General features: G+C 54.4%; 47 protein-coding genes and 1 riboswitch (1 of these 48 only partly in view). Of the genes, 14 read left to right on the top strand and 33 right to left on the bottom strand.

The window, feature by feature from the left end; genetic code table 11:
• Nucleotides 1-169 carry the 5' end (the start) of an OmpL47-type beta-barrel domain-containing protein gene (locus ACL02P_RS20225; protein WP_412837972.1) on the bottom strand. The gene continues 3299 nt to the left of window position 1, outside the view, so 169 of the gene's 3468 nt are visible here — the first part of the coding sequence; it begins with the start codon at nucleotides 167-169; its stop codon lies off the left edge, out of view.
• 201 nt (nucleotides 170-370) lie between these two features.
• Complete coding sequence (locus ACL02P_RS20220; RefSeq protein ID WP_009223923.1) at nucleotides 371-1807, bottom strand: NAD(P)/FAD-dependent oxidoreductase; 1437 nt, start codon at nucleotides 1805-1807, stop codon at nucleotides 371-373.
• 66 nt (nucleotides 1808-1873) lie between these two features.
• Nucleotides 1874-1973: riboswitch (purine riboswitch) on the bottom strand.
• A gap of 255 nt (nucleotides 1974-2228) precedes the next feature.
• Between ACL02P_RS20220 and ACL02P_RS20215 the strand changes: the two genes are divergently transcribed.
• Nucleotides 2229-3533, top strand: a complete 1305-nt coding sequence (locus tag ACL02P_RS20215) for a hemolysin family protein (RefSeq protein WP_036644407.1) — start codon at nucleotides 2229-2231, stop codon at nucleotides 3531-3533.
• A 95-nt stretch (nucleotides 3534-3628) separates the two neighbouring features.
• On the opposite strand, the gene ACL02P_RS20210 is transcribed toward ACL02P_RS20215, so the two are convergent.
• The 6 genes from ACL02P_RS20210 to ACL02P_RS20185 form a co-directional block, all read right to left on the bottom strand.
• Nucleotides 3629-5026, bottom strand: coding sequence for a DUF4129 domain-containing protein (locus tag ACL02P_RS20210; protein ID WP_009223921.1), 1398 nt, complete (start codon nucleotides 5024-5026; stop codon nucleotides 3629-3631).
• A gap of 127 nt (nucleotides 5027-5153) precedes the next feature.
• Nucleotides 5154-5411, bottom strand: a complete 258-nt coding sequence (locus tag ACL02P_RS20205) for a hypothetical protein (protein ID WP_412837971.1) — start codon at nucleotides 5409-5411, stop codon at nucleotides 5154-5156.
• Nucleotides 5412-5449: 38 nt separating this feature from the next.
• Complete coding sequence (locus tag ACL02P_RS20200) at nucleotides 5450-6043, bottom strand: Gfo/Idh/MocA family protein (RefSeq protein ID WP_412837970.1); 594 nt, start codon at nucleotides 6041-6043, stop codon at nucleotides 5450-5452.
• Nucleotides 6040-6732, bottom strand: coding sequence for a YveK family protein (locus ACL02P_RS20195; protein ID WP_323078812.1), 693 nt, complete (start codon nucleotides 6730-6732; stop codon nucleotides 6040-6042). The genes ACL02P_RS20200 and ACL02P_RS20195 overlap by 4 nt, the downstream gene beginning before the upstream one ends.
• Nucleotides 6733-6743: 11 nt before the next feature.
• Nucleotides 6744-7805, bottom strand: a complete 1062-nt coding sequence (locus tag ACL02P_RS20190) for a polysaccharide deacetylase (protein ID WP_412837969.1) — start codon at nucleotides 7803-7805, stop codon at nucleotides 6744-6746.
• 131 nt (nucleotides 7806-7936) lie between these two features.
• Nucleotides 7937-9211, bottom strand: a complete 1275-nt coding sequence (locus ACL02P_RS20185; protein WP_412837968.1) for a glycosyl hydrolase family 28-related protein — start codon at nucleotides 9209-9211, stop codon at nucleotides 7937-7939.
• 170 nt (nucleotides 9212-9381) lie between these two features.
• On the opposite strand from ACL02P_RS20185, the gene ACL02P_RS20180 reads away from it, so the two are divergent.
• A complete protein-coding gene (locus ACL02P_RS20180) occupies nucleotides 9382-10308 on the top strand; it encodes a GNAT family N-acetyltransferase (RefSeq protein WP_260070524.1) in 927 nt (308 codons plus the stop codon).
• 230 nt (nucleotides 10309-10538) lie between these two features.
• Here the strand turns inward: ACL02P_RS20180 and ACL02P_RS20175 are convergent, their stop codons facing one another.
• On the bottom strand, nucleotides 10539-11867 hold the full coding sequence (locus tag ACL02P_RS20175) for an IS1380 family transposase (protein WP_009227150.1): 1329 nt from the start codon (nucleotides 11865-11867) through the stop codon (nucleotides 10539-10541).
• Between the two features lie 245 nt (nucleotides 11868-12112).
• Here ACL02P_RS20175 and ACL02P_RS20170 point away from each other — a divergent pair, with 245 nt between their 5' ends.
• The gene (locus ACL02P_RS20170) at nucleotides 12113-12994 is read left to right on the top strand and encodes a hypothetical protein (protein ID WP_412837967.1); all 882 of its coding nucleotides are present in this window, start codon (nucleotides 12113-12115) and stop codon (nucleotides 12992-12994) included.
• Nucleotides 12995-12997: 3 nt separating this feature from the next.
• Nucleotides 12998-13675: a sortase gene (locus tag ACL02P_RS20165; protein WP_009223917.1), complete on the top strand. Its 678-nt coding sequence runs from the start codon at nucleotides 12998-13000 to the stop codon at nucleotides 13673-13675.
• 31 nt (nucleotides 13676-13706) lie between these two features.
• On the opposite strand, the gene ACL02P_RS20160 is transcribed toward ACL02P_RS20165, so the two are convergent.
• From ACL02P_RS20160 to ACL02P_RS20150, 3 genes are all read right to left on the bottom strand, one after another.
• On the bottom strand, nucleotides 13707-14789 hold the full coding sequence (locus ACL02P_RS20160; protein ID WP_412837966.1) for a DUF58 domain-containing protein: 1083 nt from the start codon (nucleotides 14787-14789) through the stop codon (nucleotides 13707-13709).
• A 3-nt stretch (nucleotides 14790-14792) separates the two neighbouring features.
• Entirely contained in the window at nucleotides 14793-15770 is a 978-nt protein-coding gene (locus ACL02P_RS20155) for an AAA family ATPase (RefSeq protein ID WP_323078800.1), read from the bottom strand.
• A 77-nt stretch (nucleotides 15771-15847) separates the two neighbouring features.
• On the bottom strand, nucleotides 15848-16186 hold the full coding sequence (locus ACL02P_RS20150) for a thioredoxin family protein (RefSeq protein ID WP_311202263.1): 339 nt from the start codon (nucleotides 16184-16186) through the stop codon (nucleotides 15848-15850).
• Nucleotides 16187-16372: 186 nt separating this feature from the next.
• Between ACL02P_RS20150 and ACL02P_RS20145 the strand changes: the two genes are divergently transcribed.
• The gene (locus ACL02P_RS20145; RefSeq protein WP_412837965.1) at nucleotides 16373-17224 is read left to right on the top strand and encodes a helix-turn-helix transcriptional regulator; all 852 of its coding nucleotides are present in this window, start codon (nucleotides 16373-16375) and stop codon (nucleotides 17222-17224) included.
• On the opposite strand, the gene nfsA is transcribed toward ACL02P_RS20145, so the two are convergent.
• On the bottom strand, nucleotides 17191-17931 hold the full coding sequence (nfsA, locus tag ACL02P_RS20140) for an oxygen-insensitive NADPH nitroreductase (protein WP_036644403.1): 741 nt from the start codon (nucleotides 17929-17931) through the stop codon (nucleotides 17191-17193). The two genes, ACL02P_RS20145 and nfsA, sit on opposite strands and share 34 nt — an antisense overlap.
• Before the next feature lie 160 nt (nucleotides 17932-18091).
• Between nfsA and ACL02P_RS20135 the strand changes: the two genes are divergently transcribed.
• Nucleotides 18092-18439, top strand: coding sequence for a winged helix-turn-helix transcriptional regulator (locus ACL02P_RS20135; protein WP_311202264.1), 348 nt, complete (start codon nucleotides 18092-18094; stop codon nucleotides 18437-18439).
• Nucleotides 18440-18492: 53 nt separating this feature from the next.
• Here the strand turns inward: ACL02P_RS20135 and ACL02P_RS20130 are convergent, their stop codons facing one another.
• Together ACL02P_RS20130 and ACL02P_RS20125 are read right to left on the bottom strand one after the other, a co-directional pair.
• The gene (locus ACL02P_RS20130; protein ID WP_412838270.1) at nucleotides 18493-20310 is read right to left on the bottom strand and encodes a beta-N-acetylhexosaminidase; all 1818 of its coding nucleotides are present in this window, start codon (nucleotides 20308-20310) and stop codon (nucleotides 18493-18495) included.
• A gap of 153 nt (nucleotides 20311-20463) precedes the next feature.
• A complete protein-coding gene (locus tag ACL02P_RS20125; protein WP_009223909.1) occupies nucleotides 20464-21324 on the bottom strand; it encodes a helix-turn-helix domain-containing protein in 861 nt (286 codons plus the stop codon).
• Nucleotides 21325-21466: 142 nt separating this feature from the next.
• On the opposite strand from ACL02P_RS20125, the gene ACL02P_RS20120 reads away from it, so the two are divergent.
• The 3 genes from ACL02P_RS20120 (at nucleotide 21467) to ACL02P_RS20110 (ending at nucleotide 24554) form a co-directional block, all read left to right on the top strand.
• The gene (locus ACL02P_RS20120; protein WP_412837964.1) at nucleotides 21467-22525 is read left to right on the top strand and encodes a Gfo/Idh/MocA family protein; all 1059 of its coding nucleotides are present in this window, start codon (nucleotides 21467-21469) and stop codon (nucleotides 22523-22525) included.
• 30 nt (nucleotides 22526-22555) lie between these two features.
• Complete coding sequence (locus ACL02P_RS20115) at nucleotides 22556-23434, top strand: sugar phosphate isomerase/epimerase family protein (protein WP_412837963.1); 879 nt, start codon at nucleotides 22556-22558, stop codon at nucleotides 23432-23434.
• 262 nt (nucleotides 23435-23696) lie between these two features.
• Nucleotides 23697-24554, top strand: a complete 858-nt coding sequence (locus ACL02P_RS20110; RefSeq protein ID WP_009223906.1) for a sugar phosphate isomerase/epimerase family protein — start codon at nucleotides 23697-23699, stop codon at nucleotides 24552-24554.
• Between the two features lie 601 nt (nucleotides 24555-25155).
• Here ACL02P_RS20110 and ACL02P_RS20105 read toward each other — a convergent pair.
• The 10 genes from ACL02P_RS20105 to ACL02P_RS20060 all read right to left on the bottom strand — a co-directional run bounded on the left by ACL02P_RS20105 (nucleotide 25156) and on the right by ACL02P_RS20060 (nucleotide 42806).
• Nucleotides 25156-27891 (bottom strand): alpha-mannosidase, encoded by a 2736-nt coding sequence (locus ACL02P_RS20105; RefSeq protein ID WP_009223905.1) that lies wholly within the window; start codon nucleotides 27889-27891, stop codon nucleotides 25156-25158.
• 57 nt (nucleotides 27892-27948) lie between these two features.
• Nucleotides 27949-28947: a glycoside hydrolase family 130 protein gene (locus ACL02P_RS20100; RefSeq protein WP_009223904.1), complete on the bottom strand. Its 999-nt coding sequence runs from the start codon at nucleotides 28945-28947 to the stop codon at nucleotides 27949-27951.
• 91 nt (nucleotides 28948-29038) lie between these two features.
• Entirely contained in the window at nucleotides 29039-30358 is a 1320-nt protein-coding gene (locus tag ACL02P_RS20095) for a glycoside hydrolase family 125 protein (protein ID WP_036644398.1), read from the bottom strand.
• 447 nt (nucleotides 30359-30805) lie between these two features.
• Nucleotides 30806-33925: an alpha-mannosidase gene (locus tag ACL02P_RS20090; RefSeq protein WP_260071535.1), complete on the bottom strand. Its 3120-nt coding sequence runs from the start codon at nucleotides 33923-33925 to the stop codon at nucleotides 30806-30808.
• Nucleotides 33926-33930: 5 nt separating this feature from the next.
• The gene (locus ACL02P_RS20085) at nucleotides 33931-36231 is read right to left on the bottom strand and encodes a glycoside hydrolase family 3 N-terminal domain-containing protein (protein ID WP_412837962.1); all 2301 of its coding nucleotides are present in this window, start codon (nucleotides 36229-36231) and stop codon (nucleotides 33931-33933) included.
• 106 nt (nucleotides 36232-36337) lie between these two features.
• A complete protein-coding gene (locus ACL02P_RS20080) occupies nucleotides 36338-37255 on the bottom strand; it encodes a carbohydrate ABC transporter permease (RefSeq protein WP_016313765.1) in 918 nt (305 codons plus the stop codon).
• A 24-nt stretch (nucleotides 37256-37279) separates the two neighbouring features.
• Nucleotides 37280-38209 (bottom strand): ABC transporter permease, encoded by a 930-nt coding sequence (locus tag ACL02P_RS20075; protein WP_009223899.1) that lies wholly within the window; start codon nucleotides 38207-38209, stop codon nucleotides 37280-37282.
• Nucleotides 38210-38292: 83 nt separating this feature from the next.
• A complete protein-coding gene (locus ACL02P_RS20070; protein ID WP_412837961.1) occupies nucleotides 38293-39786 on the bottom strand; it encodes an ABC transporter substrate-binding protein in 1494 nt (497 codons plus the stop codon).
• 199 nt (nucleotides 39787-39985) lie between these two features.
• The gene (locus ACL02P_RS20065; RefSeq protein ID WP_323078776.1) at nucleotides 39986-41515 is read right to left on the bottom strand and encodes a response regulator transcription factor; all 1530 of its coding nucleotides are present in this window, start codon (nucleotides 41513-41515) and stop codon (nucleotides 39986-39988) included.
• Complete coding sequence (locus ACL02P_RS20060) at nucleotides 41508-42806, bottom strand: sensor histidine kinase (protein WP_412837960.1); 1299 nt, start codon at nucleotides 42804-42806, stop codon at nucleotides 41508-41510. The genes ACL02P_RS20065 and ACL02P_RS20060 overlap by 8 nt, the downstream gene beginning before the upstream one ends.
• 286 nt (nucleotides 42807-43092) lie before the next feature.
• Here ACL02P_RS20060 and ACL02P_RS20055 point away from each other — a divergent pair, with 286 nt between their 5' ends.
• Nucleotides 43093-44457 (top strand): ISNCY family transposase, encoded by a 1365-nt coding sequence (locus ACL02P_RS20055; RefSeq protein ID WP_019007868.1) that lies wholly within the window; start codon nucleotides 43093-43095, stop codon nucleotides 44455-44457.
• Nucleotides 44458-44536: 79 nt separating this feature from the next.
• Here the strand turns inward: ACL02P_RS20055 and ACL02P_RS20050 are convergent, their stop codons facing one another.
• From ACL02P_RS20050 to xylA, 3 genes are all read right to left on the bottom strand, one after another.
• Complete coding sequence (locus ACL02P_RS20050; protein ID WP_412837959.1) at nucleotides 44537-44962, bottom strand: hypothetical protein; 426 nt, start codon at nucleotides 44960-44962, stop codon at nucleotides 44537-44539.
• A 146-nt stretch (nucleotides 44963-45108) separates the two neighbouring features.
• Entirely contained in the window at nucleotides 45109-46605 is a 1497-nt protein-coding gene (gene xylB / locus ACL02P_RS20045; RefSeq protein WP_260071531.1) for a xylulokinase, read from the bottom strand.
• Between the two features lie 106 nt (nucleotides 46606-46711).
• Complete coding sequence (gene xylA, locus ACL02P_RS20040) at nucleotides 46712-48028, bottom strand: xylose isomerase (protein ID WP_036644393.1); 1317 nt, start codon at nucleotides 48026-48028, stop codon at nucleotides 46712-46714.
• A gap of 232 nt (nucleotides 48029-48260) precedes the next feature.
• Between xylA and ACL02P_RS20035 the strand changes: the two genes are divergently transcribed.
• Nucleotides 48261-49460 (top strand): ROK family protein, encoded by a 1200-nt coding sequence (locus tag ACL02P_RS20035; RefSeq protein WP_412837958.1) that lies wholly within the window; start codon nucleotides 48261-48263, stop codon nucleotides 49458-49460.
• 71 nt (nucleotides 49461-49531) lie between these two features.
• Here ACL02P_RS20035 and ACL02P_RS20030 read toward each other — a convergent pair whose 3' ends face one another.
• Both ACL02P_RS20030 and ACL02P_RS20025 read right to left on the bottom strand, forming a co-directional pair.
• The gene (locus ACL02P_RS20030; protein ID WP_260071538.1) at nucleotides 49532-49669 is read right to left on the bottom strand and encodes an EAL domain-containing protein; all 138 of its coding nucleotides are present in this window, start codon (nucleotides 49667-49669) and stop codon (nucleotides 49532-49534) included.
• A gap of 53 nt (nucleotides 49670-49722) precedes the next feature.
• Nucleotides 49723-50526, bottom strand: coding sequence for a formate/nitrite transporter family protein (locus ACL02P_RS20025; RefSeq protein ID WP_009223891.1), 804 nt, complete (start codon nucleotides 50524-50526; stop codon nucleotides 49723-49725).
• Nucleotides 50527-50766: 240 nt separating this feature from the next.
• On the opposite strand from ACL02P_RS20025, the gene ACL02P_RS20020 reads away from it, so the two are divergent.
• Complete coding sequence (locus tag ACL02P_RS20020) at nucleotides 50767-50922, top strand: hypothetical protein (protein WP_198136168.1); 156 nt, start codon at nucleotides 50767-50769, stop codon at nucleotides 50920-50922.
• 69 nt (nucleotides 50923-50991) lie between these two features.
• Here ACL02P_RS20020 and ACL02P_RS20015 read toward each other — a convergent pair whose 3' ends face one another.
• Entirely contained in the window at nucleotides 50992-52143 is a 1152-nt protein-coding gene (locus tag ACL02P_RS20015; protein WP_412837957.1) for an HD-GYP domain-containing protein, read from the bottom strand.
• 274 nt (nucleotides 52144-52417) lie between these two features.
• On the opposite strand from ACL02P_RS20015, the gene ACL02P_RS20010 reads away from it, so the two are divergent.
• Both ACL02P_RS20010 and ACL02P_RS20005 read left to right on the top strand, forming a co-directional pair.
• Nucleotides 52418-53284 carry a LuxR C-terminal-related transcriptional regulator gene (locus ACL02P_RS20010; protein WP_412837956.1) on the top strand — a complete coding sequence of 289 codons (867 nt, stop codon included), beginning with the start codon at nucleotides 52418-52420 and terminating at the stop codon, nucleotides 53282-53284.
• Between the two features lie 206 nt (nucleotides 53285-53490).
• The gene (locus ACL02P_RS20005; protein WP_412837955.1) at nucleotides 53491-55218 is read left to right on the top strand and encodes an EAL domain-containing protein; all 1728 of its coding nucleotides are present in this window, start codon (nucleotides 53491-53493) and stop codon (nucleotides 55216-55218) included.
• A 29-nt stretch (nucleotides 55219-55247) separates the two neighbouring features.
• Here the strand turns inward: ACL02P_RS20005 and ACL02P_RS20000 are convergent, their stop codons facing one another.
• Nucleotides 55248-56537 (bottom strand): MFS transporter, encoded by a 1290-nt coding sequence (locus tag ACL02P_RS20000; protein ID WP_412837954.1) that lies wholly within the window; start codon nucleotides 56535-56537, stop codon nucleotides 55248-55250.
• Nucleotides 56538-56573: 36 nt separating this feature from the next.
• Entirely contained in the window at nucleotides 56574-57485 is a 912-nt protein-coding gene (locus ACL02P_RS19995) for a polysaccharide deacetylase family protein (protein WP_412837953.1), read from the bottom strand.
• Between the last annotated feature and the right edge of the window lie 186 nt (nucleotides 57486-57671).

The following is a 57671-nucleotide window of genomic DNA, read 5'->3' as shown; positions in this document are numbered from 1 at the left end:
CTGCGTTAAGCTGCGCGCCTGCCCCGGCCCGCGATACATCGACCGTTAAATCGGCAGGCTGGGCTGCCGCCTGTGGTGCCCATCCCGGCAGACCGGTTACGACCAATGCGCCGGCTAATAAGAAACCTAACCATTTCTTGCGCCAAGCGTTCGCCTTGCCCTTACCCATAAATCATCGATTCCTCCCCATGCGCTTGATTTTTATTGGACTACCTCCTCATCATACTTATTTTAAAATTGAACATTATTTCCTTTCGATTAAAATTATGTAAAATCATTCCGCCGAAGCATGAACATCAACGATTCACGAAGAACAAAAAACGGGCACTGCCCCCGTTTCAAGGACTGTACCCGTAATCTTATGTGCCCCTTACACTCCCGCTTTCTCGATCATTCCGCGGGCGATCCATACTCCGGCCGCTCCCGCCTGGGCTAAGCCGCGGGTAATCCCCGCGCCGTCACCGCCGCAGAACAAGCCGCTGATCTCCGTTTCCAGCGATTCGCTCAGCTTCGGACGGGCCGAATAGAACTTCGCCTCCACCCCGTAGAACAACGTATGCTCCGAAGCAATCCCCGGCGTCACTTTATCGAGCGCCTCGACCATCTCGATCAGGCTCTTCATCGTATTGTACGGCAATACCAGGCCGAGATCGCCCGGCACCGCTTCCTTGAGCGTTGGCTCCAGGAAGCCTTCGGCAATCCGCGCAGCTGTGGAGCGGCGTCCGCGCAGGATATCGCCGTATTTTTGCACGATGACCCCGCCGCTCGACAAATCGTTGGCCCGCTGGCAAATTTCCCGCGCATACTCGTTTGGTTTATCAAACGGTTCGGTAAACCGATGCGATACGAGCAGCGCGAAGTTGGTATTCTGCGAACCAAGCGCCGGATCTTTGAAGGAATGACCGTTGGCCGCCATCACGCCGCTGTGGTTCTCGACGACGACATGTCCGGAAGGATTGCTGCAGAACGTGCGCACTCGCGTGCCAACCGATGTATTAAAAATAAACTTGCCCTCATACAAATGCTCGTTGATCTCCCGCATCACCACATCGGAAGTTTCCACACGAACGCCAACGTCCACCTGATTGTTCGTCATCTTCAGCCGGCGTTTCTTAAGGATCTCGGTCAACCAAGCGGAACCGTCCCGGCCTGGAGCTACCATCACCAGATCGGCTTCGTACGTTTCGCCGTTCTTCAGTGTGATCCCGCGGACTTGGTGGCTTCCATCGATTTTTTCCGTGATCAGGTCTTCGACTTCTGCCTTGAACAGCATATCAATGCGCGTGTTGAGATATTCGTAGATCGATTTCAGGATTTCCAGATTCTGCTCGGTCCCCAGGTGCCGCACCTGCGCCCGCAACAGCTTGAGCCCGGCGGCGTATCCGCGTTGTTCGATCTGTCGGACCGCTTCCGTCATCGGATCGGTGATGGTGGTTGTCGCCCCGTGCTCCAAGTTGATCGCATCGACATATTTAATCAAATCCAGCACCTTGGACGGCGCGATATAATCGCTCAGCCAACCGCCGAATTCCGTCGTGATATTAAATTTCCCGTCGCTGTAGGCTCCGGCACCGCCAAATCCAGCCGTGATCGAGCAGGCCGGCAAGCATCCGGCAAACTCCTTGCGCCCGGCCGCAGGCGGGCAAAGCGTAATCTTCTCCTCCAAGATTGGGCAACGGCGGCGGTAGATATCATGCCCCTTGTCCACCAGAAGCACCTTCCAATGCGGCGCTTTCCGGGTCAGTTCGTAACAGGCGAAAATCCCGGCAGGGCCGGCTCCCACTACAATGACATCGTATTTGCTCATCTGTATCCTCCTGAGGTGATTATCATTCACATCATAAACCAAAAAATTCCTGACCTCTTCATAGGTATGCGAATGCACCCTATTCGTAGTCAGGAATTTATGGTTCCTTGTAGAGACCCTCAATCCATATTATTGAGGATATACGAACTTGTTCTTTAATCTATGGACTTGTTTGTGTTTTGGAACAACCTGAGTATAAGCGGGATAAACGGATAAGTCAAGCCTAATTTAAATTTAATATTCGTGTTTTTCACCAAAACAAAAGAAAATAACGTGGGTTTTTTCACGACGGCTGCTAAAAACACGAACATTAACACCAAATCCGCCCCGCGAGCGGGTTCGCATGAACGGGATAGTTTATTGTATAATAGTGATAAGATTCACGCCATTATATTAAATTATCGAGGAGTAGATGCATCGAATGGACAGTGACAGGTATTTGGTTTTAAATGTGGTTTTGGTCGTCATTCTTATCGCGTTAACGGCGTTTTTCGTCGCGGTAGAATTTGCGATCGTTCGGGTCCGGGGCAGCCGGGTCGACCAGTTTGTGGCGGAAGGACGGAAGGGTGCCGTCGCCGTCAAGCAGGTCACCTCCAACCTGGACGGATTTTTATCGGCTTGCCAGCTCGGAATTACGATCACCGCGCTGGGACTCGGATGGCTGGGTGAACCAACGGTGGAGCGCATGCTGCATCCATTGTTCCATAGCCTGAAAGTACCTGAGACTGTTGGCAGCGCGCTTTCGTTTATTATCGCGTTTGTCGTCATCACGTATTTTCACGTTGTTGTGGGTGAGTTGGCCCCTAAGACCGTGGCAATCCGCAAAGCCGAAGAAATTGCCATGATTACAGCCAAACCTTTGATTCTTTTTACGAAAGTCATGCGCCCTTTCATCTGGGCCCTAAACGGTTCGGCCAACCAGCTCGTGCGCTTGTTTGGCATTAAGCCGGCCTCCGAACATGAGGAAGCGCACTCGGAGGAAGAACTGCAGATCATCATTAACGAGAGCTTCGAAAGCGGCAAAATTAACCAAAGCGAATTTGGCTACGTGAATCGGATATTCGCATTTGATAATTTGCTCGCCAAGGAAATCATGGTACCTCGCACCGATATGGTGTGTTTATATACGGACAAGACGCGGCAGGAGAACTTGGAGATCATCCGGGAACAGCAATACACCCGTTTTCCGGTTGTTGATGGCAGCAAGGATAACGTCATCGGAATCGTAAATACGAAACAGTTCTTCTTGGCTTATGATCACAATCCAAATCTGGATTTTTCCGCTTTGCTGCAGCCGGTGATGGCCGTCTCCGAAGTAACTCCAGTGAATGAGTTGCTGAAGAAGATGCAGAAGGAAGGCACCCATATGGCGATCCTGATCGACGAATACGGAGGAACCGCTGGTCTGGTTACACTGGAGGATATTCTCGAGGAGCTTGTCGGGGAAATCCGCGACGAATTCGATAAAGAAGAGGAAGATCCGATCGTCCAGCTCGACGAATCGCATGTGGTTGCCCTCGGCACGGTGACGGTGAATCAGATCAACGAAGTGCTGCTAACCGACCTGAGCACGGAGGAAGTGGATACCATTGGCGGCTGGCTCTACGGCAGAAACCCGTCTATGGATGTCGGAGACACGCTGGAGCATGAGGATTTAACCTTCACATTGCTGGAGAAGGAACCGCATCGCTTTAAGAAACTCGAAATCGTCAAACACAGTTCCTAATGAAAAAAAGAACGCGAGCAAGCAGAGTAAATCTCTGCAGGCTCGCGTTTTTTGCGTCTAACCGCTAGGTCGATCCGGAGCACACCTGCTTCGCCTTACCGCGCAAGGCGCCGCCGCAGCTCCGCCACCTCCTCGTCTCCCGGCAGCTCTTCCCCATACCTCGTTTCATAGTACAGTTGGAGCAACGGATCAACTGCAGCTTCCAGCTTGATCTCTTCCACCAATTCCTTTGGGGTCAAATAGGGCTTGAGCGAGACCCCCCGCTGACGTTCCTTCCGCAAAAATAGTCGGTACAAAAAGCGGACGCGCTCTCGGTTATCCCTCATGTCCTCCCAACGTTCGGCTGGCTTCCCGGTACGCAGCAGGCGGGCGCCAATCCTGCGCCAGCCTTGCAGTGCCGATTCCCAAGTCAATAAACTCGTCTCCTCGTCGCGGTAAGCAGCTGGCTCCGGCGCGGCGCTTTCCCGGCGCAGCAAGTTGAGCAGGCGACTGATCGCTTTGCGCCAGTAACCCCCGGCGTTCTTATACAGCCAATACAGGACGAAGCCCAGCAGTGCCGCCAGGAGCAAGCCGCCAAACACATAAAACGCATAGTTCAAAATTTCCGACAGCAACCCCGGTTCCTGGGGTTCCGCTGGCAGCATCGGCTCCTGCGGCGGAGTTACCGCTTCCGGCTCTTCCGTCGGCGGAAGCACAGGCTCCTGCGGACGGGTTAACCAACGCACGATCGCTTGAAGCAATCTCCACAGCAGGCTGCCGATCCAGCGACCAACGCCGGCCGCCAACAACAAAGCGGCAACAACGATCACGCCGACAAATAAGCGGTTATGGCGGCGGAGACCAGCAGGCAGCCGCTCTCCCGAGTCACCGGATTGCGAACTGTAGCACAGAAACTGATGGTTCGTCACGAACAGAGCCGTGGCCAAGTTGATTACGCCGGCCCAGGTGATGAGCGGGACCGTCGCTTGAAGCGCTTCGATTCGCGGGAAGAAGATTCCCGCTAAGAAATAGAGGCCAAGCCCAACCCAGTACAGCCGAAAATGGCGCTGGCGATTCCGAACCGTCAGCCCTTGCAGCGAGCAAAACACCCCGGCGGCAAACAGCGCCACCGTTTGCAACAGCGCAACGACGGTGGAGGCTAGCGCGGGCGTCTGGCCGGCCGATGCGGCGTTACCGAAGCCAAGCGCGCTCGCGCCCCCCGCCCAAGCGAAGGCGGCCGCGGTATACACCGCGCCAAAGGCGAGGGCCGCAGCCCCGCGCTGCCACAGCTTACGCAGCCGGGTGCCAAGCAGGACGCCGGCCAGCGAGAGCAACGGCAGCAGGCCAAGTCCCGCGACCGGAAGCTCCGGCGGCCGAAGGAACGACGCGAACAAGATCCATGCCGGCAGCAGCAGCACGTATTCCATCAGGCAGGTGAGGCCAAATCGCAGAGCCTGCACCAGGTAAGCGGATTCATTTTGATGCGGGTCTGCGTATTCGCCCTTGTCGTTCATCCCGTCATCCCTCCCGATATGTTCCTCCGATGGCCGGCTCCGGACCCTATTCCGACACCTATCCGAACGAAAAGCTCTCCTTCTTCTAGATTCATCATATCACAGAGGAGGGGGCTGCGGGCGTCGTTTATCCGAGGCTCCCCCCAAAAAAGAAGACCGATGGTTCACTGTAGTTGGTTCGCTGGATGAGCAGTGGATTTTTTCTCGCTTCCATTTCGAATTCCATCATCTCTACTAATCCATTATATAGCGAATATCGCGGCTCCCACCAGAGGATCTCCCGAACTTTGCCGTTATCAAGCACACTCTGGTCAATATCCCCCGGCTGGGCGGGACGGAATTGCGGCTGCACATGGCGGCCGGATATCTCCGATAAGACCCCCAACGCCTCCAGAATAGAGATACCGCGCCCGCTGCTGACATTTATAATCTGACTGCCTTCGCATCGCAGCGCCTGCACGTTCGCCTCTGCGATATCGCCTGATTGAGCAGCACCCCGCCGTCCATCGCCTTCGTGCCGCGCCAAGCCGCTTGATCATAATAGGCTTGGCTCCGGTTCCAGCGGAGGGTCATGTTGACGTGGCTCAGCTTACCGAACCGGTGCTCCGCCAACGCCGCCCGGAGTGCCTGCATCGCCGGCCGATAGCGGTTCGGATGAACGACCGTCGCCTTGACGCCGCTCACGCGAACAGCTTCCCGCAGCTGCTCCGCCTCCGTCAGGCTTAACGTCACCGGCTTCTCCAGCACGAGATGCTTGCCCTCCCGGAGCGCCTCAAGCGCCAGCGGCGCGTGCAGCCCGCTGGGCGTGCAGATGCAAACCGCGTCAATCTCCGGCTGCCTCGCCAGCATCGTGCCCAGGTCCGGATAGGCCGTAGACGACGTGACCGCCCGCAGTTCCTTGAGCCGGTCCGGATTCGGATCGCATATGGCGACCAGGCGGGCTCCTTCCGTTTTTTCAATCGCGCCGACATGCTTGTAAGCAATATGTCCGCAGCCCGCGATGGCGAAATTCATCATTTGGCGGCCCTCCCTATATATTTCTTCTCAATCCGAACCAGGGCGTCGCTAAGCTCCGAGTAATCCTCCGGCAAGGGTCGCCGCGCTTGGCGGTTTCTCTTGTTGCGGATATGGCAGGCATCCAGGATCAGCGCCAGGCTGAGTCCCCCGAACAAGCCTACGAAGCCGGCGAGCGCGATGTTCAGCGCTTTACGCGGGCTGACCGGCTTCTTGGTCTCCTCCAGGCTGGCGTAATCCAGAATCGAAACGTTAGCTGCGGCCACAATCTCCTTGGATTTGGCGATAAACGTCTCGGCGAAGGCGTTGGCGATCGCGACAGTCTGCTTCGGGTCGTCTCCCGTATAGGACAGCATGATGACCAATGTCCCCGGATCGGTGCGGACCTTGATCTTTTTCAGCAATTGAATGACCGTGTCAGGGGTGGAGACTTGCTTCTTGACCTCGGAGGCGATATAGCGGCTTTGAATCGTATCCTCATACGTTTTGGTCAGCATTTGGCTGGCTAGAAACTCGTTGTATGTACTCGATTCCGGATTCGAGGCGATATTGGCGACCAGACTCACATTCGCCCGGTAGGAGGGAGTCACCACTTCGTTCAGAAGCACAGCCAGTCCGACGCATGCCGCGATGACGAGGGAAAAAGCGAGAAGATGTCGTCGAACGGCATTCCACACATCTACCATATCCATAGTCGTTCACCTCATTCGATTAATGCCTGCAAGCTTCGGTTCTCAGTAAATCCCGCGGCTTCCTCCGGGATTGCCGCTGCCAGTTTCCCCGCTCCCGCTAACACTCGTTCTCCAAGCTCCTCCATATTCAGGCTGATCATTCCGTATTGCTCGGCCAAATGGCGATAATGGCGGATTACCGCTTCCAGCGAGCGGAATAATTCCTCGTCCGCCGCGTTGTAAGGATGAAGCCAGAGATGATACACTTGCCCCTGCCGGGCAGCCTGGGTCATTCCGTCCTTGATCCGCTTCAATCGAAGCGGATCAAGCCGCCGAAGCAACCCCGGCGGGGTCCGGAAGAAGAAGCTTGCCGGCAGATTGATCGGCAGCCGAGGTGAGATCAAGTCCACGGAGTAAGTGTGGTGCCCGGTCAGGTTCAAGTAGCTGTCTGCCAGCCGCAGCGCCCGGCGGAACCAGGGATCGGACGTCGAATAGCCGCCGCGGTACAGCGAATGTCGGGGATTCCCCCGGTACGTCTTGAACCCGAGCTCCGGCAGTCGGTGCAGATACCGGCGGCGCAGCTGGTTGCGCGGAAGCACCAGGCTTTGAAGGGATATCCCCTTTTGTTCGGCTATGGCTACGTTTGCCTGCAGGTCGCTGTAAAACTCGTCTGCGGTTTGGCCTTTCTCGCTGCAGTAATAATGGGAAAACGTATGGGAGCCAATCGCTTGACCCGGAGTCTGGCGGATTCGCTCGATCAGCGTTGCGGCAAAGGAAGAAGGGTCCTCGGCTTCCCCGTCCCCAACCGCACCGGCTTCAATCTCGGCGTAAGGGGACAGTCTGTTGTCGGCATAACTAGGTTTGAGCTTCGGCAGCCCGGCCAACAGTTCACGTCGATTTTCGAAAAACAACAGCCCCACCGTGGCCCACGTCGCATGAACGCCGGACGTCCGGAACAACTCTAACATGCGAGGAATCCATTCCCTCTCTCGCAACCATTTCGCTCCATACTCCGCTTTGGTATAAAGGTCGCGAACACCCCAATATAACTCGAAGTCGAGCGAAACAACCAAAATGCCCGCTTCCTCCGCCAATGTTCTCACCTCTTTCGGGTCAAGCGATGGCTTCTACCGTCTACCAAGTTGATTGCTATACCGTTTTATATTCAGGTTTTTGCTGTTTTAGTAGCTTATTTTTAAAAAATCCCTCCGCGCAGAAGGATCCTCTATCGAGCCACCACATTCGAATTGGTTGACGAAGAGGTTTTCACTTTAAAGGTGGACGCCGTAATTTGGTTCCCCGTGCAGACGATGTTCTTTTGCGTGTACCCGCGCAGATACGTCGTCAGGTCAATCCCGCCCCCCTTCAGCATCCGGATGACGTTGCTTTCAATCCGCCCATTCTCCGCATTTTGCCAGGTCCAGATCCCGCGTTCGCCGTGATTTAACGTATTGCCCCGAATGACGAAATCGCGGATATTTCCAAGCCGGATCGCGGTCGTGCCTTTGATCTCGCTTTGGCTGCCCATGGTGACGGAATTCCCTTGAATGGTCACGTTGTCGACGACCGGTCCGGCCCCAACCTCGATGGCGGCATAGAAGCTGCCGCCCCCTGCGATTTGGTTCCCTTCCACAACGCAATCCCCGCCATAGATGCTGATCGCCGAATACATATCCGGGGCTAAGCGGCCCTGATCCGCCCCCTTATAATAGTTGTTGTTTCGATACGGGTTGTTGATCGTATTGCCGCGGATCGTGACGCCTTTCGCAAACACCTTCACCGCCCGTTTAGCACATTCATCAAAGCGGTTACCGACAATCGAGCTGCCAACCCCCGAGGCGCGGTTCTCCTCCATGGCCGGGTCCTCATAATAAATCCCGTCTCCGTCGTCCGCTGGCCCAATCTGATGAATATAACAGCCGGTGATCGAGACTTGCCAAGCGGCCCGTTCCTTGCTGCCCCAGGTCGTGGTGACATAAATCCCCCGAGCGACAAGACCGGCTGCGCCCATGTTCCGAGCGATAACGTCCGCAACCTCGGTTCCCTGGATCATAATCGATTCAGTGTTCCCCAACACCACGATGCCTGACACAACGCCCGTATTATACTCGCTGCGCCGGTCACTGCTATGAGTCGCCCCTTGGACGAGCAGCCCTTGGACGTTCACCCGCGAACTTCCCCCGGCGATCGTAAGCACCCGGTTCACCCGCCGATTGCCGTCCAGGACAATTCCAGTCAACAGGATGTTACTCCCCGACACCCGCATCAGTTCCCAACCAAAGCTGCTGGACGCTGCACGGATGATCGAGGTATGTCCGTCGCCCTTCACGGTGGTGTTCCCGCCAACTTTTAACGTTTTGGCCGGATTGACCAGGTAAACCCCCTTGGGAAAATAAACCGTATCCCCGGTAGCCGCCGCCTGGTTGAACGCTTTCTGAATCGCCGCGGTGTCGTCCGTCACTCCGTTGCCTTTTGCACCAAAATTCGTTACTACAATCATGATCTCACCTCCTTTGAGTTGGTTGATATATATAATGCCAAGTCTTTATGGAGGGAGCGGCAGTTGCCTTGATCTGCGCTGCGCGCCTTTTTCACATATTCTCATGGACGAGATCATAGGTTGGCAGTAAGGCATGGTCTGCCTTTAATAATGAAACCAGAGGTAATCGTATGGATGATCGTAATGAAGTGGAAAAATGGGCGGAATTTCACACGCGAAAATGGGGCTGCCGCGCACACCTGGCCCGTTGGGAAGCTCCTAATTCGCCAGCGCGGGGGGAGGGATTGTTATTTTTCAACCGGAGAGGCCACTTGTATTTACCGCCCTTGAATCCTTACCACCCCTTCGTCTTTCACCCGACGCCGACAGATAAGCCGTATAAGCTGACCCGGCAATGGCACGAGGTGGCCAAAGCGATGATTCCGGATTTGCGGAAGGTCCAGCGCAGCGCGAGCTTCGTCTTTCCACCTGGTATTGCCGATATTCGTCCGTTTGTATGGAGCGGTTTTATCGCCGAGGTGAAATATACATACATCGTGGAGCTCCCCTACGAGATAGACCAGGCCAGCACGGAAATCCGGGCAAAAATCAAAAAAGCGACCGCCGCCGGCTACTGGACGGCGCTGACGCAGGACATGGCCGAGGTATATCAGTGCTTGCAGGGCACGGAAACGCGGCAGGGCTTCAGCCACCACCTCACGCAGCAGGATCTTGAGCTGGCCCAAAGTCTGCTCGGGGATCAAGCCTTCCGCGCCTATGTCTGTTATGCGCCGAATGGAGAGCCGGTCAGCACCAGTGTAGTTGTATCGTTGGATGGCCGCCGTGCCTTCGGCTGGATCGCAGCCAGCAAAACGGAACATCTGAACCTCGGCGTGGTTCAGCAGTCGCAAAGCTTCGCCCTTCAGGATTTATCTGACCTGGGCTTCGCCGAATTTGATTTCGCTGGGGCCAATCTCCCGACGGTCGCCTATTCCAAAACCAATTGGGGAGGCCGGGTCACCCCGTACTACCTTATACGGTCGCCGGGATTAAAGGAGATTTTCCGGGCGGGACGCGACTGGATGCGGTTTGTACGCAGATCCCGACAGCCCCTGTAGGTGAGATGAATCGAGCAGCCTGATTTCCCCCTTCCCATTTATGGAAAATGAGATATAATACCTGAATCCGTGACGCTTTGTATTGCTCGATTGAAAATCTGGTTGTTATTGTAAAATGTGCGATTTTTGACGCTGACAAACTGTTTAATGAGATCGCACTCTGATGGAGCGCATGATCAAACAGACCTTGGCTGACAAGGCCTTATTGACCCCTATAACATTCCATCCTGTCAGGTAAAGGCACAGTAAATACGACGGATAACGGGAAACCACGGACTGTTGCAGCCGAAATTGAATCGAATACCTCGCGCATGTCGAACCAATCTTGCCGCCATGTAAATAATATTCTGGATAACCGTACGAATACGGCGACGCTGCACGTTGTTTCGAATCGGCGAGTCATGCTCACGCAGACTCTCCTGGCCGATGATTCGAAGAAGGTTATAGGCAAACAAGCCGGCATGCAGTACGAGATCATTCGTTGCGAATTTTCCTGCAGGCAGACGCTCCAAATCCAAATCGGTTTTGATTTCGCTGTGGAATTGCTCACTTGTCCCATGATCGCGGTAAAGCTCAATCACTCGTGACGGGGCACAGCGAAGCGACGTCCAATAGACGCTCACTTCAATTTCCGGGAACAGCAACACTTGTCCATCCCGATCAATCGTTCGATGAATGACGTGGAACACTTGGCGAAGGGGGCGGTCGAATCCCTTTTCGCGAAATTCTATCGCGCCGATATATTCGACTTTTCCTTCGCGCTGCTGGCAGGCGATTCCCGTCGTTTCCGCAATGCGCAGCCACATTTCCTTCGGTTCTCTGCGGAGATTGGCCTTGATGATATAGTCGGCTTTCTCGCGATGACAAACATGCAAATTTTCGGCGCTGTCGTTTCCAGCGTCCATGCGAATGAGCAGCGGCAGGTCCGTTGCACGTTTGGCGTATGCGATGCTCTGTTCTAAAAATGCGGCTGTTCCCTTCTGGCAATGCACACTGCCCTCACGCAGTTCCACATTAACGCCATAGCCTTCTTGGCCCAGGTAGGCAAAGATGGGAGCATAGCCGTCAGTCCCTTTGTAAGTACGAGATACGCCTTCTTTCTTTGTGCCGGAATTGTCGAAAGGAGATACGTCGATATCCAGCGGCGCATAAGCCTTTTCACCTGCTGTCAGCCCTGTTAATGGAGCCTTTACCTTGCGAATGAGATCAGCGGATTCCTCAAGTAAAATCCGGTTCCATTCCGGCGTCTGTGCTGCGGCGTCAAGACGCTGGCGAAGAGTCGGGCTGGAGGGGACTTTTTGGAGCTGAAGGCAGATTGTGAATACATCGTCTTTTCGAAACGGCTCAATATGGTCAAAGTCGCTCTTGCCTTGGCAGAGCAGGCCCAGATAGCTCTTCATGACATCGGCGTGGGAATGAATCGGTGTTTTCATACTTTTGATCTTTGTATGATTCAGGCGCTTTCTAAGTCCAGTATGCGCAAGCAAAGCGCCAACGGTTGCAAGACCGGCGTGAGTAGAGAGAATTAACTCTTTCGAGCGGACAAATTGGATCTTCATAGAGCACCTCTCAGGTGAAATTGGAAAAGTTATGATTTTCTTTTAATTTCTTTACCGGAGGTGCTTTTTCCTTCAATTATCTTTAATTTTCAAAGAACCTTTATCACGGATTCAGGTATAATAAGCATAAGTATTAGTTCGTTATAACGAACATTTCAACGAATAGCGATAGCTTTCGGCACGAATTGAACGCCTCCCTCAGTCTGAGAGGGCTACATCGCAAGGAAGGGAAAGGATGGGGACGATTGAAAAGGGTGAGGTATCGGAGCTTCCGCAAATACGCCGCGGCCATTTACGCTGCGTCCATCCTCGTCGGGGTGGTATGGCATGCAGGACAGGCCAGCGCCGCAGATACCTTGAAGCTGCGGATCGGAACGGAGCTCAGCAGCGAGCTGCCGATGACCAATTTAAAGCCCGGAGACCGGGTTGAACGGACGTTTACGGTCGCGAATGACGGCAGCATCGCTTTTGATTACAAGGTGCGGACGCGTTTTGTCTCGGGGGACACCGAGTTCTTCGATGTCCTTCAGCTGACGGTAAAGGACGGGGACACCGTGATTTATGACGGCGCGCTGCATCTGCAGCAACAAGAAATCGCGTTAGGACGGCTTGCAGCCGGTGGAGAGAACGAGCTGGATTTAAGCGTGAAATTCCCGGAAGAGGCCGGCAACGAATATCAAGGCAAAGCAGCAACGATCGCGTTCGCCTTCTCCGCCTATGCCGAGGAGCCTTCCAACGGCGGGGGCGGCGGTTCCAATCCGCCGGGCGAGGGGCCGAATCAGCCCAATGATCCAACGCCGGGGAATAACGGTAATCCTCCAAACAACCCTGGAACGAATCCGGGCCAACCCACCGAGGAGCCTTCGGGCACCCCTTCAGGGGAGGAGCCTGATCCTTCCACGCCGGAGCAACCGGAAAATCCCGCTCTGCCGCAGCCTCAGCCACAGCCGGAGGAGTCACCTCAACCGCAGCCGCCGGCCGATCCAGGGCCAGGACCAGGCGATGGCGGGTCAGGCATGATCGAGGAGCTGCCGCAAACGGCGAATCCGTGGTATAACCTGATTCTGATCAGCTTGTTTGCTACGGTCGGCACCGGCATGTTCCTCCGCAAGTCAAGACGGGAGTAACCGATGCGACGCAAACGTTCATTATTACGAATGTCCGCATGGCTGGTATTTTCCTGCTCCTTGGTTGTATTGGCGTACTCCATCTATCAGGTGATCCAGGCCCCGCTGGAAGCGCAGCAAGCCTTGCGGCAATGGGATGAACTGCAGCGGGAAACGGACAGCGAACGCGCGGTGCGGTCAGCGGACGAAAACCCGCTGTCCCCGGCCTTGGCCAGCAAGCTCCAGCAGACCGGCGGCGACGGAAAGGCCGCCGCGCCTGCGCGGATCGCCGAGGATGGCGAGCTTCTCGGCAAGATCGCCTTTCCTTCTCTCGATCAGCGCTATGCGATCCTGGAGGGAACGGGGAACGGCCCCCTCAAACTGGGGGTCGGGCATGTAACTGGCACCCCGCTCCCAGGAGAAGACGGCAACAGCGTCCTCGCCGGCCATCGGGATACCGTCTTCCGCAACATCGGCAAGCTGAAGGCAGGGGATCGGATCGAGGTAGAGACCGCCGCCGGTAACTTTATCTATGAAGTGACGGGCCGGAGAATCGTCGATGAGGACGATGCCAATGCGGTGCAAGCCTCCACCGAACCGCTGCTGACGTTGATTACCTGCTACCCGTTTACCTACGTCGGGCCAGCCCCGGAACGATTGCTGCTGACGGCAAAATTAATAGAAGAAGCGCCGGATTCCTGACCGGCGCTTCTTCTATTAGGTCTGGCGGCTCTTACACCACCGCTGGGATGTCCATCCACTCCACGCCGTTGCCGTTTTGCCGCAGCAGTTCGGCGGTTTCCACCAGCTTCTCGCCCCGGTGGCAGGAGATGATCAGATAGTCGGTATCGGTCGTCCCCGCCTCCAGCTCGATTTCCAGCAGTCGGATCATCGAGACGGTTTTGTCCAGCACCATCCGGGCCAGCGTCTCAAGCAGCAAGGTGAACTGGTCGGCGGAGGCATACGGTGTGATCCGGATCGTCTCCCTTGGCCCGTCCGCCAGGCACGCATTGCAGGCGAAGCCCGCCGCCAGGCCGCTGCGGAGCGCATGCTCGGCCACGGTCGCTGCGTAACGGATCCCCAGCTCGATGCGCTCCGGTTCGATGACCGTCTTCCACATCGAATCGCTGGTCTCCAGGTTCAGGCAAATCATCATCCGATGGTCGGCCGTGTAATCGCGTTGATGCACCTGCAGCTCGCCGGTGCGGGCCGTCGCCTTCCAGTTGATGCTGCTAAGCGGGTCGCCGGCCCGGTACTCGCGGGTGCCCGCTGTCAGGAACGGATCCTCCACGATCCAACGCCGGACGGGCAGCTCCCCCAGCCAGCTGTGATTAGGCAACGGCAGCTCCTGCAGCTCCAGAATTCGCGGGTACACCAGCAGTTCGAGGTCCAGCGGGAACCGCTTGACCTCGGCGTTCATCCCAAACGGATCGCCCGTCGTCATCGTGGCCGATTCCAGCCGATACCATCCCCGGCGCGAGCAGATTACTTGGTGGCTCCGGGTGATTTGCCGGTACGGCCGCAGGTGGAATAAGCTGCTGTGGTTCTGATAGATCTCGCCGGCATGGATATTCAAGTTGCTCTGCCGCCCAAACGTCAGGCCGGCAGCGATGCTGGATTCGAGCCGAAGCCACGGCAACGGCAGCAGCTTGGCGTTCGCGATCACCTCGACCATTTCGACGGTATCCCCTTCAAACACCGCCCGTTCCGTAAAATAACGCCGATAACGGATCCCCTTCAACGCTCGCCAGCGATAAACAAGCGCCAACGACACGATGATTCCTACGGCGCTGATAAGGAGCCATGGCAGCAGCATCGGTCAGTCCCCCTGCTTGCCCTGTGCCGCCAGCACCGTTTCAGCCGGGACCTCCACCTGCTCCAGCGCCTGACGCACCACCTCGGCACCGGGATTGTCCGCACCGCGCAAGCTGTGGCGCAGGATCAGTCGATGCGCCAGCACCGGCACGGCCACCGCCTTGATGTCGTCCGGCGTCACGTAATCTCGGCCTCGAACCAATGCAAAGCCTTGCGAGGCGCGCAGCAGGCTCATGCTCGCCCGCGGGCTCGCGCCCAGCTTGACCTCCGGATGCTTGCGGGTTGCCTCGGTGATCGCCACGATATAAGCGAGCAGGTCCTCCGCCGCGCGGACGGACTGCGCGAACCGCTGCGCTTCCGCCACTTCCGCAGCCGAGGCGGCCGGAAGGAGCTCCGCCAGCGGCTGGTGCTCCTTGAAGCGCCGAAGGATGGACACGCCCTCGTCGGATGTCGGATATCCCATGGCAATCCGCATCAGGAAGCGGTCCAATTGGGCTTCCGGCAGCGGGAACGTTCCCTGCTGATCGACCGGGTTCTGCGTAGCCATGACGAAAAACGGCGCCGCCAGCTCATGCGTCACTCCGTCGATCGTCACCTGCCGTTCCTCCATGCACTCCAGCAAGCTGGACTGCGTCCGCGGCGTCGCCCGGTTAATTTCGTCCGCCAGCAGCACATGAGTGAACACCGGCCCGGAACGGAACTCGAAATCGCCGGTCTTCTGATTATAGAAATTTATGCCGCTCAAATCGGATGGCAGCAGGTCCGGTGTAAATTGGATGCGCTTAAACTCGCCGCCAAGCGATTTCGCCAGCGCTTTAGCCAGCAGCGTTTTTCCGGTCCCCGGCACATCCTCCAGCAGCACATGCCCGTTCCCGAGCAACGCGGCGAGCAACAAATCCACCACGTTCTCCTTCCCAACCACCACCTCGCCGATATTGCGGCGAATCCGCCCGATAATCTCTACCGCTTCCCGCAGTTCCATAGGAAAAACCACCTTCATCGCAAAATTAGTCGTGCGTTGTTACCGCTTTCCAAATGCTATAACCCAAAGCAAAGCCCTTATACCCGCAGCCACTCGCTTAAATCCACCACCGAACGCATGGCGTATTCCTGCCGGACCGGCACACCGTCTTCGAGCACGATCAGACAAGGGACGCTGGCGATCCGCCACAGTTCCCGCAGGATCGGGGTATAGTTGATGTTCAGCTTGGACACCGGAATGCAGGGGCCGGACGCCAGGACGATCTCCAGCATTTTTTCCGCCAGTTGGCAGGTCCCGCAAAGAGCCGTAACGAAAAATAAAGCCTCCCTGCCGGCTTCCTTCCCCTTCTGCGCTGTCTCCCTTCTCTTCTCCGCTTGCATCAGCCATTCCTGCTCAGTGATTTCGCGTAAGCTCACGGGTCCCCATCTCCTGTCTCTTTGTCTCTGTATCCCTTTAACGCAACTCTTACCTCTTATCATAGCATAGGAAAACGCACACATTGGTGCAGGGTGAAGTCCGTTCACTGGACTTTGTACTCCGTGTAGCTCATAATAGTGACAACTATTGTCGTAATTAAAAAACAAGAATGGAGCATCAACCTCATGTCCAAATCGAAACGGCTCATGGAGCTGATGATGACTGTAAACCGTAAACGTAGGTTCACCGTCAAGGAACTGGCCCAAGAATTCGGCGTCTCCTCCCGCACGATCCTTCGGGACCTGCAGGAGCTTAGCGAGCTTGGCGTGCCCCTGTATTCCGAGGTTGGGCCGCATGGCGGGTACCAGGTGCTAAACGAGCGGGTCCTGCCGCCGATCGCGTTCACCGAAGAGGAGGCGGTGTCGATCTTCTTCGCCAGCCACGCGCTGCGCCACTACAAATTTCTTCCGTTTGAAACGGAAGCTTCTTCGGCGCTTGGCAAGTTCTATCACTATATGTCCAGCGACGTTCGGGACCGCATCGACCAGATGAAAAACCGGGTCGACTTCGTGACCCCAACGCGACAATCGGCTTTTCCGTATTTAGGCTTGCTGCTGGAAGGAGCTATACAGCAGCAAGTCCTTCGCATCAACTACGAATCGCGCCGCAGCGTCTCTACCTGCCGCCAGATCCAGCCGGTCGGCATTTTTGCCAGCGGCGGCTTATGGTATTGCCCGGCCTACTGCTTTGAGCGCCGCGATTTCCGCTTGTTCCGCTGCGACCGTATCACCTCGGCTGAGGCGGCCGTGGGTCCCGACGCACCAGAACCGCTCGACCTGCGCGATGTCCATCTCGGCAACTGGGAAGAGCACCTCGGCCGCAAGCCGGCTCTGCTGGACTGCCTGGTCGAGCTCACCCCGCTGGGCGTCGAGGCCTGCGAAGGCCAGCTCGTCCGCCGACGCCTGAAGCTGCACGTCCGTGAGGACGGCTCCGGCCTCGACCGTTATTTTTTCGCAAATCCTTGCTTGTTCAAATAGTCCATCATTTGAGGGAGTGTACTTCTCTGGAGATGTTCTTGGATATGGTCACTCCATCCTTTGACTTTTTTCTCGGTGAAGGGAGGCGTAACCGGACGGTTCTCATAATACTTCAACATGGCTTCATCATAGACGGCTAATTTCTCTCGATCCAGTGGTTGATACTCATTTTCTAGCAAGACCATGGATTGAGGCAGCCGCGGCTTCATCCCAGGTTTCTCTCCTGCCGGGGTACCCAAGCATAACCCCACCAAAGGGATCACATACTTTGGTAATTGCAACTGGTCAGATAATTCGTCGATATTCGCTCGGACCCCCCCGATAAATACACCGCCAAGTCCCATGGATTCGGCTGCGGTTAAAGCATTTTGTGCCATCAGACCAGCGTCGAACGTACCGACCAACAGAAAATCAATATATTCAATATCCACCTCTGGGGCAATTTGATGATTCCGGTTGAAATCTGCACAGAAAATCCAAAACTCTGCGGCTTCTTCAATATAGGGTTGATTCATGCTGAGTTGCATCACTTTTTTTCGCAGATCCTGATCGGTGATTCGAATAATCGAAACGGTTTGAAGAAGACTGGAAGATGAAGTTTGACTGGCTGCTTTAAAGATGGCTTCCAGCTGTTCTTCGGTTATAGGTGTATTGGTAAAAGATCGCACAGATGCATGATTCTGAAGCAATGAAATGGTTTCATTCATGTAATCCTTCTCCACATGTATTTGATACAATAAACTAAACATTGGCCAATGTTGTTCTGTCCCAGGACATTGACATTATCATAAAATGTTTCGCTACATCCGCAAAGAGGGCAATAAAAATGCACATAGTACAACTTTTTGTACCTTTAGGGGGAATACAATGAGGGTCTGCAGTGAAGGATTTGATGAAGCGTTTATCGATGAAAACAGGGATATGTACGCGATATCCTTTACCCAATATATACTTTCCGGACGTTGGAAACACTTTATTTTATGGTATCTAAGAGAAGGACCTCGTCGCTATTCGGATATCAAAAAATATCTTGGCGGTTTATCGCAAAGCTCTCTCACCAAGCAGCTTCGAGAGTTGGAGCAAGATGGAGTCATTCAACGTGAAGTTTATCCGGAAGTCCCTCCACGGGTAGAGTACTCGCTTACAGACAGGGGAAAAAAATTACTGCCGATCCTCGAGAAGATGGAAGCCTTCGGAAGAGAATACGGCGGCTAAAAACAAACCCGATCACAGATAAGAATCACTTAGCTACGATCGGGTTTTGTGTTTTACATCGACAGCGAACCCGCCGTCGCAATCTGATGGTACAATCCGTTCACATCCAGCGTGCCAAACACGTTGTTCTGATTGAACACCAACCGCTCCGCCTCCAGCTCCTCCAGCTGCGGTACCCGGCCATTTACGTAGTCCAATAGGCGGTCACGCGCCGACGCAGCGCGGCTGAGCACTCCCCCATAGCGGATGTCGAGTACTTCCCAGCCAAACGGCTTGTACGTTCCAAGCCACAGTTCCCGGTGCGCCACACGCAACTCGTCAACCCGGCGGCGCAGCTCCGGCAGCGTCTCGTCGGCGATCCGCCGTAGCCCATCCCGGTCCCCGGCGTCGTAAAGGCGCTTGATCGTCACGCCCAGCGTCGATTTTACGGACAGCGCGGCGGCAAGCTTTTCATAGAAGGCAAACATCGCGGTAAACGGTTCCGTCCATCCGCTTCCCTCTCCTGCAAGGTAACCCCGCCATTTCTCAGCAAGGCCGGCATAATAGTCCGGCAGCGTCCCTTCCATGCCTTCCACATGCTTGTCGAACAAGCCGATCAGCGGATCTTGCCAAAGCAGGAATTTCGACGGATTCGCGCCGTAATAGTTCCCCTCGTAGACCTCCGGCACTTCGTCCATCCCCTTCAACGCTTCGAGCGGTCCAAACAAATCAAGCCCCGTGCAGGCGGCCAGCCGCTTCTGCAGATGCTCGCCCGTCACCTCGCCGTCATGGTACCCGTATTCGGCAAACAGCTGCAGCCCCGGCAAAATTACGAAATGATTCGCCTCGTTCCCGTTGTCGCCCCACGCGGTCGCAAACACCTCGCGCAGGCCGCTCCGTTTGGCTGCCCGCAGCGCGGGGTGCATGGACGACCACGTTTTGCCGTGGTTCGGGGCCATCAGGTTCCACATATGGATGCCTCCCGCAAAAATCGGCTCCGACCCAAGCAGCCGGTGCTTATCAAACACCTCTTTGTACGCGTTCTCGTCCGTCCCCCAGTAGTTCCAGTAAACGAACCGGAGGCCTTTCGGGATTTTGGCCATATTTTCCTCAGAAAAATCCGCCTCCATGTTATACAACCCGCCCTGCACGTCGTTCGACAGCAGGTTGAAATACATGTCGCTCCAGATCATCGGCTCCAGCCCCAGCTTCCCGGTGATCTCCATCACCCGCCCGACATGCTCGTTCATGACCTCGAATCGGTCGCGGAAGCCGTTGTCCCGCAAATACCGGCCAAGTCCCACCTGAAACGCTTCATCCATGCCGATATGGATCCGCTTTGACCGGAACGGCGCCGATGCCGCCCGAATCGCCTGCTCCAGGAATTCGTACGTTGCCGGCGCACCCGGCAGCACGATGTCCGGATGGTCGCGCAGCGGCTCCGCATACTGCCATTTCAGCGCATGAAATAAATGCCCCAGCGTCTGAATGCACGGGATCATCTCGATGCCAAACAACGCCGCGTAATCGTCGCATTCCCGCAATTCCTCCGCAGTGTACCGTCCCCGCATATACCCGAAGTAAGGAAGTTCCGGCACTTCGTACGTGTCCTCGGTGTACATCATCAGCCCGTTCAGTCCCATGACCGCCATATAGCGCAGCATCTGCTTGATCGCATCCACCCGCATCACCGCATTGCGCGACGCGTCCAGCATCGCCCCGTTGTAATCGAAGCTCGGCCGCTCAGTTAGATCAAATGACTCTTTCGTCTTGGCATGCTCCACAAACAACCCCAACGCGCGGAAAAAATGAATCTTCTCCACATATTCAATCCGACCTTTCCCGCCGCTCAGCGAGACCCGCAACTGTCCTGCATCTGGAGACAAGCGCACAACTTCCACCGGTAATCCCGAAGGGTCCATTTGGAATCCGAGCTGGGCCTCCAATTCTTTTACGCCATGAACTAATCCCTCGTCCCATCCTTGAAAAAAAAAGCTTCATCCCGTGAACCTCCTCATATAGTGTAAACCCCTGCGCCCAGAGACTCACTGTCCGCCTTCGCGACGATAACTCCGCGGCGAACATCCGGTAATTCGCTTGAACACGCGCGAAAAATAAAACGTATCCTGATACCCCAGCGATTCGCCGATTTCCTTGACGCTTTTCTCCGTGTTCATCAGGACGTTCTTGGCCTCGGCCACCTTCAGTCGGTGAATGAATTCATTCAGCGGATAACCCGAATATTCGTGCACGATCCGCCGCAACGTCGACATCGAAATATGATGCCGCGCCGCCAGCTCCTCCGGCGTTGGACCGGCATACAGCGAAGCGGCAATGTCCTCGATGACCTTCATCACGAACCGACCCCGGTTTCCGGCTTCCGCCTGATCCGCCTGCGACACCAGCTCGTACAGGAACGACTCCAGCATTAGAGAAGCTCGGTCGAGATTGCTCGGCACACCGCTGTCGATCAACATGAACATGAGCTCCATCCGGTTAATGAGGGAGTCGTCGATCGTTGCTTTTTTGACCTGGTCGGGGTGTTGCAGCCAGCTGCCAAGCCATTCCTCCACCCTTGAGCCTTCCACCGTGAAATAATACTCGTCCCAATGCCCTTCCGCGTGTGGACCATACTGAAACGTTTCGTCCGGATACAGGCAAAACCAGGATCCTGCCGTAACCTCCTGCCTTTCCGCGTTGCCGGCCTGGTAATACCCGCTCCCGCCCGTGATCACCACAAACGCCCAATACCGAAACTTTGCGTCTGCACGCTGCATCGTGCGCCCGGGCAGATGACCGGCGTTAACGACGGATAACGATTGGATTTTGCGCCGGCTCGCATCCACCGCGGGATTAAACAAACGAATCGGCTCAGGACTGATCATATAATCCAGATATTTTGTCATCCTGAACATTCTCCCTTTTAAATCGCTGTGCTAAATTAGGGGTGCCTAAACATAGATTTGAATAAATAAAACATATCCTAGCGAATGAATGCTCTCATTGTAGCAAACTCGCGCGGAGAACGAAAGGGTGCACTTGCGAAAAATGAGCCAACTGAACATCGGCCTGGTCGGCACAGGTTCCATTTCCGAGTCCCATCTGCAAGCCTACCGTGCCAACCCGCGGGCCAAGTTGCTCGCCATCTGTGACGTGAACGAGGAACGGGCTCGGAGCATGGCAAGCAAATACGACATCCCGCACTTTTACACGGATTACCGCGAGATGTTCGCCAATCCGGAAGTCCAGGCAGTCAGCATCTGCACCTGGAACAACACCCACGCCCCGATTAGTATCGCCGCTTTGGAAGCCGGCAAGCAGGTTCTCTGTGAGAAGCCGCTCTGCATCACGGTGGACGAGGCTCTGCAAGTACAACAAGCCGTCGAGCGGACCGGTAACCTGCTGCAGGTCGGTTATGTACGGCGGCACGCCTCCAACATCGCGGTGCTGAAGAAATTTATCGATGCCGGAGACCTCGGCGAGATTTATTATGCCAAAGCAAGCCTCTTGCGTCGGCTTGGCAATCCCGGCGGCTGGTTCGCCGACAAGTCGCGCTCCGGCGGCGGCCCGCTGATCGACATTGGCGTGCACGCCATCGATCTGTGCTGGTACCTGATGGGCCGGCCGAAAGTCAAATCGGTGAGCGGCAACACCTATGCGAAACTGGGGAATCGTTCGAACATCGAGAACTACTCGTTTTACCAAGCCGCGGACTATGATGCCTCCCTCAACACGGTTGAGGATATGGCCAATGCGTTAATCCGCTTCGAGAACGGCGCGTCGCTCATCGTGGACGTCAGCTTCTCCTTGCATGCCAAGCAAAATTCAGCGCTGATCAACATCTATGGCGACAAGGGCGGCGCCGAAATTGAACCGACGTTGTCGATGGTGACCGAGCGCCACAACACGATCGTGAATATCGAACCGCAGATCACTGCGCCAGGCTTTGACTTTAGCGGAGCCTTCCAGAATGAAATCAACCACTTTGTAGCCAGCTGCCTAGATGGTGTCCCGCCGATCAGCCCAGTGGAGGACGGCGTGGAGATGATCAAAATCCTGAACGCGATATACGATTCGGCCGCCGAAGGCCGTGAAATTCATTTTTAATCTTATGAAGCCCAAGGAGGCGTGAGCACGATGAAGCTAAATAACAAAATTGGCATTATCGTTGACAGCTTTGGCGTAGGCGTGAAGGAAGGCTTAAAGAAAGCGAAAGAAGCCGGAGCCGACGGCGTACAGATTTATGCCGTTTCCGGCGAGATGGATCCGGAGGTTCTAACTGGGCCAAAGCGCAAAGAACTGCGCGATTACATCAACAGCCTGGGGCTTGAAATCTCCGCCTTATGCGGCGACCTGGCCGGCCATGGATTTCAGGATGCCGCCGCCAACCCAGCCAAAATCGAAAAGTCCAAGCGAATTCTCGATCTGGCGGTTGAGCTGGGCACCAACGTGGTGACCACGCATATCGGCATCGTGCCGGAGGACACCAACAGCCCAATTTACGCGGCGATGCAGCAGGCTTGTGAGGAGCTGGGCGTGTATGCGAAGAGCCTGAACGCTTATTTTGCCATCGAGACCGGACCTGAACCAGCTGCCCATCTAAAAAGCTTCCTGGACACCCTCAGCACCAACGGTGTCTCCGTCAACTTCGACCCGGCCAACATGGTGATGGTCACCGGGGATGACCCGGTTCAAGGCGTCAAGATCCTGAAAGACTACATCGTCCATACGCACGTCAAGGACGGCGTTCGCCACCGCACGGTGGATCCGCGCGACGTGTACGGCTTCCTCGGCTACGATGCGATGAGCCACGAGAAAATCGCCGATATGGCCGCCTCCGGTGCGGGCTTCGAGGAGGTGCCGCTGGGCAAGGGCAGCGTCGACTTCCCGGCGTATTTCGCCGCCCTGCAAGAAATCGGCTACACCGGCTACCTGACGATCGAACGCGAAGTCGGCGACAACCCGGAGGAGGATATCCGTCAGGCGGTGAAGTTTATTCAGTCGTTCCGGGGATAAGTTGGTTGCCGCAACATAGAGAGCAGCCGGTCTCACCGCTGTACGCAACGGACCCTAATGACCTTATTGGCCACTTTTCTGGCAATTCCCCGCTGTAACGGACTCCAGCGACCTTATTAGGCCCAGCGTTAGGCGATTTGATCGGATTTAGCCAAAATAAGGTCTCCTCAGTCCGTTAAATAAATTCATCGCCCCAAAACGGGCAAATAACGCTTCTGGAGTCCGTTAGCTTGGAACTATCACTAAAGGAGATGGACCTTTCATGAAACTGGGAGTCAGTTCATACAGCCTCTATCAAGCGATGCAGGCCGGATCGATGACGCTGCTGGAGGTCATCGATTGGGTCGCCGACATCGGCGGCGAGCATATCGAAATCGTGCCGCTGGGGTTTAACTTCAACGACGATCCGGGTCTCATCGAGCGGATCCGCGAGCGCGCGGTACAGGCCGGCATCGTCGTGTCCAACTATGCGATCGGCGCCAACTTCATCGTCGACTCGGAAGAGGCTTATGCGGCAGAGATCGCCCGCGTCAAACGCGAGGTCGACCATGCCCATGCGCTTGGCGTCAAGCTGATGCGGCATGACGTCGCCTCCCGGCAGGACACCTCGATTATCCGGTTCCAGGAGGACCTGCCGCGGATCGCGAACGCCTGCCGGGAAATCGCCGATTACGCCGCGCAGTACGGCATCACAACCAGCCTGGAAAACCATGGCTACTACGTGCAGGCCACTGACCGGGTGCAAGCGGTGATCCATGCCGTCGACCGGCCAAACTACAAGACGACGCTTGACGTCGGCAACTTCGTTTGCGTTGATGAGAACCCCGTCGTCGCCGTGAAAAAGAACATCGGCTACGCCTCAATGGTCCACGTCAAGGACTTCTACATCCGGCCCGAAAACCGCGACCCCGGCGCCGGCTGGTTCCGCAGCTCGGGCGGCCAGTACCTGCGCGGCGCCATCGCCGGCCAGGGCGATCTCGACCTGTGGGAGATCCTGCGCATCGTGAAGGCTTCCGGCTACGACGGCTACCTCTCCATTGAATACGAAGGCATGGAGGACTGCCGCCAAGGCACCCGCATCGCCTTCGACAACGTCCGGCGCATCTGGGACGAGGTATAGGCTCAACTCGAACTCCCCGGACACATCGCTCGATTTCGTATACAGTGTTGTGTCAGTAAGGTGAGGTATACTTTGGTATGCCTCATTTTTTATTAGTTTGTTTATGCTGGAGGGTGTAGCCCCTTGCTGTTCGGGAGCTTTTGCATGATTATCCCATTGAATCAGGTGACCACCTAGAGATCAACCATGGCCACTTCTAGCTCACCTTCTCTTGCCACCACCATCCCCATCCCCATCGCCCACACTCTCGCCTTTTCCCTGATCCCTTACCTCATCCATTACTTCATCCCTAATCTCATCCCTAACCATACTCTTCCTTTGACCCTACCCTAATCATCGGTCCCCCATTTTCTTCACTCCCCCTTCGTTTGCCTTCCACTACTCCTTCGTGCCTTCCACTCACCCTTCACCCTTCACTCGCCGTCCTCATCCTCCTTCCTCCTTGCTCTTTCTCTATCACCTCTCTGAACAAAAGGGATAATCGCGTAAAAAAGCCCCAAAGACAAAACAAAAAGGTTACCCCGCCATAACATAACAAGTTATGGCAGGATAACCTTTAATCCTTAACTTCCCGGTTCAGGTTCAAGCGTTCCCCTGATTATTACCGGCGAACTCCGATGGTTACGATCTCGCATGGGCCGGCTAGCAGGGACAAGCTGCCTGCTGCGTTCTTGGCCAGCGGTGCCGCTTCTTCTTCGAGAATCGTTGTTTTATAGAAATGCTCATGTGGGATATTCAGGCCGAGCGTCAGCTCTGATGCTTGCTTGCTCATGTTGAACCAACGCAGCAGCAGGTCGCCGGTCGTCTCGTTCATTTTGAGCGAGGAGAATGCCATCTCTTGGCCTTCCCATTGGAACGGTGTATACGACGGGGACAAGGTTCCCTCGTGCATTTCCGTTTGGCTGAGCGTCCACGGAATCTGGAACTGGTAAGCTTCCGTAAACGCGCCGGACGCAATGCCGTCGCCGTTATGCGGAATCAGTTCCATCCGGGCGGTGTGCACGCCCAGGCACTGTGCTTCCGGCGTCGGGAACAAGCCCCAGTCGCCGAGCTCGCCCACAGAGCGGAGCAACGTCACGGCGATCGTGTTCCGGCCGTCGCGCAGCACTTCATATTCGTTTAAGCCAAGGTTGGCTACGGTCAGACCGGCCCCTTCACCGCTCACGTCCACGAACGCTTGCTGATGTTGGGTGTTGCTTGGGTTTTCCCACTCCGGTGCCGGTTCAATGCTCCGTTCGGCGATTTCAAACATCGAATCCACTTGATGGACCGATGCTTTCAGGTCAGTTGGGAACAAGGCACGGATGCGATGATCCTTCGCCGTGTTATCGATTGTCGTCTCGATGTGAACGCCTTTGCCGGCCGCCTCCAGCGAAATGACCGTACGCAGCTTCAGCGTCGTCAGCTTGCTGCTGCGCTGCGCTTTGCGGTGCGGATAGTAAACCAGCTCGCGCATTTCTTCGTCCAGCTTCTCATCAGCGGACGCCGGGATCTCCCAGTCATGGCAAATTTCCACGGAAGCGCGGTACGGTTCGTCCTCTACGATGCGGATTTGCGCAGCCAGTCCTTTCGTGGTCAGCGGCTTTTCGCCTTCCGGCTGTTTGTACATGTACTCGTTGCCGATATCGCCGGTGTCCTCATAGACGCCGAGATCACGGTACACTTGGCCCGTCGCTTTATCGGTCAATGTAAACGATCCGTCTTCGGCAATTTCCACCTTCAGGTTCTCGTTCTCCATGACCCGGTTGCCCGTGAACAACGAGGTCGGCTTGGTGGCAGCTGCCGCCGATTTCCGACGCACCCACGCATAGGTGCGCAGACCCAGCGCAGCCACATCGGAAGCCTGGAACGTCAGCTTGACGCGGCGGCACATGTACGGCTGACGGAACTTGTCGTCCGGCAAATCATAGCCGAACAGCAGCCCGAGATCCTCCACCGTGCAAGGCACCGTGTTCCCCTGCTCGTCGACCAGCTCGCGGCCTGACAGGTCGACCGCCTTCATGCGGCGGCCGGTCTCCTCGAGGCCGAGGCCGTCGCGCAAATACAGGCGGGCAGCGTCCAGCTCGATGGACACTGTGCCCGTGCGGCTCCAGCCGGTCGTGTTAAACACGACCAGCGGCAGCGGGTCTTCGCCATACTGGGCGAAGACGGAGGTGTTCACCGCATCCGCGATCACCCGCTTGCTGTCGTCGATGAGCGCCTCAGCAACGTGGCGGCTCTTCGCGAAGCGGGTGACCATCTCGCGGTGAACCTCGTCTACGCTGCATCCGCAAATGCTGTCGTGCGGATGGTTTTGCATCAAGGTTTTCCACGCATACGTAAACAGGTGATGCGGGTAATCCTTCCCGAGCAGATTCGCGATCGAGGCGAGCGGCTCAGCGACTTTTTCCAGCAAGGCCTGGCCGACCTGGTTCATCTGCTTCAGATACACGCGCGAGGAGGCGGTGTTCACCAGCGTCCCCCAACCGTCGGTGCGCTGGCTGCGCAGCTCGCCCTTGACGGTGGACAGCTCGCGGCCTTCCAGCGCCGCTTCCAGCTCGCGCAAATAATCCGGGAAGTTCGAATGGATGAACTTCGTGTCCGGGTACAGCTTCTCCGCCGTACGAATCGCTTCCGGCAGGTCCAGTTGCAGCGGCTGATGGTCGCAGCCGTTCATGAAGAGCAGCTCGCCGGTGGCTGCGTATTTCTCCGCATCCGCCAGCTTGCGATCCCAGAACGCCTTCGCTTCCGCTTCGTCCACCGGCACCTCATTGCCGTTGGAATACCAGTTGGCGAACAGGATCCCCAGCACCTTGGAGCCGTCCGGTCCTTCCCAGATCAGCTCTGAGAAGGAGGACTCATACCCGCCGTCGGATACGGTATTGTTGAAGCCGGTCGGCTTCACGCCGCGGCCAAAAAAGGCGTTACGAATCCCGGATTGCAACATCAATTGCGGGATTTGCCCGACGAGGCCGAAGGTGTCGGGGAAATAGCCGATCTTCGCGGGCGCACCGTATTTTAACGCGTCCTGATGGCCGATTTGCATGTTGCGGATATTCGCTTCTCCGCTCGTTAGGAACGCATCCTGCAAAATGTACCAAGGTCCGATGAGGATGCGGCCTTCGCGGATGTATTTTTCCAGACGCTCCTTGTTCTCCGGTCGTACTTGCAAGTAATCTTCGATGATGATCGTTTGACCGTCGAGATAAAAGCTGCGGAACGCCGAATCGCCGTCCAGCTTATCGAGCAGCGCATCCACCAGCTCAACCAGACGAACGTGATGCTTCTCGTACGGCAAATACCATTCCCGGTCCCAGTGCGTATGGGAGATGATATGGGCCGTTCTTTGCTTGCTCATTTCTCTAACCCCCGCTTTCCTCCGTGGTTTGTAATTTGGTAGATGAGCTTTTGTTCCTTACGCTTCTGTCTCCAGCGGATATTCTTCCATGTACTTCAGCAGCTCGTCCACGGTAGTGAAGGCCAGGCCGGTAACTGTATCCGCACAGCCGTAGTAGATCGCGATCCGGCCGGTTTCGGCGTCAGTCAAAGCGGCGCAAGGGAACGTCACGTTTGGCACGTCGCCGACGCATTCGTACAGCTCTTCTGGACCGAGGATATAGTTACGCGAACGCGCTTTGACGATCCACGGTTTGTCGATGTCCAGCAGGGCGCAGCCCATGCGGTAAACGAAGCCGTTGCAGGTATTGATGACGCCGTGGTAGATCAGCAGCCAGCCTTGGTCGGTTTCGATCGGAACCGGTCCTGGGCCGATTTTTTTCGATTGCCATGCAGAAGCATCGCCGTTAATCGTACCCATCACATAGCGATGTTTGCCCCAGAAGGTCAGGTCTGGGCTTTCGCTGTAGAAAATATCGCCAAACGGCGTGTGGCCCGTGTCACTTGGGCGGCTGAGCATCGCGTAACGTTCACCGATCTTGCGCGGGAACAGCACACCATTGCGATTGTACGGCAAAAAGGCGTTTTCCAGCTGATGGAACGTCTTGAAGTCCGTCGTGTACGCAATACCGATCGTTGGGCCATGGTAGCCGTTACACCAGGTGATGTAGTAGCGGTCGCCGATTTTGCAGACGCGCGGGTCGTAGCGGTATTCCCGTTTGGTCACTTCCTCGTCGCCTTCGAATTGGATTGGCTCGTGGTTGATTTTCCAGTTGATGCCGTCGTCACTGAATCCTGCAAAAATATCCATGCTGACCGAACGCGAATCGCAGCGGAACACACCGGCAAATCCGCCTTCAAAAGGCACGACCGCGGAGTTAAACACGCTGTTGGAGTTCGGGATCGCATGACGCTCTATGATTGGGTTTTGAGAGTAACGCCATACCGGGGCGTTCGAGCCGGCCGGTTTGTCTTGCCAAGGGATATTTTTTAAAGGTTCGCCGATAATTTTGCTCATGGTCAAGTCTCCTTTGAGATATGTGGGATATGAATTGGGGGCGCGTTCGCATCCTAACGGACACTTTCAGCGCCGCTTGCAGATCGATGCGTTACAATATACCTTCCTGCATCGCCTGGTACACCAGCTGCGAGAACAAGCTGTTCGACCAAGCGAACCATTTGCGCGTAAACGTATTTGGATCGTCGGCGTGGAAACCTTCATGCATGTAGCCGGTTCCGGCGTCGGTCGCCTCCAGCATTGCGATCATTTCCAGCTTCTCTTCCTTCGTTTGCGCGGTGAGCCCCTGCATCGACAAGGCCATATGCCAGATGTAATTCTCTGGTGTATGCGGGCTGCCGATGCCTTTGGCTGCTTTGCCTTCGAAGTAGAACGGATTCTCTTTGCTCAGGGCAAAACGCCGTGTATTTTGATAAATCGGATCGTCTGCGCTAACGTAGCCCAGGTACGGAATGGACATGAGGCCCGGCGTGCCGGCGTCATCCATCAAGCAGTAGTTGCCAAAGCCGTCGGTTTCGTAGGCGTAAATCGGACCGAATTCCGGATGGCGGTAGATCCCGTACAGCTTAATGCCGTGGTCAACCTCAAACTCCAGCTCCTTCAGTTCGGCCAGGAAGTCCATGTCGCGGAAGACCCACTCGGCGAATTCCTGCATTTGACGCAGCGCCACAACCGCAAACATGTTGCCCGGAATGTTGTAATGGAAATCGCAGGCGTCGTCGCTGGAACGGAAGCCCGACCAGATCATTCCCGTATAGTTCACCGGCATGCCCATTCCGTTGTTCCGCAAGGAATCGGTAGGGATTCCGTTGTTGCGGGTAAAGCGATATGGCGATTTCTCGAAGTGATGCTGCTCGGTTTTGAACACTTCGTAGATTTTCCGCATTGCGGATTTAAAGCCGGCATCAAAAATATCGGTCTGCTCCGTTTCCTTCCAATACGTGTAGGCCAAGCGGACCACGAAGCACAAGGAGTCGATTTCGAATTTGCGCTCCCACACCCATGGGGACATCTCGGTCACGTCAGTTGTATTCCAGTGCCAGTCGTTGGCCGACTCGTTAAATGCGTTCGCGTACGGATCGATATGAACATAATGAATATGGCGTTTGATCAGTCCGCTGATGATCCGCTGCAAATCGGGATCGTTCTTGGCGAACGGCACATAGTGGATTACTTGCTCCACGGAATCGCGCAGCCAAGAAGCCGGGATGTCTCCGGTGATGACGAAGGTGGTTCCGTCGTCCATCAGCTTGGTTGTCGTCTCGAGCGTGTTCGGAAAACAATTCTTGAACAGCTGCAGCAATTTCGGACGATGCGCCAGTTTCGTTTCGGCCTCGGCCAGTACATCCTTAATGGATTGCGGCAATTCCAGCGGCGGCATCGGTATTTTCGGGAGTCTAAATTGTTCCATGAGCTTGTCTTCTCGCTCCTTTATAGGTCATTTCATTTGGCTTCGTTTCGTTTCGCTTCTATGATCTTGAGGGCGGTTGGGCTGGCGGGCGACGGGCAATCTGCAAATTAACGGTAAATCCTACTGCTAATTCACCAGTTTCCCGCTAAATCGTTCATTTAACGGTAAATCGTACAGTTAATTTAGCCTCATTGGCCGAAGTCGGCGAAAATTCGTTAAATTAACGGTAGAAATTCCAGTTAAATTACATCCATCCTAAGAAAACGGCTGAATTAGCGGTACTTTTTCCAGTTAACAGTCTGATAGCTTTCCTGCCACCATTCCTGCTAACCTGCTAGCATTCCAGCTAACGTTCCCGTCAACTATCTTCTGACTATCTTGCTAACCATCCCGTTAACTTGCGAGCTGACTTCCCGCTGCCAACGTGCACCAACCCATCTTCACCCATTACTTCAACTTCAGCGTCTTAATTTCATACGGGGCAAAATCGAGCTCGATCCGCCCTCCGTCCGCCAGCGTAATCGGCTCCAGCTCCCGCTCCAAAGCGTCGGACCGGAACGCCGCCGAAACCGGCTCGTTCCAATTTAGCGCCACGCGTTCGCGGCCGCCTGCCGATTCGTACAGGCGCAGGATCACGCCGTCGCCGTCCTCGGCCAGTTTCACCGTGTCGAGCACCACGTGCTCGCCCGTAAACCCGAGCAACGCCCCGGTGGAAGGCAGCGAGCCTTCATGCGATTCTGCCGCCCATACTGCCGGCGCATGGTTGAGCTCTGCCGCCGCGCGCACCGTGTGCGCAGTCTGCCAGTCGCCTTGGTGCGGGTACAGCGAATACGTAAATTCATGCTCGCCCAGATCGGCGGTCACGTCCGGCCATTTTGGCGCCCGCAGCAGCGACAGGCGAATCGTGCTGCCTTGGATGTCGTAGCCGTATTTGCAGTCATTTAGCAGGCTGACGCCGTATCCGCGTTCGGAAACGTCGGCGAACCGGTGTCCGCACACCTCAAATTGCGCCTGCTCCCAGCTCGTATTGCGATGTGTTGGACGTTCCAGCGCCCCGAACGGAATTTCGTAAGTCGCTTTGTCCGTAACGAGGTCGATCGGGAACCCAACCTTCAGCAGCTTGTGAGCTTCGTTCCAATTCACCTTCGTTTGGAAATCAATCCGCTTGTTGTGATGATACAGAATCAGATCCTGCGTGATTTCCGATTGACCAATACTCCAGCGGAAGCGCAGTACGTCTTGGACGGGCCCGCTTGCAACCAGACCGCTCTCCAGCAATACAGCCTCGCCGGCCGGTTGCTGTTCATAGCGCGGGTCAATGTCCCAAGCATCCCACAGCGTAGGACGGTCGTGATAGAAGTGGAAGCGGTTTGCGCTTTCCCCGGATTTCACGATCTCCCGTCCGGCTTCCTTATCCCACAGGCTGACGATCTCGCCGCGGTCGTTAAATTTCAGGCGGTAGAACTCCGTTTCCCACTCGCCTTGGAACGCTTGGCTTCCGTCCAGGGAATCCGCCTTAGTTCGGGCAACTGCTCCCGCTTCGTTCCGCAGCCAAATCGTCTTGTAGCCAAACGCCGGAACCTCCGGCACGCGGACCCAAGCCGCGGTTTCTCCGCCAAGATCCGTCCGCACATCCAGCTCAAGCCGTGTCCCCTGCTCGTCGTATGCAGCCGCGCCGCTCCGATAAGCTTGTTCCGGAAGGGACACGATCACATCGCGCGTCCAGCCTAGGCTGTTAAAGACGATGTACGGCGTACCTTCGCCCGTGGTCGATACCCGTTCAGCCAAGGTCGTCAGACCCTGACGCAGCCCGGCGTTTCCTTTCTCAAAAATCTCTCCATATTCTTTCGTCGATGTCTCGTACGCTTCGGTAATCGCCGAACCCGGAATGATGTCGTGGAACTGGTTCAACAGGATCAGCTTCCAGCCCTCCTGCAGCGTGCTTTGCGCCTCGCGTTGCTGATCCTTCAGCATCGCCGGAGCGGCCAACGCGTTCCATAGCTCCGCCTCGCGGTACAGGATCTCCGCTTTGCGATTGCTGCGCTTGTTGCGCCCGTGGGTCGTATACGTCCCCCGGTGCAATTCAAGGTACAGGTCGCCGTGCCATGCCGGCAATTTCGGCTGCGCCGCTTCGATGCCAGCAAAGAACTCCGCTGCCGTGCTATATTCGCTTGCCGGCTGACCTACCATCAGATCAGCGCGGTGAATGTACTCCAGCATTTCACGGGTCACCCCGCCGCCGCCGTCGCCATGTCCGTAAAGCAGCATTTGCTCCGGATGGACCGCTTTTTGGCGATACGATTGCCAGTGATCGTGAACGTCCTTCGGCAACGTATTTTCATTTACGCCGTGGTTCAGATACGACAGCATTGGCGTGCCGTCAATGCCGACCCAATGGAACAGGTCGTACGGGAATACGTTAGTGTCGTTCCAGCCAAGCTTGGTCGTCATAAAATAGCGAATCCCGCCATGCTTCAAAATTTGCGGCAATGATGCGCAATAACCAAACGTGTCTGGCAGCCATTCAATCTCCGAGGTGAAGCCGAACTCCTCCTGATAGAAACGTTGCCCGTACAGCATCTGCCGCATCAGCGATTCGCCGCTTGGCAGGTTCAAATCCGGCTCTACCCACATGCCGCCAACCAATTCCCAGCGCCCCTCCTTGATCCGCGCCTTCACCCGCTCGTACAACTCGGGGTCGTTCTCTTTCAGGAAGGCGAACAGCAGCGGTTGGCTTTGGGTGTAGCGGTATTCCGGGTATTCGCGCATCAGCGCATCAACCGTCGAGAACGTCCGGCTCGTCTTGCGCACCGTCTCCCGCACCGGCCACAGCCAGGCGATGTCGATATGCGACTGGCCGACCATGTGGATCAGGCCTTCGGCATTGCCGCCGATCGCCTTCACCCGCTCGGTGAGCCGCTGTTCCAGCTCGGTAATCGCTCCACCCTCGCGAATCGCTTCCTTGTCCAGCGCCACGAACCCGTCCATGGCGGCATACAGCGCCTCGATCAGGCGGGTGCGCCGAAAATCCTGTTCCGGCAGCAGCACCGTGGCATCGCGGACAACCGTTGCCGTATACATCAAGCTTTGCACCGGCCGGTTCACCAGTACCAGACGGCTGTCGATCCGCGAAATCGGCGGCTGAATCACCGCTTGTTGGTTCAGCGGATCCACCGGTTCAGGGATCGGGTCATACAGCTCGATTTCCAGCGAGAGCGGGCCTTGTCCCGACTCCTGCGGAAGCGTCACGAACGTATGGTTCCGGTCCAGGCCCTGGGCCGATTTGCCATTGATGCGCAGCAGACCTTCGCCGCCGGAGGCAAAGATGAGGCCCACCTGCCCGCCGCGCCACCCTTTCGGAATCTCCAGTTGGGTACGGAAGAAATACGTGGTTCCCTGCGTGCTAGGGAAGCGCTCGAAGGCTTGTCCCTCCGAATATTCAGTTTCCTTCGTGTAGCTGCCGGGAACCTGGTATACGGAAGAAGTGATCTCCCACCCGCGCAGCTGGATTTGATCCAGCCACTGGGCTTCCGATAGTTCCCGGATAAAACGTCTGATGCGTTCCATATCAATTAATCCTCCCGCACAAAGAGATTGGCGCTCAGCGTATCATTTACGTTCTTGCCGACGTGCACCCGGAATTCGCCCGGCTCCACCACCGGTTTATAATTCTGGCCGATGTATTGCAGCTGCTCTGGACCGACCGTAAATTCCACGGTCTGGGTCTCGCCCGGTTGCAGGAATATTTTACGGAAGCCTTTCAACTCCTTCGCCGGCCGGGTTACCTTACTTGCAACATCGGTAATATACAGTTGAATGACTTCCGCACCAGCACGTTCGCCGACGTTCGTCACTTCAACCGTCACCTTCGTTGAGCCGTCCTTATTAATCGTATCGGACTCCAGCTTTAAATTGTTATAGGTGAATTCGGTATAGCTCAGTCCGTACCCAAACGGATAACGCGGCTGCGAATCGCCTTCCAGATACCGTTTGCCCCGCGAACGTTTGCCGTGGTAGTAGACCGGAACCTGTCCAACATGCTTTGGAATCGAGATCGTCAGACGTCCCGATGGATTCACGTCGCCGAAGAGGATGTCGGCGATCGCATGCCCGCCTTCTTGCCCCGGATACCAGGCTTCGAGGATCGCATCGGCGTGCTCGTCGATCCACGGCTCGGCAATCGGCCGTCCGTTGATATAAACCACCACGAGCGGCTTACCCAATTTATGAATTTCTTGAATCAGCTCCAGCTGTACGCCGGATAAGCTGAGGTTCATGCGGTCAATGCCTTCGCCGCAATCCATGTCGCTCTCCGCATTGTCGGTCACTTTGGAAGCGCCGGTGCGAAGGTCAATGGTCCCCTCGCCAAAGTCCCGTGCGCTTGAGCCACCCACGACCATAACCACCGTATCCGCCTTCTCCGCGCAAGACAACGCCACGTCAAAACCTTCCCGGGAATTGCCGTTGATCCGGCAGCCCGGCGCATACAGCACCCGTTCCGGCGTTTCAGCCAGCTTGCTGCGGATTCCGCCGAGCACGGTCGTAACCTTGGACCGCGGCTGTGGCGAGGTGTAGTCGCCCAGCTGGTTGTACCCCGCATCGGCGTTCGGCCCGATAACGGCGATGGTACCGGCGTCCGCCGACAGCGGCAGCACGCCGTCTTTGTTCTTGAGCAGCACAACGCCTTCGCTGGCCAGTTGCCGGGCCAGCTCCACATGTTCCGCGCTGCCAATCACCCGCTCGGCCCGCTCTGGGTCGGCGTACGGACGTTCAAACAGCCCGAGGCGGAATTTCAGCGTCAATACGCGGCGTACCGCGCGATCGAGCACTTCCTCCTCCAGCTGTCCCGACCGTACCGCCTCCACCAGATGCTTGCCGAACATCACGCCGGACATCTCCATATCGATGCCCGCGCGGATCGCTTGGATCGCCGCGTCCCGTCCGTCCTCTGCCACATCGTGGCCGGAGGCGAGCATGTCGATCGCGCCGCAGTCGGTGATGACCATGCCGTCAAACCCCCACTCGCCGCGCAGGACGCCGTCCAACAATTCCTCATTGGTCGTACATGGAACGCCGTCGATCTCGTTGTAGGCCGGCATGATCGAAGCCGCACCGGCTTCCACCGCCTTGCGGAACGGCAGCAGGTCGACCTCCAGCAGTTCGCGCCGTCCCATATGAACTGGGCCGGCATTTCGGCCGCCCTCGGAGCTGCCGTAGCCGACGAAGTGCTTCAGCGTAGCCGCCACGCTGTCCTCTCCGTCCAAGCTCTCCCCTTGCAAGCCTTCGACCGAAGCCACGGCCATTTCGCTGATCAAATAAGCGTCTTCGCCAAAGCATTCTTCGGTCCGGCCCCAGCGGGGATCACGCACAACGTCGAGGACTGGAGAATACGTGACCGCGCCGCCCTGGGCGCGCGTCTCCCGGGCCACCGCCCGGCACATCTCGCGATACAGCTCCACGTTCCAGGTGCTGCCGAGCGACAACGGCACCGGGAACACCGTGGCCCCAATGGCCATATGGCCGTGCGAGCACTCTTCCCCGATCAGGATCGGGATGCCGAGACGGGAGTTCTCAATGGCATACCGCTGGATGGCATTCACAGCCTCCGCACCTTCACGCGGCGACAAGCCGGTTTCCAGCGTCACGCCCGTCCACGGATCCGCGCGCAGCACGCCGTATAGAGAACCGACACCGCCGCTTTTCACCTGCTCCTTGAACGCTTCGGTCAGCTTGATCTCTCCATCTTTATGCTCATAGGTCTGCCAGCCGAAAGGCTGGACCAGCTGGCCGGCCTTTTCTTCCAATGTCATCAGCCCGAGCAAATGCTCTACTCGTTCCGGGATGGGCTTCGAGCTGTCTTTGTATAGCAACATCTCCACCTCGTTCCTTTCATTTTCTCCTTGATTCCAAAAGGGTTCAAAAATGATTTAAACTAAAAAATTTACTTTTCAGCATCGAGAAGGTTCAATGAAGCTATATTTATTCTTTGACAGCGCCTACCGTAAGTCCTTGTACAAAATACCGTTGAAAGAACGGATATGCAAAAATAATTGGCAGCGTCGCCAGCACGACCATCGCCATCCGCGAAGTGTCCTGCGGAATGGATTGCATCGCAGCCAGGCTAAGTGAAGTATTCTGCGAGTTTTGCTGGATAAACGCAATACTTGATTCGATCCGCATCAGCATCGACTGCAGCGGCACTAAGTTCGGATTGTCGATATACAAAAGTGCATTAAACCAGTCGTTCCAGTAACCCAGCGTGCTGAACAAGCCGATCGTTGCAAGACCTGGGAGCGACAGCGGCAAGACGATTCGCAGGAAAATATAGAAATCGCCGGCACCGTCAATCCGCGCCGATTCAATAATCGCCTCCGGAACGCTTGTACTATAAAACGTACGTAAGATCATGATATAGAACGCATTCATTGCGAGCGGCAAAATCAGCGCCCACAACGAATCTTTCAAACCCATCAACTGGGATACCACCATATAGGTAGGAATCATCCCGCCGTTAAACAGCATAGTCACAATCGCAAATACAGAGAAAAATCTCCGGTAACGGAAGCTCTTCCGCGAAATCGCATAAGCATAAAGCGAAATCATGACCAAACTGAGAATCGTACCTATCAGCGTGACTGCGATGGTTACGCCGTAAGAACGAAGCAGGGAGTCACCGCTCTCAAACACGAAGCGGTACGCATCGAGACTCCATTTGGCCGGCAGCAGCCGGTAACCGTCCGTTGCCAACGTCTTCTCATCGGTAAAGGAAATAATCACAACAAAGATAAAGGGAAATACGCACATGAACGAAAAAATACCGGCGATCAGGTGCAATACGGCGTTCCAGCCGCGAGAGACATGATGAAAATCTTTGCTTTTTCTAGCCATCTCCGCCATAACTTGACACTCCTTTCAGCTGTTTTAAAACAGGGCGCTGTCTTTATCCATTTTGCGCACGATGAAGTTAGAAACCATGACGAGAATAAAGCCTACCACCGATTGATAAAGACCGGCCGCCGTACTCATGCCGATTTCCCCGGTTGTTTTTAGACCGCGGTATACGTAAGTGTCGATGACGTTCGTGACTTGATAGAGCGTACCCGAATCTCTTGGCACTTGGTAGAATAAGCCGAAGTCGGCGTAGAAGATCCGCCCTACCGCCAGCAGTGTCATGATAATGATGATTGGGGAGAGCAGGGGAACCGTGATGTTGCGGATTTGCTGCCATTTGGTCGCACCGTCAATCATCGCCGCTTCATAAAGCGATTTGTCGATACCCATGATCGAAGCCAGGTAAACGACACTGTTGTAGCCGATCGTTTTCCATAGGTTGACGAATATCAAAATATAAGGCCAATATTTTGGCTCCGAATACCAGTTAATTCGCTCCACGCCAAACCAACCTAAAATCTGGTTAATCATCCCCCGGTCCATGCTCAGGAAGCTGAACGCAAAGTAGCCGACGATAACCCAGGAAAGGAAGTAGGGCAGGAACATCCCGGTTTGATACACTTTGGCCATGGTCTTGCCGACCAGCTCAGACAACAGAATCGCCATCGCCACGGAAAGGATGAGTCCAATGAAAATAAAAGCAAGGTTGTATAACAACGTGTTGCGGGTAATGGTAAAGGCATCGTTTGTACTGAACAGGAACTTGAAGTTTTCCCAACCTACCCACTCACTCCGCGCGATACTCGCCCAGAATCCGTCACGGCTGAAGCGGTATTGCTTAAACGCCGTAATCGTACCGACCAGCGGAAGGTACGAGAAGAAGAAAAACCAAACGGCACCCGGCAACACCATAAATAACATGACTTTATTCTTAAGCAGGTTTTTGAAAAATGCAGCCATGATGTTCCCCTCCTGTCGAAAAATAATGAAAAAGGATCGGGCGCAACTATCACCCGCCCGATCCCTCTCTATCTCTATAATGATTACTTGTTGTTTTCAGCTCTCCAGGCATCGAGCTGAGCTTGGGCTTCAGCAATCACCTTGTCCAGGCCTGCCTCTTTGAATTTTTTGATTGCTTTTGGCAGGTATTCCGCCGGATCAACCGTACCCGTCATCAACGAGGACCAGAATTGCTCTTTTACGTTTTGTACAGCGGCCATTTCGGTAGCTACTTTCGTGCTGTCGAAGTTGAAGCTCAGGATTGGCGAATTCACGCCTTCTGCGTTAAACTTCTTGAATTGCTCCCATTTGTCGTCTGGGTCGTTGGCATTCAAGTACAGGAGCATGTTGTTACCCAAAGAGTACGAAGGCATGTCGTAGTTTTTCGATTCTGCCAGGTTTTCGTAGTGGGTGTCATCGATTTTCTTGTAGTGAACGCCTTCGATACCGGAGTCAACCATGTTGCGCAGCACCGGATCGGTGTTCAGCAGGTTCAGGAATTCCATTGCTTTCTCCGGATGTTCGGAGTTCGCGGAGATCGCCATGATCGAACCTTGTACGGAAGTGTTCGTGATAATCGCGTCACTTGCCGGTGTAGATACTACAGGGTAGCCGTAGCTTGCAGACCATAGGTTATCCGCCAGCGGCTGGGTTTGTGCACGGTCCATGAACCATTGACCGGAAGTCATCAGGTCGCTGGTAGAGCCAGTTGTAGCCGCTTCCGGAGCTACGTAACCTGCTTTATAGTACTTGTGCATCAAGTTCAGAGCTTCTTGCATTTCCGGCGTTTCCAGGATGTTTACGATTTTATAATCGGTCGTATCCAGTTTTACCGCCATCGGCAGGTTTTGAATAATGTAATCGTAAGGAACATACGGAACGTATTCTTTGTTCATTGCGAACGGCGTTACGCCCGGTTCATTTTCTTTAATCGTTTTCAACAATGGCTCGATGCTTGCCAAGGAACGAACGTTCGAGATGTCCAGGTTATACTTGTCCAAGAACGTTTTGTTGAAGCGCCATACTTCTTGTTGCGGAAGTTCTTTGTTCGCCGGGATCCCGTAGTTATGCCCGTCGACTTTGGAGCCTTCCAGGAACGCAGGGTCGATAGTGTTCTTCAGGTCTTGTCCATATTGCTCGAGCAGCTCGTCCAGTTGCAGGAACGCGCCTTTTCTAGCGTTTTGCACGTAGTCGAAACCACCTGCGGAAGTGAAGATGATATCCATCGGTTCACCGGAAGCGACGTTCACTTGCATCTTTTGTGCGTAGTCGCCCCAGTCGATCATTTTCATCGTAATTGTTGCATTGATTTTCTCTTTGGTGTACTTGCTGACTTCTTCCATTACGCGGTCTACGTCTTTTTGAGGCGTACCGATCGTGTACCAAATCAGGTTAACCGGTTCCTCCGAGTTGCCCGCTGCGGCTCCGCTGTTGCTGCCGCTGTCCGCGTTCTTGCTTCCGCCGCATGCGCTCAGAACAAGCACCATGGCCATCAGAGTGGCAAGGACGAAAGAAAAACTTCTTTTGCTTTTACTCATGCTGATCCTCCCTTTTGAATCTCTTTTGTTTTGTTCGACTAACCTAACCTTACCGAATGAAAGCCGTTACAAAAAGAAGATAAACTTAAAAAATTAAGGTACAAATTAAAGAAAAGGACAATACCCCGGAACCAAGGAAAACCAACCGATTTAGGTGGTTAAAAATCTCCTTGCTCCAGGGTACCCTCCCCTATTCGATCTAATGCAGTGCCTTAAAGTCGGTGGGGGAGATCCCCACGTATTTCCGGAACTGCTTATAGAAATAACCGATCTCCCAGTAGCCCACGCTCCGCGCGATTTCGTGCACTTTGAGATTGGTATTTTTGAGTTGTTGCTTCGCCTTTTCGATCCGGTACTTGTTAATATACTCGGCAAAGGACATCCCCGTCTCCTTGTGAAATAACTGCCCGAGATACACCGGATGAATATGGTATTGCGCGCCCAGCGTTTTGAGCGACAGTTCGTCGGCGTAATGCGAGTCGATGTAGTTCAACACCTGATGCACCACCGGATTCTTAGCATCCTGTAGAAGCGAACCAACCGTCTCCTCCGCCAAATTTACGAGACTTTGGACCAGCTCTTGAAACGAATCACAGCGCTGGACACGTTGAAGCGTGTTCTTAAACAAGTCTGTCTCTTCCGTATATTTAATATGCTGAAGCTCCATTTTAAAGCGGACCACCAGTTCCAAGGCGATATTCTGCACATCCTCGGGACGAATGCCCTCCGTCTGCTTCAACCGCTCGAAATCTTGGCAAATCCGTTTTCTTAATCCATCCTTATCCTTCGCCAAAATCAACTTGGCGTAATCGTCCCAGCCTAGCGGATAGCCGCTCTCCAATACGCCGCCGGCGCGGGTACTCTCTAGCTGCTTGTATTCCATCGTCCGCCGTTCCGGATAAATCAAGTAATATTCAAGGGCACGCTTGGCTTGCTTATAGCTGAGAGATGCCGCTTCAGGCAACCGTCCCACATTACCTACGCCCATTTGAATCGTCTGGTTCATGACTGACAATTCCAGGGACAGATGCTCCATCAGTTCGGCAAAAGTCCGCTTCTCCTCTGCCCCGGCAGGAAGGGAAGCCACGATTCCAATATCGCCATCTACATCGTGGAATAGGGTGATTCCCCGCCACGCCTTGAGGTAACGTTCAGCGCGATCAAATACTTCGGCCGAGTTGCCTTCGGTGCGCAGCATCGCCACCGCAACATAAGGCCCCTGCAAATGCAAGCCCAGCAGCTCGGCTCGCTCCTCGAATTCCGCAGCCGCCATCTGCCCGTTCAGCCAGCGGTAAAGCGTGTTGTCCTTCAGGATTTGGATATCATAGGCGTCGTAGAGTCCGTTTGTATCCACGCTGTCCAGCTTCTGCACCGTGTTGCGCAGCGTCGATTCCAGCTCCTCAACATTAATCGGCTTCAGCAGGTAGTTTTCAATGCCAAGCTTCATGCCCTCTTTGAGGTAATCAAACTCGTTAAATCCGCTCAAAATAATGACCTTCAATTCCTTGTGCAGCTTCCGCGCCTCGGAAATCAGCGTTAACCCGTTCATGACCGGCATGGAGATGTCCGTGATTAATACATCCACCGGCTTCGTAGCAAGGGCGTCCAGCGCCTGCTGGCCGTTCTCTGCGTGTCCGACAATTTCCAAGCCAAACTGCGGCCAGTCCACGATATCGTATAAGCCTTCGATGATGAACGGTTCGTCATCGACGATAAATACCTTATACATCTTCCCCCTCCATTCCTTCCCGATTCGGAAAACGAACTGTGATGGTTGTCCCGCTGCCGGGCGTGCTCTCGATCTTGATTCCGTAGTCCGGGCCGTACAGGAAACGCAGCCGCGAATGTACGCTGCGAAGTCCAAACATTTGCCCGGTTTCTTCTTCCCGCTCCAGCTCCCGGTGGATTTCCGCCAGCCGGTCGGGTTCGATGCCCTTTCCGTTATCTTGGACCACCGCCACCAGCGAATCCCCGTCTTCCCGCACCTCAATCGTAATCCGGTTATCGCTTTGGTCGGTTTGAATCCCGTGCACAATATAGTTCTCCACAATAGGCTGCAAAGACAAACGAACCATCGCTTTGCCAAGAAGCGAAGGATCTGCTTGAATCTCATAACTAAAGCGATCCCGGTAACGGATGCGGAACAGCTCTAAATAAAATCGGCAAGCTTCCAGCTCATCCTTAAGCGTATAGTTTTTCTTTTGTTGCACCATGCTCTTGAACAGAACGGACAAGCTGTATATCATTTCGCCCACGTCTTTCGCCCCTTGGGAAATGGCCCGCATCCGGATCACTTCCAGCGTATTGTATAAGAAGTGTGGATTGATCCGCGCCTGCAACGCAACGAGCTCGGTTTGCTGCTGCTTAATCTCCGCTTTGAACACCCGGTCGATGTATACATTCAGCTCGTCCAGCATGTCATTAAAGCTCTTGGAGATCTGCCCCAGCTCGTCCTCCCGGAACTCGTCGATCCGTGCGGTGAGATCCCCGTTGCGAACTCTGCGGGTAAACCGAATAATATTTCGCGTGCGTTTGGCGAAATTGCTGATAAACAGCGCCGGGATCAGGATCGCAAACAAAATGCAAATGGAGCTGATGGTAAAGATCGTGTTGCGGAGTCCGTGATAAGTTTTGGCCAGCTCCTCTTTTGGAACGGTACTGAGTACGGTGTAACCTCCCTGGCTTTGCGTCAGCTTAGTGGCAATCAGCCCTTCACCCAGCACCCCGGTATCGTACATAGAGTTAATTTGTTCGGCATACGGGTATTTCTGATCATAATAGGTTCCGGAGGAATCAAATAATACGCTGCCATCAGCGGACAGCACCAAGATGGATCCTTTGAGTTCATCTTCGTACATCGCGAGGCTGCCCCATACCTTGTCGGTATCGAAATACACGTCGAGCTGCCCGATGTTGCGAAGCGATTGCTTATTATTGATGGGGATGCGGACCGAATACATCGGGAGATCTGGCAGGCCCACCGTTTTGCGCACCCAGATGTTGGCGGCCCCCACGTTCACGCCTTCCTCCTGATACATCACATCAGGGATGAAGGATCGGGCCTGATTGGTAGGGATAATCTTAAATTGCTTATCGCTGCCAAAAACATATAACTGTTGCAGATCTGCGCTATATAGTTTCCCCTGAAAAAGTCAGGGTGTTTTGAGCATAATTAAAAGGAATTCAGCACCTCAAAATGGAAATTGTTATTGACGAGATAACAAAGTTCCACACCCCGAGGGAAGAATTCCTTTGCTATAGGAGTTCAACAGAAGCCCTCGGGAATCCTTCCAAGAGGTGAAGAAAATGTTGAAACTTCGAGACGAGCAATTGACCATCTGGGATGCCATTCTCCCGGAATCTGTTAGAAAGTTGCCGGTCGAGCTTGCAATCATAGATCAATTACTGGACGACGACCGTTTTCTTCAACCGTTTACTGAGTTGCACCCGAAAGGCAAGAAAAGCGGCCGTCCTACGCTTGCAATTGAAAAGTACATCCGTCTTATGGTCCTGAAGCATAAATACAATTTGGGCTACGAGTCACTCGTGAAGGAAGTCGGTGACAGCATCACATGGCGAATGTTCTGCCGGTTTGCCATCGACGAACCGATGCCCGACCCGTCTACGCTCATCTATGCCCGCAAACGCTACGGCGACAAGATCGTCGAAGACATCAATGCCGCACTCGTAAAGCAGTGTGAGGAAAAAGCCGTTCTGAAAACCCGCAAATTGCGCACGGATACGACGGTTGTGGAATCCGACATCCATCACCCGACAGACGCTACGCTGTTGCAAGATGGCGTAAAAGTCATCACTCGAACGATTCAGAAAATCCGGAAAGTCGCCTCCCACACTGTTCAAGGCTTTGAAGATCGTACGGCAGAAATCAAGGAAAAGATTCTGTCCATCGCGAAAGTTCTACGTCGCCGCACCCGTGAATCTTGGGAAGAAGTTGACCGGATCACTGGGAGCGTAATCGAAGTAGCCGAGAACGTTGTGAACAAGGCGCAAGCCGTTATCGAGAAACTGCAAGACAAGGGCAAAGCTGCTCTTCGACAAAGTAAAACCAAACTGACCGAGGCGGTCACGCTAACCGGCAAGTTGTTGGAACAAGCCAAACAGGTCGTTTCCGGCAATCGAATCATCGCAGATCGGATCGTCAGTTTCTTTGACCCGGAAGCAAGACCGATTAAGAAAGGTAAGCTGGCCAAAGGAACTGAGTTCGGCTACAAGGTGCGAATCGACGAGACGGAAAGCGGCTTTGTGACCGGCTACGCTGTCTACGAGGGGAACCCCTCGGATGATGAACTGCTCGTTCCCGCTGTACAGGCGCATATCAAGCAATTCGGCAAAGCGCCGCAAGCTGTAGCGACCGACCGCGGTTTCTCAAGCAAGAAGAACGAAACGGCCATTACCGAACTTGGTGTGAAGCGAGCTAGCTTGCCGCGAAAGGGCAAAAAAGGCATTGCCCGATCCGAGTACGAAAACGAATTATGGTTCAAAGACTTGCAGCGTTACCGTGCAGCTGGAGAAGCGAAGATTAGTCTTCTCAAGCGGAAGTACGGTTTGAACCGCAGCAGGTATCGGGGCTTTGTCGGCTCAAAATGCTGGGTCGGCTTCGGGATTCTGACCCACAACCTGCAAAGAGCGGCAAAAATGCTCCAAAACTAACATGGAAACCGATCATTAGGGAAAGTTCCCCCTCACAACCCAGCCAGCAACCCGAAACTATTTTTGAAAATCGACTTTTTCAGGAGCAACTATATAACATCAAACTGCGAATGTCCGGATCGTCGTCGACCACGTTACGGAAATACAGAACGGTGTCGGTTGACGAATTATTTTCCGTATAAAAACGGTCCAAGCGGTAATTCACGTAATCCTGATACGGATGCTCCAAGAAAAAAGAAGTGTTCGAGGCCAACTCCTCGTCACGATAAATGCCCCGTACCATTGCCTGTACAGATTCGTATTTGCTGCCAATGTAATCGCTGACACTTTCGATTGCCCGCTTCTGAATGTCCAGTTGTCTCTGTACCGCGGACTCTGACATAAACATAAACATCAAATACGAAAAAGTAATAATCGTAACGATGGTGATGACTGAAAAAAACAAAAGAATCTTCATGAACAAATTGTTCTTGAAGTAATTGCGGTAGATGCTCCGGATGAACATGTCTTCCCTCCTCGCACAAGGTCAATTATACCATGCCTTTGGCACTGCATGGGTTTGCAGTTCTTGGCTCAGCAGCACCATATCCAAATTGAAAAACGCCTATTCCCCATGGGAACAGGCGTTTATGGGCAGATCCTTGTGCAAGCTTATCCGCGGAATTCCTGCAGCCCTTCGTTCAGCGAGCGGGTTGCTGCATAAACTTGCTGATACAGCTTGAATAAGCGGGCGTACTTCTCCACATTAGCCGGGATCGGCTCATAGGTCTTCGCATACCCGATGAAGGCATCGGCGCATTCTTTCAAGCTGCCGAACCAGCCGCTGCCGACAGCAGCCATCATCGCCGCGCCCATCGCCGGGCCTTGCTCGTTCTTGAGCGCCACAACCGGCTTACCGAAAATATCGGCCTGCATTTGCAGCCAGACCGGATTCTTCGCGCCGCCGCCGATGGAAATCACGCGTTCAACCTCGATGCCGGCCGCGTCGAACAGATCAAACGACTCCTGCAGCGAGAAGGTGATGCCTTCCATTACCGCGCGGGCCAGATGCTCCCGGCGATGCGTGCCGGACAAGCCGATGAAGCTGCCGCGAATGACGCTGTCCGCATGCGGCGTGCGTTCCCCGACCAGATACGGGGTGAACAGCAGCCCTTCCGAACCCGGCGGAATGTCGCCCACCGGCTTCAGCAGCTCGTCAAAGCTAAGCTCCGGCGCCAGCGATTCCTTGAACCAGCTCAAGGAATACCCTGCGGCCAGCGTCACGCCCATCGCGTAAAAAGCGCCCGGATGCGCATGGTTAAAGAAATGCACCTTGCCGGCAAAATCCTTGTTCTTGTCTTCTTCGTAGGTCAGCACCACGCCAGACGTACCCACGCTGCACAGCGCGTCACCTTTACGGACGATACCTGCGCCAACCGCGCCGCAGGCGTTGTCAGCGCCGCCGCCAAACACCTTCGTGCCAGCCGCCAGGCCGGACTCGGCGGCAAATTCCGGCAGCAGCGTGCCGGTAAACTCGGTGCTGCCCACAATCGGCGGGCAGAAGCCAGCCGGAAGCCCGAAGGCGGCAGCGATCTCCTCGCTCCACTTGCCTTCCGGCACGTTCAGCAGCAGCGTTCCCGCCGCGTCGGAGATTTCCATTTGCACTTGGCCGGTCATGCGGTAACGCAAATAATCCTTCGGCAGTACGAAACGCGCGGCTTTGGCAAACAACTCCGGCTCATGCTCCTGCACCCAAAGGATTTTTGGCAACGTAAACCCTTCCAACGCAGCGTTGCGCGTAATGTCGAGCAGCTTGTCGCCCAGCTTCGCTTCAATTTGACGGCATTGCTTTGTTGTCCGGGTATCGTTCCACAAAATCGCGTTGCGCAGCACGTTGTTCTGCTCATCAAGCAGCACTAAGCCGTGCATTTGACCGGAGAAGGAGACACCCTCGATGTCTTCGGCAGCTACGCCGCTTTCCTTCAGCAGCTGCTGCAAACAAGCAATCGTCCCTTTGACCCATTCCTCCGGATTTTGTTCGCTGTACCCCGGACGCTCTTGGATCAGCGGATAAGCTGCAGACGCCTCCCCGGCGATCTCGCCGTTTTGGTTCACGAGCAACGTCTTAACCGAGCTGGTCCCCAAATCGATGCCAATCACATACTTCATTGCGATACTCTCCCTTCGCATGTCCCCCAAAGGGGGCCTTATACCACAAAAAGGGACGGCAGGCGTCCCCTTTTGGATAGGTTGTTTAACAAGTGTCTCTCTACGCTTATTTCGTGCCGAAAATGTATTCGTTCAGGCGGGCTTTCACCAGTTCGAGATGGTTCGATTTGTTCACGATATGGCTGTGCTCCAGAGCATAAGCTTCCAGCGTTTTGAAGTTTGCTTTGCCGGACACGATATCCGCGCCGATGCCGGATTTGAAGCTAGCATAACGTTCTTCAATCAGGTTTTCGATGAAGTTGTCTTCGATCATTTTGCCGGCTACTTTCAAGCCTTTCGCGAAGGTGTCCATACCCGCAATATGAGCATAGAACAGGTCTTCCGGTTCGAAGGAAGTACGTCTTACCTTCGCGTCGAAGTTCACCCCGCCGGAGCCCAAGCCGCCGTTTTTCAGGATTTCATACATCGCCAGCGTTACGGCATACAGGTCTGTTGGGAATTCGTCGGTATCCCAGCCGAGCAGCATATCGCCTTGGTTCGCGTCGATCGAACCCAGCATGTTGTTGATGCGGGCTACGCGCAGCTCGTGTTCAAACGTATGGCCGGCCAGCGTCGCATGGTTTGCTTCCAGGTTCAGCTTGAAGTGGTCTTGCAAGCCGTATTTTTGCAGGAATGCAATTGTCGTAGCAGCATCGAAATCGTATTGGTGTTTCGTAGGCTCTTTTGGTTTCGGCTCGATCAGGAATTGACCTTTGAAGCCGATTTCTTTTGCATAATCGATGGCCATTTGGAAGAATCTCGCCAGGTTGTCGAGTTCCAGAGCCATATCTGTGTTCAGCAGGGACTCGTAACCTTCACGGCCGCCCCAGAATACATAGTTTTCAGCGCCCAGCTCAACAGCGGTTTCCAGACCTTTCTTCACTTGAGCTGCAGCATAAGCGAAGACGTCAGCATTGGAAGTCGTTGCAGCGCCATGTACGTAACGCGGGTTGGAGAACATGTTAGCTGTGTTCCAAAGCAGCTTCACGCCGGTTTGCTTCATGCCTTCTTTGATTTTAGCGACGATGACGTCCAGATTTTCATTGGATTCTTTCAGGGTCGCACCTTCTGGAGCAACGTCCACGTCATGGAAGCAAAAATACGGAGCGCCGAGTTTCTCCAGGAATTCAAAGTTAACTTCTACACGGGCTTTCGCCAGATCCATACCGCTTACCGTTTCCCAAGGACGAATCATGTTGCCTTGACCAAAAGGGTCGCTGCCGTTCATTGTCAACGTGTGCCAGTAAGCTACTGCGAAACGCAGATGCTCCTTCATTGTTTTGCCGAGTACAACTTCATTCTCGTTATAATGTTTAAATGCCAGCGGATTGTCGGAACCTGCGCCTTCATACTGAATTTTGCTAATGTTCTTGAAATAACTCACCACGAATTCCTCCCACCAGAGATTTAATTAAGCCTTTACATCCTGTCGATTTTAAGTAGCATGCCCATTTACTAATGCGAGCATGCCGTCTACACCTAGATCGTATCACGTTCCACTTAGTTTGTCTAGTAAACTAACAAAGTTGTTGATTTTACCTGGGACGTTTATGTTATGATGCGTATAGACACAATTTTGCCATGCCGAGAGGCTTGGGTAGAACGAGGGAGTTTATATGAAAATCACAGGCGACCAACAACTGATCAAAAAAATGAATAAAACGATCGTCCTGGATACGATTCGTCAGCGTCAACCCTTGTCTCGTGCGGATATCTCCGCTGCGATTGGCTTGAACAAGGCGACCGTATCGTCCCTCGTCTCCGAGTTGATCGACAGTCATCTGGTTACCGAGATCGGCCCCGGCGAATCCAGCGGCGGGCGGAAGCCGACATTACTGCTCTTCAACCGTAGTGCCGGGTATGCCATTGGCATCGACATCCGCGTCAATGATTTACTGGCTGTGCTGGTTGATCTGGAGGGCCACGTGCTTCAGGAAAAACTGGTGCCGCTTAGCGACTTCAGTCCGGAACACGTGCTGGAACAGATTCGCCAAACGATCCGCCAGTTTAAAGAGCAGCTGCCCGAATCCCCGTACGGGATCGTTGGGATCGGCATTGGCGTACCAGGGCTCGTCGACGACAAGAGCCGGGTGATCTCCGCGCCCAACCTGGACTGGAACAAGGTTGAATTATACGAACCGCTGGCCTCCGAGTTCGGGGCCAATCTTCATATTGATAACGAGGCCAATGCCGGCGCGATTGGCGAGAAGCTCTTTGGGGCCGGACGCGAGGCCCAAAATTTGATCTACCTCAGCATCGGCATCGGCATCGGTTCCGGCATTATCGTCGGCGGCGAGCTGTACCGCGGCACGTCGAATTTCTCCGGCGAGGTTGGTCATATGACCATCACCGAGAACGGCCCGCTCTGCCGCTGCGGCAACCGCGGCTGCTGGGAGACGCTCGCCTCGGAGAAGGCGTTGCTTGACCGGGCCGCCAAGCTGTGGGGGGATAAGCACCCCGACTTGGAGGAGATGATTCAACTGGCCCACAGCGGCGATTCCCGGGCGATAGAGCTCCTGAATGAAATCGGTGCCCAGCTTGGCGTTGGATTGGCCAATTTGGTCAACATCCTCAATCCGGAGCTGATCGTTATCGGCAACCGTCTGTCGCTAGCCGGTGACCTCATCCAGGATGCGATGCTGCGCACCATCGAGAACCGCAGCTTATCCTACCACCGGAAGAAGTCCGGAGTCGCCTTCGCCAACTTAGGCATCCGATCGACAGCACTCGGCGCCGCCTCCATGCCGATTACTGCGTTTCTGAGTGAACCGGATCCCGTTCCTGTGCAAGAAAGCAGCTCAACGGCCGGTCTTTGATCCAAAAAGCAATAACCCGCAGCATCGTGTCTCTATTCCACGAGTCTGCGGGTTATTTTTATGTCATCTGATCAGGCCGGAAGCTTCGCAGCAAATCGCGCACCCCCCGCCTCCGGAAGCGGCTTGCTGATATAGTACCCCTGAATGATATCGCATTTCGCGCGGCGCACATGCTCCATTTGCTGCTCCGTCTCCACGCCTTCGGCAATGACCTGCAGCCATAGACACCTCCCTATGAGAAGATGTCTGACTGAACCTGTACTTATTTCGACGTACCGGAAGCATCCTCCGCATCCAAATACGGCTTGTTGGCAAAATAGTACATAAAGCCCATCAGCAGCACCCCGCCAACCAAATTGCCAAGCGTCACGGGAATCAGGTTGTGGAGAACGCCGCCAAACGAGATCGTGGCGGGATGGTCCAGCACCAAAGCGATGGCAAAGGTGCACATATTCGCAATACTATGTTCGTAGCCGGAGATAAAGAAGCAGAAGACGAACAGCATCATCGCAAACATCTTCGCCCCATCCCCTTGGAGCGCCATCGGAATGAAAAAAGCCAGACATACCAGCCAGTTACAAAGAATTGCGCGGAAGAACAATTCCGTGATTGGGGTAGTCATTTTATGTTCGACCACGCTCAGCAGGAAACTATTCACCGAAGCGTCGGCAAATAAGCCGGTCAAGTAAATCAATAAGGCGAATGCGGCTGCGCCCAGGATATTGCCGAGGTAGCTGAATACCCATAACTTGGTGACATCCAGCCATTTCAGCCGTTTTCTTAAAGCCGCGTATGTATAATAGAACGTATTTCCGGTAAATAGATCCCCGCCCCCGTATGCGATGAGGATAATCGCAGCGCCAAAGGTCACGGCGGCCATCGGATAGGTCAGCGGCGAATGCTCCAGGTAGAGGAAGTTCCCGCTCTTGAACGCAACGATCACCCCAAACCCGATAAACATGCTCGCCAGCATCGCTCTGGCAATATACCGGAGATGGCTTTGCATAAAGATTTTATATTTCTTGATTGCCAATTCCTCAACTTTTAACAGCGATTCTGTCTCCATAACGCCCCCCGTTTATTCATGCTTGGTGTTCGTTTGAGGTTAGCTTATCCCTCTTTGGTTACGGCCATCCATCATACACCATTTTCGTTTAAATCTAAAATAAACGGTATTACTGCTATTTACAAGCGATACGGATTTGTGCATAATAAAAATTAGGATTATGTGATAATGATTATCATTATTAATTCGGAGCTGGCCTGGTTTATCCAACGAACAACAGCGTAAGAGGAGAGAATGCCCATGAGATTGTTAGCCGCCCGCAGAAAGACAAGGCTGGACATCGATGACTACTTGGATCTGCTCAATCTTGCCGCCCATTTGGGCGACCGCCAGTGGCAAAAGGAGATAATCCGCAAGCTGGAAATGATGCAGTCCGAGGTAACCGACGTCAAGTAGTCAACCCTATTAAAATAAGTGCGAGCTTAGGGACCACCTAAGCTCGCTTTTTTTGCATCTTGTCAAGAGTTAAGCTCTTGCGGACAACTGTAGCCCTGCCTCGTCATTCTCCATGATTTCCGTAATCACCAAGTCCGTTTTGCGCATGAGATCAATTTCATAAGGTGATTTTACTTCTGAACCGTCCGCTTCCCGAATGATCTTCACCGTCGGTCGGTGTACCAAGTTGGAATCCAAAGAGGTTACGACGCCTAACTGGCCGCTGCTAAGTTTTACGATGGAGGAAAGGGGGTAAATACTGATATGACGTAAATACTTCTGAATTAATTCGAGGCTGAAATAACGATCCCCTGCAGCGAGCAAATATTCAATCGCTTCGCCGGGAGTATAGGCCAGTCGGTAGTTCCGGCGAGAGATCAACGCGTGATAAGTGTCGGCAATCGCCACGATCTGGGCGTATTCATCGATTTCATGATGCTTGAGGCGGGAAGGATAGCCTGTCCCGTTATATCGCTCATGATGCTGCAGCGCACATAAGGCCGAACGCCTCGATACACCTTCCATCTCGCACATGATCTGGAAGCCTGCCTCCGGATGACGCCGCAACGCCTCACGATCGGCTCCGGTCAAGCTGCCGGGACGCCGGATGATGTGGGACGGCAGTTCCGTCATTCCGATATCAAACAGCAACGCACCTACACAAAGGTCGATCATTTCCGCACCGGAGTATTGACCCGCGATGCCAAGAATAGCGGAATACGCCGTGACATGAAAGGAATGATCAAGCAGGTAAGGATCGTTTTGCTGCAGACGAATCAAGCCGTCGAGCACTTGCTCATGACTGGTGATATCGTACAGGATGTTGCAGAACATCCGGCGAAACTGCTCATCCACGTGAGGAGTGGACAGGCGCCCCAATCCCAGATCGGAGTCAGCCAAACGGACCAGCATTTGCCGGATTTCCTTTCGTGCCTCGCGTTTCTCCTTGAGGTCTTGGAACTTCAACATCGAAGATTGCTTCTTCACATCGACCTCTTGGAAGGAACCATCTAATTCCTTGTTGCGGACGATCGCGGTTTGAATCCCCAGCTTCTTCAGACGAGCAATAAGGTTCTCCGTTAATGCAGTTCCCGCCCCAAGCATCGTCATCCCGTATTGATTCACTATTGGCTCGGCCAAGACATCACCGGGTTCGAGCAATCTGACATCAACCTGTCTCATGACATCACCTCTTTATATGAAAAAATTCAACTATCAATGAAGAACGCTTGCGCATCTATGTTTATTCACTAAGCCTTTTGGCCTAGAAGAAATTCTTATTCTCCAAGATCGAATTTATCATGACGACAGAAAATGAGACATTACCCCAAAGTATACTTTGGAAAAGCATAGTTCGACATAATTATACAAAAAGTCACTATTCCAACTTTAAATTCAGCGATATTCTGAACTATGATAACATAAATGATAAAATGGCGAGGGGGGGTGAAGAACGATGAGGCTAACACAACATGAGCACCAGGACCCTGGTTGGCCATCCCGGATCGTAGGTCGTGAGTGGGAGTTGGAGGTCTTTTCGTTATATCTAAAGCACTATTCTAGTATGGAGCGAATCATCAACATCTACGGCTCCTCCGGTGTAGGAAAAAGCTCTCTAGCTGAGGAATTTCAGAAGCAAGCCGCAAAACAAGGCGCAGCCGTAATCACACTTGATGCCGCGAAAATCAAAACCACACCCGAAGAAATCTGCCGGCAAATCCTGTTCCAGCTCGGTTTGTTGGACACCCTCCCCTCATTATCCGATCCCGACTTTATCATCAGAGCTGCCATCGAGGCCGTCAATAAACGAGCTAATTTGGGGGCTGTGCTTTTATTTATTGATACGTATGAACTGCTGGAGACGATGGATGATTGGTTCGCTTTTTTGCGGGGACGCGGAATCGTTGAACCGGACCAAATTCAGCGCATCTGGAAGCAAACGGACGGCTTGCCTGTGATGCTCACTTCGCTGCTCGGTGAGCACAACGCCAACGACGGCGAACCGGCCCTTCCAGGCCTGCGTGACGAGGCACGCCCGAGAGGCTGTGAAGCGATGGTCTTGGATGGCTCCCCGGCCCCGGAGAGTCTGCCGAAGTTGAAGCCGGAGGCGGCCATTTACGCCCGCACGGATTTGACCCATCGCGAGAAGGAGGTTGCCGCTCTCGCCTCCGAGGGGCTGACCAACCGTGACATCGCCTCCCGCCTTTTTCTCAGCGAAGTCACAATTAAGAAGCATATGCGCTCCATTTTTCAAAAAGTGGGGGCCAGCAACCGGACACAACTGCTTAAGCTGTTAATCTCTGTTCCGACCGGTTCGAAATGACAAGTTCTCTATCATTACGAATCCTGGCAGTTAGGTGGAAGGATGTGCGTCTATCGTCGCAGCTTATTGGAAAAATCGATTGCCATCGGTGCCATGCCGCATGTATGATGGATTCATAAGCTAAAGTTTTATTGGATTCTCCCGTATGACGCACATCGTCGGTTATTCTACTTCTTCAGCGGATCATTTCGAGGAGGCTTTGTATTGTGGAAGACGACCAGATAAGCTCCCTATTCCGGCCAGAATTCATGCTCACCGCTTCGGCCTTGCTTCAGGCCATTGACAGGATGGGCGTTGGCTTGGCCATTACAAATCCGAATCTTCCGGACAATCCGTTGGTCTATGTCAATCAAGGGTTTGAGAAGATTACCGGATACAAGCGAGAAGAAGTTCTCAACCGAAATCTCCGTTTCCTTCAGGGGAAAGAGACCAACAAGGAACATCTCGCCGTCATTCGGAAAGCGATCAAGGAAATTGGAGCCGCTACAGTAACGACCAAGAACTATAAAAAGGACGGCAGCACCTTCTGGAACCAATTTGTCATCAGTCCCATTTTGGATGCGGAGGGGCATCTTCTCTATTTCATCGGGCTTCAGTTCGACGTGACCCGGGAAGTGGAGAAGCAGCAGGCTTCAACGGAACAGCTCCGCCAGTTGTCCCATTTCGATCCGGCGACCCACCTGATGAGTTCGAACTATTTTAAGGAACTGATGTACGCCGAGCTGCTTTCGGCCCAAGCCGAGCATACCACGGCCGCCGTCATTTGCATCAACCTAAACCGTTTCCGGCTGATTAATGAAAGCCATGGCGAGAGCAAAGGCAATGAGCTGCTGCGTCAAGTCGCAGAAAGACTGCGCCGTTCTTTCCCGGATGGAACCCCGATGTGTCGGAATTTTGCGGATGAATTTTTCGTGTTGGTGTCGAACATAACGGATCCATTATACATACATACACTTGCACTAGATTTGAACCAAGCGCTCAGAGAGCCTTACACCCTATCCGGCGAAGCGTTCCAGGTCGGTTTCGGAATGGGGATCAGCCTCTACCCGGACGACGGCTCCGACATCCATCAACTGCTGCAGCATGCAGAAATGGCGATGAAGGAAGCCAAGAAGGAAGCGCTAGAAGGCCCGCACTACTATGATCAATACCTGATGGACCGGCTGCAGAGCCAAATTACGTTAGAGAAAAAAATGATCCGCGCACTGGCAAGAGGGGAGTTTGAGCTGCACTTCCAGCCCAAGGTGAATGCCTCAACCAAAGAGCTGACCGGCTTTGAAGCGCTGATCCGTTGGAAGGATCCGGTGCAGGGATACATTCCGCCAAACTCTTTTATTCCGATCGCCGAGGAGAATGGGTTTATCGTTGAATTGGGCGAATGGGTCCTGCGGGAAGCGTGCAAAGCGAACAAACGATGGCAAGATGCCGGGCATCCGAAGCTGCCGGTATCGGTGAATGTCTCGGCAGTGCAGTTCCGGCATCCGCAATTCTTGCGTACCGTTGAACAAGTGCTGAACGAGACGGGTTTGGCCCCGCAGTATTTGGAGCTGGAGGTAACCGAATCGTTATTAAACGATCATGTGATGATCAAGGATACCTTAACTGCCTTGCAGCAAAAAGGCATCTCGCTCTCTGTAGACGATTTTGGGACAGGCTACTCCTCGATCCATTACTTGAAGTCGCTCCCGGTTCAGGTGCTGAAAATCGACCGCACCTTCGTGCAGGAGACCCCGTGCTCTGAACGCGACAACTCTCTGCTGCGCTCCATCATCCAGTTAGGCAAATCGCTGGGCATGACGGTGCTGGCCGAGGGCGTCGAGACGAAAGCTCAGTTCGAATTCCTGCAGCAAAACGGCTGCGATCAAATTCAAGGCTACTATTACAGCCGTCCGCTTAACGCGGAAGCCATAGAGGGATTGCTGAAATCGAGTTAATGCGCGTCATGGCTCTCGATACACTCCGGTCACGACGTTCTCTTCCCCAAAGGGAATAAGTAAAAAAATAACCATGCCAGCAGCAAGGCTCCAGCCGGTATCCCGCTAAGCATCCATCGGATGCCGATCGCGGCCGATGCCGGCTGTTCGTTTAATGCGGCGTCGTAACCGCTCGCCTCCAGGATGAGCCCCATGCAAGCAGCCTGCAGCGAAACTCCCCATCTCACGATAAATCCGTTCATGCCGAAGTACATGCCCTCCCGTCTTGCGCCGGTACGCCGCTCATCCTCATCGATCACCTCAGACAACAGGACGTCGAGCAGCACCAGCAACCCTGCCAATCCGATGCCGACGGCAGCGGCGTTGGCAATCGCCCCTCCTGCCTGTGTCACCCAGCCGAACGGCAGCAACGCCGCTGTATAGCAGCCCATCGCAATGAGGATCCCCTGCCGGGCGCCGTATTTCGCTGTAATCCGTCCCCACAGGAATACGCAAGGAATGGCGGTGAGAAAGATCCCCCCTAGCAGCAAGGTGTTGTAGCTTTCCTCGCGGCCCAGAACGTATTTGGTGTAGAACGGAATCCCGGCGGGAAGCAGCGCAAATGTAAACTGCACCAGGAAACTTCCGGTCACGTACAGGACAAACGCTCGGTTTCCCAGAGTATGTCGAACCGCTGTGGTCAAACGGAAGGTGGCACGTACCGTATCGTGATGTTCCCGGCTGCCCCAAAGGGATAACGCTAGGAATACGGCCGACAATACAGCAAATATAACCCCCATGGAGCCCCAACCGATCTGTGAATAGAGGAGCGGCGGAATGGCGACACCTACAATCATGCCCACGATCCCCATCATTTGCCGCCACGAAGAGACATACGCTCGGTCCTTGATGCTCTGAAACATCTCCGGGAACAAGGCCGAGTAATTCAGAACAACCAAGACGAATAAAGCATCGTACAGGATTACGGTTCCTATAAAATAAGGAAAGGCCGCCCCTTCCGCCGCCGGCGGCGTCCACAGCAACGCAAACGCTGCGGCCAGCGGAACCAGGCCAAAACCGATATAGGGAAGGCGTCTGCCGAACCGGGTGCGGGTCCGGTCGGACAGATGGCCAAACAGCGGGTTCAGCACGGCATTCAGCACGCCGTGAAATATCATCGCCAAGCTGATCCAGGCGGGCCTTACGCCCAGCACGTCGACGTAATAATAGACGAGATAGGTTGCAAAAGCTTGCGACATCAAATTTACCGCCAGATTGCCCGAGCTGTAGGCTACCTTTTGAAGCTCCGTCCGGTTTCCCGGATTTGCGGTTCGCATCATCCGCCCTGCCTCCTTTATTCGATCCGCCGGCCGGCCTTAGGGCCGCTGCTGTGACTTCTGAAGGTCCTGCAAGTCCTTCCAGCGGATCATCTCGATGCCTTCCTCCGCAAGAACCGCCTTAATGTCCGGATCACGGAACAGTTGATAATCCCATTGTCTTTTTTCCCATTCGTTGTGGATGGCCTTCAGTTCTTCCGTCGCGAGCGCCGGATGGATGATAATCTCCGAGACACCGGGACGGAGCGCTTTAAGGACGGTGATCATATCGCGTTTGTAGCTTTCGTACGTTTCGCCCGGCTGCTTGCCAAAGGGCAAACCGATGAGATCATCGAGGAGGATCACGCCCATTCGATCGGCGAGCTCGGTGACCTGATGAATCAGGGCGTTCGCCTCCGGCGGCAATTTCCCTACCTGCGGCAACGAACGCGGCAAACGGAAGGGCAGGCCGTAATCCGCACAAATCTCAAACGCCACATCAAGGAAATGATGGCCGGTTGCCAATCCATACAAGCTGCCCATGTGGTTATCGAGATGTGTAGGTGCTAAGCCTAACGCCAGCGCCGTCTCCACCTGGTTAATCATCTCAAGGCGCACTTGCGGCCGGCTGGCTTGCAATTCGAAGCGAGCAACGTCCTCGGGAAAATAACCTTCCTCTGTCACCAATGTCCGCACGTCCCCATCCCGGGTGACCGGCCCCCACTTATATCCGTTCCATTCGCTGGTGAACGTCAGATGGACCCCCACATCGAATTCCGGATTGGCAACGCTCCACGCCACCGCCTCCTTAGCCCAGGAGCAAGGGATCATGACCGTCGCCGAGGAGACCGCCCGTTCCTGTAGCAGTTGGGTTATCGCCGTATTTTCCGCATGGCACATTCCAAAATCGTCCGCATTCACAATCAACAGTTTGGCTTCCCGCCCGTACCCCAATCGCTCTGCCAATGTCATTTGCCTTCTCCTCCGTTTCTGCTCTAATTTCAATGAGCTTGATAATTAAAACGCTTACATAAATGGTGAAAATAACCGAAGTGTACCTTCGGTTATGGATAAAACTGCGAATCCCGATTGATGACGAACGTATCACAGATCTCAGCCCTTTCTTTGGCCGATGAATTTATATACCAAGTGTATGTT

Origin of the sequence: Paenibacillus sp. MB22_1 (genome assembly GCF_047200555.1) — a bacterium.
In the GTDB taxonomy this organism is placed as follows: domain Bacteria; phylum Bacillota; class Bacilli; order Paenibacillales; family Paenibacillaceae; genus Fontibacillus; species Fontibacillus phoenicis.
Note: the sequence above shows the minus strand (reverse complement) of the source record. Positions and strands in the feature narration are given on the sequence as shown.

Excerpts from the sequence above, each read along its gene's own strand:
- ACL02P_RS20105 (WP_009223905.1), bottom strand. The coding sequence starts at position 27,891 with ATGAGCAAGCAAAGAACGGCCCATATCATCTCCCATACGCACTGGGAC.
- xylB (WP_260071531.1), bottom strand. The coding sequence starts at position 46,605 with ATGAAGTATGTGATTGGCATCGATTTGGGGACCAGCTCGGTTAAGACG.
- ACL02P_RS19995 (WP_412837953.1), bottom strand. The coding sequence starts at position 57,485 with ATGACATTGGCAGAGCGATTGGGGTACGGGCGGGAAGCCAAACTGTTG.
- ACL02P_RS20135 (WP_311202264.1), top strand. The coding sequence starts at position 18,092 with ATGAGGGTCTGCAGTGAAGGATTTGATGAAGCGTTTATCGATGAAAAC.
- ACL02P_RS20155 (WP_323078800.1), bottom strand. The coding sequence starts at position 15,770 with ATGGAACTGCGGGAAGCGGTAGAGATTATCGGGCGGATTCGCCGCAAT.
- ACL02P_RS20220 (WP_009223923.1), bottom strand. The coding sequence starts at position 1,807 with ATGAGCAAATACGATGTCATTGTAGTGGGAGCCGGCCCTGCCGGGATT.
- ACL02P_RS20015 (WP_412837957.1), bottom strand. The coding sequence starts at position 52,143 with ATGAGACAGGTTGATGTCAGATTGCTCGAACCCGGTGATGTCTTGGCC.
- nfsA (WP_036644403.1), bottom strand. The coding sequence starts at position 17,931 with ATGAATGAAACCATTTCATTGCTTCAGAATCATGCATCTGTGCGATCT.
- ACL02P_RS20075 (WP_009223899.1), bottom strand. The coding sequence starts at position 38,209 with ATGGCTGCATTTTTCAAAAACCTGCTTAAGAATAAAGTCATGTTATTT.
- ACL02P_RS20070 (WP_412837961.1), bottom strand. The coding sequence starts at position 39,786 with ATGAGTAAAAGCAAAAGAAGTTTTTCTTTCGTCCTTGCCACTCTGATG.
- ACL02P_RS20200 (WP_412837970.1), bottom strand. The coding sequence starts at position 6,043 with ATGATGAATTTCGCCATCGCGGGCTGCGGACATATTGCTTACAAGCAT.
- ACL02P_RS20000 (WP_412837954.1), bottom strand. The coding sequence starts at position 56,537 with ATGATGCGAACCGCAAATCCGGGAAACCGGACGGAGCTTCAAAAGGTA.
- ACL02P_RS20125 (WP_009223909.1), bottom strand. The coding sequence starts at position 21,324 with ATGACAAAATATCTGGATTATATGATCAGTCCTGAGCCGATTCGTTTG.
- ACL02P_RS20210 (WP_009223921.1), bottom strand. The coding sequence starts at position 5,026 with ATGAACGACAAGGGCGAATACGCAGACCCGCATCAAAATGAATCCGCT.
- ACL02P_RS20175 (WP_009227150.1), bottom strand. The coding sequence starts at position 11,867 with ATGAAGATCCAATTTGTCCGCTCGAAAGAGTTAATTCTCTCTACTCAC.
- ACL02P_RS20055 (WP_019007868.1), top strand. The coding sequence starts at position 43,093 with ATGTTGAAACTTCGAGACGAGCAATTGACCATCTGGGATGCCATTCTC.
- ACL02P_RS20195 (WP_323078812.1), bottom strand. The coding sequence starts at position 6,732 with ATGGATATGGTAGATGTGTGGAATGCCGTTCGACGACATCTTCTCGCT.
- ACL02P_RS20160 (WP_412837966.1), bottom strand. The coding sequence starts at position 14,789 with ATGCTGCTGCCATGGCTCCTTATCAGCGCCGTAGGAATCATCGTGTCG.
- ACL02P_RS20065 (WP_323078776.1), bottom strand. The coding sequence starts at position 41,515 with ATGTATAAGGTATTTATCGTCGATGACGAACCGTTCATCATCGAAGGC.
- ACL02P_RS20100 (WP_009223904.1), bottom strand. The coding sequence starts at position 28,947 with ATGAGCAAAATTATCGGCGAACCTTTAAAAAATATCCCTTGGCAAGAC.
- ACL02P_RS20050 (WP_412837959.1), bottom strand. The coding sequence starts at position 44,962 with ATGTTCATCCGGAGCATCTACCGCAATTACTTCAAGAACAATTTGTTC.
- ACL02P_RS20095 (WP_036644398.1), bottom strand. The coding sequence starts at position 30,358 with ATGGAACAATTTAGACTCCCGAAAATACCGATGCCGCCGCTGGAATTG.
- ACL02P_RS20165 (WP_009223917.1), top strand. The coding sequence starts at position 12,998 with ATGCGACGCAAACGTTCATTATTACGAATGTCCGCATGGCTGGTATTT.
- ACL02P_RS20090 (WP_260071535.1), bottom strand. The coding sequence starts at position 33,925 with ATGGAACGCATCAGACGTTTTATCCGGGAACTATCGGAAGCCCAGTGG.
- ACL02P_RS20025 (WP_009223891.1), bottom strand. The coding sequence starts at position 50,526 with ATGGAGACAGAATCGCTGTTAAAAGTTGAGGAATTGGCAATCAAGAAA.
- ACL02P_RS20010 (WP_412837956.1), top strand. The coding sequence starts at position 52,418 with ATGAGGCTAACACAACATGAGCACCAGGACCCTGGTTGGCCATCCCGG.
- ACL02P_RS20215 (WP_036644407.1), top strand. The coding sequence starts at position 2,229 with ATGGACAGTGACAGGTATTTGGTTTTAAATGTGGTTTTGGTCGTCATT.
- ACL02P_RS20180 (WP_260070524.1), top strand. The coding sequence starts at position 9,382 with ATGGATGATCGTAATGAAGTGGAAAAATGGGCGGAATTTCACACGCGA.
- ACL02P_RS20185 (WP_412837968.1), bottom strand. The coding sequence starts at position 9,211 with ATGATTGTAGTAACGAATTTTGGTGCAAAAGGCAACGGAGTGACGGAC.
- ACL02P_RS20035 (WP_412837958.1), top strand. The coding sequence starts at position 48,261 with ATGAAAATCACAGGCGACCAACAACTGATCAAAAAAATGAATAAAACG.
- ACL02P_RS20080 (WP_016313765.1), bottom strand. The coding sequence starts at position 37,255 with ATGGCGGAGATGGCTAGAAAAAGCAAAGATTTTCATCATGTCTCTCGC.
- ACL02P_RS20085 (WP_412837962.1), bottom strand. The coding sequence starts at position 36,231 with ATGTTGCTATACAAAGACAGCTCGAAGCCCATCCCGGAACGAGTAGAG.
- ACL02P_RS20115 (WP_412837963.1), top strand. The coding sequence starts at position 22,556 with ATGAAGCTAAATAACAAAATTGGCATTATCGTTGACAGCTTTGGCGTA.
- ACL02P_RS20145 (WP_412837965.1), top strand. The coding sequence starts at position 16,373 with ATGTCCAAATCGAAACGGCTCATGGAGCTGATGATGACTGTAAACCGT.
- ACL02P_RS20020 (WP_198136168.1), top strand. The coding sequence starts at position 50,767 with ATGAGATTGTTAGCCGCCCGCAGAAAGACAAGGCTGGACATCGATGAC.
- ACL02P_RS20110 (WP_009223906.1), top strand. The coding sequence starts at position 23,697 with ATGAAACTGGGAGTCAGTTCATACAGCCTCTATCAAGCGATGCAGGCC.
- ACL02P_RS20120 (WP_412837964.1), top strand. The coding sequence starts at position 21,467 with ATGAGCCAACTGAACATCGGCCTGGTCGGCACAGGTTCCATTTCCGAG.